Origin of the sequence: Nocardioides sp. SLBN-35 (genome assembly GCF_006715725.1) — a bacterium.
Lineage (GTDB): Bacteria > Actinomycetota > Actinomycetes > Propionibacteriales > Nocardioidaceae > Nocardioides.
Genome location: NZ_VFNU01000001.1, coordinates 3,598,711 through 3,653,689 on the forward strand (window position 1 = coordinate 3,598,711; position 54,979 = coordinate 3,653,689).

Below are 54,979 nucleotides of genomic sequence, written 5' to 3' on the forward strand. Positions count from 1 at the left end.
GGTGCTCCTGGGCGGCATCGTGCTCGCGTTCGCGACCGCCGACCCGGAGGTGGCGGTCTTCTCCCCGCAGGGCCCGTGGTTCCTCCTGGGCTCGGCGGTGGCGGCCGTGCTGCTGGTGCTGCACCTGCGCCGGGCCGCCGCCCCGATCGTGCCCCGCGGCGCACTGCGGCCGGTCCCCGCATGGGGTGCCCTCGTGGTCAGCTTCCTGGTGGGCTGGGCCCTGATCGCCGCCCTCGTCGACATCCCGCTGTTCGCCCGCACCACCACCGAGAAGGACTCCCAGCTCGGTGCGGCGCTGGTCCTGCTGCGCTTCCTGGCCGCACTCCCGGTCGGTGCCGTCCTCGGCGGCTGGCTGCTGCGGCGTACCAACGCCGGGTTGCTCACCGCGGTCGGCATGCTCGCCGCCAGCGGCTCCTTCCTGGTGATGGGCCAGTGGGACGCGCACAGCCTCGACGGGTTCGCCGCCAGCGTCCCGCTGGTCGTCGGCGGTCTCGGCTTCGGCCTGGCCCTCGCCCCCGTCAACGCCGCCATCCTGGCCAGCACCGACGACGACACCCACGGCCTCGCCAGCGCGCTGGTCGTCGTCGCCCGGATGGTCGGCATGCTGGTCGGCATCTCCGCCCTGACCACGATCGGCCTGCGCCGCCTGTACGCCGCCCGCGCCGACGACCCGAGCCTCGGCATCAGCGAGCTCGGCATCCTGCAGGAGCAGGCGGTCTTCCGGGGCGCCTCCGCGGCGGCGTTCGCCGCGGCCGTGCTCGCGCTCGCGGTGTTGTCGAGAGCACACACCCGCGACGTGGACACCGCCGAGGTGCTGCGCGCCGGCGGCTAACCTGCCGTCATGGGCGATTTCGATGATCTGCTGAAGGCCAATCAGGAGTACGCCGCCGACTTCAAGGACGGCGGCTTCGACGGTATCGCGCGCGCCGGCATCGGCCTGGTGACCTGCATGGACTCCCGGATCGATCCCCTGGGCCTGACCGGCCTGAAGCCGGGCGACGCGAAGATGATCCGCAACCCCGGCGGCCGGGTCGACGACCTGACCCTGGACGCGTTGGTCATCTCGGTCCACATGCTCAACGTCGACCGGATCATGATCATCCCCCACACCCGCTGCGCCGTGGCCAGCAACAGCGAGGCCGCGCTGCGCGAGCGACTCGACGCATCGACCGGCCAGGACACGTCCTGGCTGACGCTGCCGGTCACCGACGGCCAGGCGGCGGCGCTGGTCACCGACGTCCAGCGGGTCCGGGCCCACCCCCTCATCCCCGACTCGGTCAAGGTCGGCGGGTTCATCTACGACGTCGACACGGGGCTGCTGACCCAGGAGGTCTGAGCCGCCGGCTCAGAGCAGGTCGCGCAGCCGCTGGTCCACCAGCGCGCCGGGCAGGTCGCCCAGGCTGCCGCCGAGGGCGGGGAGGTCACCGAGCGCGGTGATCCTGTCGAGCAAGGCGGTCGTCGCGCCGACCGGGTCGCTGCCGAGCGGGACGTCCATCAACAGCGGGCAGTCGACGGCGCCGCCGTCGGGCTCGGGCGGTAGCGCGCCGGTCCAGCAGCCGACCTCGAGCCGCAGCGGCGCGGTGGGGCCGACGCCGTCGGCCAGCACGTCGACGTACCAGAACAGGTCGCCGACCGGGATCCGCAGGTGACCCCGCCGGGCCTTGGCGCCGCGAGCCTTGAGCAGCTTGACGACGGCGGTGCGGTCGGCGGCGCTCATGACCTCATGCTGGCACACCCGGCGGCACCCGGAACCCGCGGAAGGTCACCTCGCGCCGGACCTCGAAGCCGAGGGCGTCGTAGAGCCGGATCGCCGGGAGGTTGTCGGCCGCGACGTGGAGGAACGCCTCCTCGCCGCGCGCGCGGATCCGGCGCGCCAGCTCGGTCACCAGCAGTCCCGCCAGGCCGCGGCCGCGCGCCTGCGGCGCGGTCGTCACGGCACTGATCTCGCTCCACCCCGGCGGCCGCAGCCGCTCGCCCGCCATCGCGACCAGCCCGCCGCCGTCACGGACCCCGAGGTAGGTGCCCATCTCATGGGTGCGCGGCCAGAACGGCCCGGGCCGGGACCGGTCGACCAGCGCCAACATGTCCGGTACGTCGCCCGCCCCGAGCTCCACGACCTCGACCCCCGCGTCCGCAACACCCACGAGCGAGCCCGCCACCAGCTGCAGGCCCGGCAGCGTGAACACCGGCTCCCAGTCGGCAGGCGGCGTCGCCGGCGAGCTGAACAGGTCCGCGAACCCGCCCGGCCCGAGCAGCGCAGCCAGGTCCGCCCAGTCTGCCGGCGTCGGGTCGACCGGCACCGCAGCGAACGAGGCGACGCCGGCGTCGTACCGCAGCACCCGGCCGATCCCGACAGCGAACGCGGCGTGCGCACCCCGCAGGGACGCACCGACCGGGTCGTCGAGGTTCACGCGTCGAGGGTCTCCATGTCGACCTCGTAGGCGCCCTGGATGATGAACTCCTTGCGCGGCGCGACGTCGCTGCCCATGAGCAGCTCGAACACCTCGGAGGCCACCTCGAGCTCGTCGACCGTCAACCGGCGCAGGGTGCGGCGACGCGGGTCCATCGTGGTCTCGGCCAGCTGGTCGGCGTCCATCTCGCCGAGGCCCTTGTAGCGCTGGACCGGGTCCTTCCACTTCACGTTCTTCTTCTTGAGCTCAGCCAGCTTGCGCTGCAGCTCGTCGTCGGAGTACGTGTAGACGTACTTCTCCTGGCCCTTCTTGGGGTTGGAGATCTCGATGCGGTGCAGCGGCGGGACGGCGGAGAAGACGCGGCCGGCCTTGACCAGGTCGGGCATGTACTTGAAGAAGAGGGTCGCGAGCAGGGTGCGGATGTGGGCGCCGTCGGAGTCGGCGTCGGCCATGAAGATGATCCGGCCGTAGCGGCGGGCGTCGAGCTCGAAGGTGCGCCCGGAGCCGGCGCCGACGACCTGGATGATCGAGGCGCACTCGGCGTTCTTGAGCATGTCGCCCACGGACGCCTTCTGGACGTTGAGGATCTTGCCGCGGATCGGGAGCAGCGCCTGGAACTCTGCGTTGCGGGCGAGCTTCGCGGTGCCGAGCGCGGAGTCGCCCTCGACGATGAACAGCTCGGTGCGCTCGTTGTCGCCCGAGCGGCAGTCGGCGAGCTTGGCCGGCAGCGTCGAGGACTCCAGCGCGTTCTTGCGGCGCTGTGTCTCCTTGTGCTGGCGCGCCGCGATGCGGGTCTTGGACGCCGCGACGACCTTCTCCATGAGGAGCTTGGCCTGCGCCTTCTCGGCCCGCTTGGTCGACGTCAGGAACTCCTTGAGCTCCTTCGCCACGACCTTGCGTACGACGGTCCGCGCGGCCGGCGTACCGAGGATCTCCTTGGTCTGGCCCTCGAACTGCGGCTCGGCGAGCCGGACCGTGACGACGGCCGTCATCCCCTCGAGGATGTCGTCCTTGATCACGTCGTCGTCGTTGACCTTGAGCGCCTTCGCCGCGCGCATCGACTCGTTGAACGTCTTGGTGAGGGCGTTCTCGAAGCCGGAGACGTGGGTGCCGCCCTTGGGGGTGGCGATCACGTTGACGAAGGAGCGCAGCTCGGTGTCGTAGCCGCTCCCCCAGCGCACCGCGACGTCGACGGTGAGCTCGCGCTCGACGTCCTGCGGGGTCATGTGACCCTTGTCGTCGAGCAGCGGGACGGTCTCGGTGAACACGTCGCTGCCCTGCAGCCGGAGCACCTCGGTGACCGGGTCGCCGGTGGCGAGGTAGTCGCAGAACTCGCCGATGCCGCCGTCGTGGCGGAACCGCTCCTCGGTCCACTCGGCCTTGTCGGCGGCGCGCTGGTCCTTGATGACCAGCTCGAGACCGGGGACGATGAACGAGGTCTGCCGGGCGCGCCCGACCAGCCCGTCGAGCACGAAGTCGGCGTCCTTGGTGAAGATCTGGCGATCCGGCCAGAACCGGATCCGGGTGCCGGACCTCCCCTTCGCGACCCGGCCGCCCTTGCGGGACAGGCCGGACCGGGGAGTGAAGGCCGCGCCGGGCCCCTCGCCGTCGAAGACGCCGGGGACGCCGCGCTGGAAGCTGATGCCCTGGCTGGCCGGCGAGCGGTCGACGTCGATGTCCATCCGGCTCGACAGCGCGTTGACGACCGAGAGGCCGACGCCGTGCAGGCCACCGGTCGCGACGTACGAGCCGCCACCGAACTTGCCGCCGGCGTGCAGCTTGGTCGCGACGACCTCGACGCCGGTCAGGCCGGTCTTGGGCTCCTTGTCGGTCGGGATGCCGCGGCCGTCGTCGTAGACCTCGACCGAGCCGTCGGGGTGCAGCGTGACGTCCACGGTGCGGGCGAAGCCGCCCAGCGCCTCGTCGACGCCGTTGTCGATGATCTCCCACAGGCAGTGCATCAGCCCCCGGGTGTCGGTGGAGCCGATGTACATCCCGGGACGCTTCCGCACGGCTTCGAGGCCCTCGAGGACCAGGAGGTGGGCTGCGTTGTAGGTGTTGTCGGCGATGACCGGCTCCTCACGGTGGATCACGGGTACTTCCAAGGAGATGAATCTACCGGCGACACGCCGACGGGCTACGGAGCCATGGCCGATCGGATGGTCACAAGCTTGTTTCGGGCAGTGGAAAATCCCAGAAGCTTCCCCCATCAGGTGCTTGGATGAAAGGGAACGCGAAAGTGGAATGGTTCACACGGGGACGGGAATCTTTGTTCCAGTCGCTACGTTGATCCGGACGACACCCGATGAGGGTGGTGATCGCATGAGAGAGAGGCCCGAGATGACGACTGCTGTTGCTCCCAGCGCCCCGCTGACCGCGGAGGACCGCTGCGACCGTTGTGGAGCCCAGGCCTACCTCCGCGTAGAGCTCACGGCGGGCGGAGAGCTTCTCTTCTGCGCCCACCACGCCCGCGAGCACGGAGATGCACTCAAGGACATCGCCGTCGCCTTCCACGACGAGACCCACAGGCTGACCGACAAGCCGGCGCCCGTCGCCGACTGACCCGGATCCCGGCCGAGGCCCCGAGCACCAGCTCGGGGCCTCGTCCTTTTTTCGTGGCCTGCTCGAAAAGGCGATCGGCCCCGCCGGGTGATCCGGGCGGGGCCGATCTGCGTCGTACCTGATCAGTCGAGGTAGTCGCGCAGCACCTGCGAGCGCGACGGGTGCCGCAGCTTCGACATCGTCTTCGACTCGATCTGGCGGATCCGCTCGCGGGTCACGCCGTAGACCTTGCCGATCTCGTCGAGGGTCTTCGGCTGGCCGTCGGTGAGGCCGAAGCGCATCGAGACGACGCCCGCCTCGCGCTCGGAGAGCGTGTCGAGGACGGCGTGCAGCTGCTCCTGGAGCAGCGTGAACGACACGGCGTCGGCCGGGACGATCGCCTCGGAGTCCTCGATCAGGTCACCGAACTCGGAGTCGCCGTCCTCGCCGAGCGGGGTGTGCAGCGAGATCGGCTCACGGCCGTACTTCTGGACCTCGACGACCTTCTCCGGGGTCATGTCGAGCTCCTTGGCGAGCTCCTCCGGGGTGGGCTCGCGGCCCAGGTCCTGCAGCATCTGGCGCTGGACGCGGGCGAGCTTGTTGATGACCTCGACCATGTGCACCGGGATGCGGATGGTGCGGGCCTGGTCGGCCATGGCGCGGGTGATCGCCTGCCGGATCCACCAGGTGGCGTACGTCGAGAACTTGTAGCCCTTGGTGTAGTCGAACTTCTCGACCGCGCGGATCAGGCCGAGGTTGCCCTCCTGGATCAGGTCCAGGAACAGCATGCCGCGGCCGGTGTAGCGCTTGGCGAGGGAGACGACGAGTCGCAGGTTGGCCTCGAGCAGGTGGTTCTTGGCGCGGCGACCGTCCTCCGCGATCCACTCGAGCTCCTCGTGCACCTTCGGGGAGAGCTTGCCGCCCTTGCCGAGCTTCTCCTCCGAGAACAGGCCGGCCTCGATCCGCTTGGCGAGCTCGACCTCCATCTCGGCGTTGAGGAGCGGCACCTTGCCGATCTGCTTGAGGTAGTCCTTGACCGGGTCGGCGGTCGCGCCGGCGACCATGACCTGCTGGGCCGGCTCGTCGGTCTCGTCGGCGGAGGAGACGATGAAGGACGCGTTCTTCTCATCCTCCTTGATCGTCGGGTCCGCGGCGACGTCCTTCTCGAACTGGTCGTCGGGGATGTCCGGGAGAACCTTCTTGCCGTCGGGGCCGACGACCGGAGCGGCCTCGCCGGCGCCACCCGGGGCGCCGTCGCCCGACGTGGCGGGCGCCGCCTTCTTCGCCGGGGCCTTCGCGGCCGGGGCGGGCGCGGCCTTCTTGGCCGGCGCCGGGGCCGCCTTCTTGGCGGTGGTCGCGGTCGCCGACGCCGTCTTGCGCGCGGCCGCGGCGACGGCACGCTGCTCGACGGGCGCGCCGAGCTCGACGGAGATGCCGAGACCCGACAGGTGGGCCATCAGGCCCTTGAGCTGGGCCGGGGCGACCTCAGCGGCGGCGAATGCCTGGCGGAGGTCCTCCGCGGCGACCCGGCCGACCGGCTCGGCGCGCTCGATGAGCGCGGCGATCGACGGGTGGCTGAGCAGGGCGGGCGGGACCGAACGATGGTTCGAGGACACGAACACCTCTCGATGCTGACGGTTCTAGGGCGCGGCAAAGACCGGAGGTGTCAAGACCGCTTCAGCCATTCTGCCACGGCACTCCCAGCCCCTTGCGCATCGGGGCGTTCAGGGCCCGTTCAGCGCCGGCTCAGCAGGCATTCAGGAAGCTCAGGCCTTGGCGGCGGTCTTGGCGGGGGGCTTGGCGGCAGCCTTGGCCGCCTTCTTGTAGTCGCGCACCTTCTGCAGGGACACCGGGTCCACCACGTCGGCGACCGAGCGGAAGCCGTCGAGCGCGTAGTCGCCCGCCGCCTTCTCCCACCCCGTCGGGCGTACGTCGAGCTGCTTGGCCACCAGCGCGGTGAAGATCTTGGCCTTCTGCGCCCCGAACCCGGGCAGCGCCTGGATCCGCTTGAGCAGGTCCTTGCCGTCGGTGGCCTCGGTCCACAACCGCGACGCGTCGCCGTCGTACTGCTCCACGACGATGCGGGCCAGCTCCTGCAGCCGTGCCGCCATCGACCCCGGGAACCGGTGGATGGCCGGCGTGGTCGAGCACAGCGCCGCGAACTCCTCGGGGTCGGCAGCCGCGATCGCCGCCGGGTCGAAGCTGCCGAACCGGCCGACGACCTTCTGTGGCCCCAGGAAGGCGTGCTCCATCGGGTACTGCTGGTCGAGCATCATCCCCACGAGCAGCGCGAACGGGTTGGAGCTCAGGAGCTCGTCGGCGGCGGCGTCGTCGGTGATGTGGATGGCCATGGGGACATCCTGCCCCACGCCAGCGCGACCCCGGCAGCGCCTGCCGAGAGCCCGGCGGCGAGCGCGAACGGCAGTGCCGCTCCCCCACCGGCGAGCAGTCCGGCGCCCGCCGTGCCGAGCGCACCGCCGGCGTTGACTCCGACGTTGACCCAGGTCGACATCTCGGTACGACGCCCGGCCGGGACTCGCTCGTCGATCGCGGCGTAGGCGACCACGAACACCGGCGAGGTGGCGAGGCCGCCGATCGCGAGCACGACGGCAGCGACGAGCAGGCCGCCGGCGAGCGCGACGGCGAGCTGGGCGAGGGCGAGGCCGGTGACGAGCACGGCGAGCACGCGGCCGGCCGGGTGGCTGCGGCCGTGCCGGGCCCAGAGAAGCCCTCCGGCCACGGCGCCGACGGCGAGGGCCGCCTCGACGGGACCGGCGAGCCCGGGGCGGCCGACGCGGTCGGCCAGGGCGGCGATGCCGACGAACGTGGCCGCGCTGCCGGCGCCGAACAGGAGCAGCGCGAGGACCAGGCCGGCCAGGCCCGTCCTCCCGTGGTGGCGTCGGCGTGGCGCCGCCGTGGTCGCCTGGGCCGCGGGCCGATGGGGCGAGGCGACCAGTGCGAGCGTGCCGCACCAGACCAGCCCCGCCGCGACGAGCAGCCCGACCCACGCGGGACCGACCGCCAGGACGCCACCGGCGACGATCGGCCCGACCAGGTACAGCGACTCCTCGCCGACCGAGTCGAGGGCGTACGCGCGGCGCCGTTGCGGACCCTCCGAGGCGATCTCGCGCCACTGCGCACGCATCGACGGCCCGAGCAACGGTCCGCTGACGCCGATCAGGAGCGAGACCCCGAGCCAGACCGGGGCCCGGTGGTCGCCGTGGGCGAGGACGACGGCGACGACGAGCAGGACCGACCAGCACGAGGCAGCGAGGGGCAGCACCCGGTGCTGGCCGAGCCGGTCGAGCAGCCGGGCCTGGACGGGCATGACGAAGGTGGCGAGCCCGAGGCTCGCCGAGCAGGTGGCCGCGACGGCGAACGAGCCGGTCGCGTCGCGGACGGTGAACAGGAAGCAGAGCGGGAGCACGCCGTACGCCAGGCGACCGAGCAGCGCGCACGCGAAGGTGCGCGCGACCGAGGGGCCGGCGAGAAGCAGGCGGGTGCTCCCGGCGTCGGTGACGCCGGGCATGGAGAACCTCCGGAACAGAAGGGACGAGGGCACGCTGAGGACGCGGCCGGCGCGAGGCGTCCGGCCGCAGCTGTGCCCTAGTGCCGCACGGAGGTCATGCCGAGGACCCTAGCCGCTCCAGGCTCGCGAGGAGGTGGGCACGCAGGACCGGCCAGTCCGGGTAGGCGCCGACCGCGCCGGGGATGTTGGCGACCAGCACCGTGCCGCGCACCGTGGCCATGGCGATCTGGACGAGCTCGGCGAACCCCGCGCGCCCGGCGTACGACGGCAGCACGGCCGCCGCGATCCCCTGGATCTCGCTCATGCCGCTGCACACGATCTCGGCGACCCGTGCCGCCATCGCCGGCTCGGTGCGCGCGACGTTGAACAGCTCGAGGACCGCCGGGGTGACCGGGAGGTTGTGGATCTCCCAGATCAGGTCGAGCAGCGCGCCGGCCCGCTCCCGCTCGGTGCCGACGTCGAGGCCACGGGTGGCCGCGTCGGCGAGGAGCTGGTCGACGAGGCGGACCATCGCGGCGTCGACGAGGGCGGCCTTGGTCGGGAAGTAGTGCTGTTGGGCGCCCTGGCTGACGCCGGCCCGCTCGGCGACGCGGCGGGTGGTCGTGGCGACGTACCCGTCCTCGGCGAGGCACTCGATGGTCGCGTCGAGCAGGCGCTCGGTGGTCGCGGCGCGGCGCTCGGCCTGCCGTCGTCCCGCTGCCGTCGCCGCTGCCATGGCGCGATCGTGGCGCAGGTCTCCCGACATTTGCAAGTCGGATGACTTGTCAAGTCACCTGACTGGGAACTAGGTTCCCGTCCATGAAGGACTTCCACGACAAGGTCGCCGCGATCACCGGCGCGGGGTCCGGCATCGGCCGGGCGCTCGCCCTCCAGCTCGTCGCCGAGGGCGCCCGGGTCGCGATCAGCGACTGGGACGCCGACGGCCTCGCCGAGACGGCGCTGCTGCTGAAGGAGCAGGGTGCCGAGCCGCACAGCACGGTGCTCGACGTCCGCGACCGGGTCGCCGTGCACGCGTGGGCCGACGCGGTCGCCGCCCACTTCGGCGCGGTCAACCTGGTCGTCAACAACGCCGGCATCACCATCTTCGGCACCGTCGAGGAGAGCCCCTACGAGGACATCGAGCGGGTCGTCGACGTCGACTTCTGGGGCGTCGTGCACGGCACCAAGGCGTTCCTCCCCCACCTCGCCGCCTCCGGCGACGGGCACGTCGTCAACGTGTCGAGCATCTTCGGCCTGTTCGGCGTGCCGACGCAGAGCTCCTACAACGCGGCCAAGTTCGCGGTGCGCGGGTTCACCGAGGCGCTGCGCCAGGAGCTGCTCATCGCCCGGCAGCCGGTCGGCGTCACCTGCGTCCACCCCGGCGGGATCAAGACCAACATCGTCAACAACGCCACCGCGAGCAACGCCGCCGACACCGCCGGCATCGCGCGGGTCTTCAACGAGAGGCTGACGCGCACGACGCCCGAGGCCGCCGCGCGCACCATCCTGCGCGGCGTACGGCGCGGCCGGCCGAAGGTGCTGATCGGGGCCGACGCGGTCGCGGTCGACCTGCTGGTGCGGGCCCTCGGGGCGTCCTACCAGCGCCCGTTCGCGGCCGTCTCTCGCCGCCTCACCGCCTCCCTCGCTGCCCCCGCCTCCTCGAAGAAGGTCTCCGCATGACCCCGCACCTCGGCTCCCCCATCGCCCTGCCCAACGGCCACAAGCTCGCCAACCGGTTCATGAAGTCGGCGCTGAGCGAGTCGCTCGGCGAGCGCGACGGCGGTCCGTCGCAGAAGCTGGAGCGGCTCTACAGCCGCTGGGCCCGCGGCAGCTACGGCCTGGTGGTGACCGGCAACGTGATGGTCGACCGGCGCCACCTCGGTGAGCCCGGCAACGTCGTCATCGAGGATGACCGCCACCTCGACCGGCTGCGCGCCTGGGCCTCCGGCTTCCAGGACGGCGGCACGCCGCTGTGGATGCAGGTCAACCACCCGGGCCGCCAGGCCAACGCCCTCGTCGGCCGCCACCGCCCGGTCGCACCGAGCGCGATCCAGGCCAAGGTGCCGGGCGCCTCGAAGCCGCGTGCACTCGAGGACGCGGAGATCCGCGAGATCGTCGACCGGTACGCCACCGCGGCCGCCGTCGCCGAGCAGGCCGGCTTCGCGGGCGTGCAGATCCACGGCGCGCACGGCTACCTCGTCACCCAGTTCCTCTCCCCGCGCACCAACCAGCGCGACGACGCGTGGGGCGGCGACCCCGAGCGGCGCCGGCGGTTCGTGCTCGAGGTCCTGAAGGCGATCCGGGCGACGACGTCCCGGGGCTTCGGCGTGGGCATCAAGCTCAACTCCGCGGACTTCCAGCGCGGTGGGTTCACCGAGGAGGAGTCCCGCGAGGTGGTCCGCGCGCTCGTCGCCGACGGGATCGACCTGATCGAGATCAGCGGCGGCTCCTACGAGGCGCCCGCGATGATGGGCACGATGGCCGCCTCCACGGCCGCCCGGGAGGCCTACTTCCTGGAGTACGCCGCCTCGGTGCGGGACCTCGCGGGCGACGTACCCATCGCCGTGACGGGCGGCTTCCGCTCCGCCGCCGCCATGGAGGCCGCCGTCGAGTCCGGCGACTGCGACATCGTCGGCCTCGGCCGCCCGACCTGCCTGCTGCCGGAGGCGCCGCGCGCGATCCTCGAGGACGGACTCGCCACCCTGCCGAGCTCGAACGTGAAGGCCGGGCTGCGTCCCGTGCTCGGCAAGGTCGCGAACCTCAAGCAGCTCGACGGCGCCCTCGACCTGTCCTGGCACACCGACCAGCTGCACCGGCTCGGCGCCGGCAAGGAGCCCGACCCGGGCCGCTCGTGGGCCGAGGCCGCTCTGTGGCTGGGCCTGCGCAACGGGCCGGGGGCGTTCCGCGCCAAGCGGGGCTGAACCTGGCCGCCCTCAGGCCGTCCAGTCCAGGAAGATCCCCCCGGCGGTGACGGCGACCCACCACCACACGAACGAGAACACCCCGAGCCACACCGTCCAGCGCGGGTGCGGCGTCCACCACACGAAGCACAGCACGAACATCACCAGCCAGGTCAGCAGGAGCACGACGACCGCCCACGCCGGCGCGAGCAGCCCCGAGGCGGCGTACAGGAAGAACGACGAGACCAGCAGAACCAGGCCGACGAACGGCCACGGCGAGATCCGCCGTCCGGTGGCAGGGTCGATCGCCACCGGACGGATCCGGCGGCGGCGGGCGAAGACCAAGGGGCTACTGGTCCTCGGCCTCGTCGGCGTCGTCGTTCCAGGCCGGATCGTGGTCCCAGGCCTCGGTGCGCTCGGCAGCCTTCTCCAACGCCCGGGAGGCCTCGGCCTGCGTGGGATAGGGACCGAGTCGGTCCTTGTTGGGACAGCCCTCGACGCCCTCGACCTGGTGGTGGGTCAGGCAGAACCAGTATTCGTTGTCCGCGGACATGGTCCGAACCTACTGCAGACGACCCGCCAGACGCTCGACCCGCAGCACGTCGTACTCGTGCTCGGGGTCGCCGGTCATCGCCGCGGCCAGCCGCAGGTGCGGCAGCGCGTCGTCGTACTTCGACTGGCGCTCCAGGGCCCGCCCCAGCGCGTGGCGACTCCACGCGTCGGCCGGGTCGTCGGCCACCAGGCCGGTCAGCTCGTCGGTCGCCTTCTGCAGCTGGGCGCGCATCAGGTAGGCCCAGGCCCGCAGCGAGCGCAGACCCCGGTTCTCGGGCTCCAGCTCGAGGGCGGGCTCCAGCACCTGCAGCGCCTCGCGCGGCGCGCGCCGGGAGAGGAAGTCATGGGCGGTCCGGTACGCCGCCTCGTGACGTGCCGTCGTACCCGGGAACACGATCGGCGGCAGCACCTTGATCATCTCGGGCATCTCGTTCATGTGCCCCTCAACTGTCCGCCGGGTCCGGTTGTTCCCTAGAGTGTGCGGCGGACGGGCTGGCCGGGCGACCGCGTGATCCATCGCCGTGAGGCGTCGGATCCCGAGGAAAGTCCGGGCTCCACAGAGCAGGGTGGTGGGTAACACCCACCCGGGGTGACCCGCGGGAAAGTGCCACAGAGAACAGACCGCCTCGCTCCTCGTGGGCGCGGCAAGGGTGAAACGGTGGGGCAAGAGCCCACCAGTGCGCCGGGTGACCGACGCAGCTAGGCAAACCCCACCCGGAGCAAGACCAGACAGCACACGTTCGAGGGCGGCTCGTCCGAGTGTGCGGGTAGGTCGCTCGAGGCTGTCGGCAACGGCAGCCCTAGATGGATGGTCGCCGATCACAGAACCCGGCTTACAGGCCGGCCCGTCCCCCTCCCTCGATCAGCAGGAACGCAGCTGCGCGCTCAACCTCGCCGCCAGCTCGACCGACGCCTCGATCTCCTCCCGCCGGATCGAGACACTCTCGACATTGAGCCCGAACGGTACGTCGAGACGGCGGCAGAAGTCGGCGAGCTCGGTAGCGGTGGCGGCGGCCTGCTCGAACGACGCGGTCAGCGGGTTCGTCGAGTGCCGCAGGTCGTTCTCGATCCACCTCGGTACGTCGACGCCGAGCCAGCGGAGGAACTCGAGGGTCTTCATCGACCCGCAGACCGAGAAGGTGAACACGATGGGGACAGGGGCCAGCCCTCGTTCCTCACACGCGTAGCGGTAGTCCGAGACCAGGTTCTTGGTGGCGTTGAGGTCGTAGACCACCTGCGTGACGAAGAACCGGCAGCCCGCCTCCTGCTTGGCGATCAGCCGCAGGTGCTCGTCCTCGCGACGGCTGTGCCGCTCGGGGATCGCCACCCCGCCGAGGAGCAGCCGGGGGTTCGCCTCGGCCCGCAGGGCCTGCGCATCCGTGAGGGTGACGGGCGCCGTCGTACCGCTGGACGAGGCACCGACCATCACCGTCAGGGTCCGGCGGTGGTCCTGCTCGGCGAGCCAGCCGCGCAGGTCCTCGCGCTGGTACTTGCCGACCGCGCGGTAGACGATGACGGGTGTCCGCCACGAGGAGAGGTACGCCGAGCGGTACTCGGCCGGGTCGACCGTGGGGCTGAAGGGGAACGGGCGCTCAGCAGGGTTGCGGGAGCTCTCGTCGTCGATGTCGTACAGGACCAGCCCGTCGAGGTCGAGGTGCTCCAGGCGCTCCACGGTGGCGCGCGCGATCTCCGGGAGCCGCTCGGCCGGCGTCGACTGCCGCGGCGGCGTGATCGCGAAGAGGACGAAGCCTCCGCGACCTTCTTCGATGCGCGTTGCGACATCCACGCCGTGAGGGTAGCGGGACCGATGAGTTCGGGACGACGGCCGGGTCACACCAGCATCGGTCGACGAGGCGAAAGAGAGCACGATGGGTGACATCAAGGTGTTGGTGACCGGAGCGAGCATCGCGGGACCCGCGCTCGCCCACTGGCTGTGCCGCCGCGGCGCCGAGGTGACGGTGGTGGAGCAGGCGCCGGCTCTGCGTCCCGGCGGTCAGGCCGTGGACGCGCGTGGCGTGGCCAAGGAGGTCATCCGCCGGATGGGGCTCGACGCGGCGGTACGGGCCGCGTGCACGAACACCGCCGGCGCGTACTCGGTGGACGCCGAGGGCAGCGTGCTGGAGACCCACCGCGCCGAGGACAACGACGGCGACGGCTACGTCTCCGAGATCGAGATCCTGCGCGGTGACCTCGCCCAGGTCCTGTACGACGACACGAGCCAGCAGGTCGAGTACGTCTTCGGGGACCGGATCGCCGAGCTCGCCCAGGACGCGGACGGCGTCGACGTCACCTTCGCCAGCGGAGAGGAGCGGCGCTTCGACCTCGTGATCGGCGCCGACGGACTGCACTCGGCACTGCGCGGCATGGTGTTCGGGCCGCGGGAGAGGTACCTGCGCCACCTCGGCCTGGTGCTGGCGTTCTTCACCGTGCCCAACGAGTTCGGGCTCGACGGCTGGATGTACGACTACCAGGACGCCGGCCGCTGGGCCGGGCTGCGACCGGTCCCCGACGCCACCAAGGCGATCGCCATGCTGTCCTTCCCCGCCGCCGACTTCGAGATCGACCACCGCGACGTCGAGGCCCAGAAGCGGCTGCTGCGCGAGCAGATGGCCGGCTTCGGCTGGGAGACGGCACGCATCCTCGCGCACCTGGACGACAGCCCGGACTTCTACCTCGACCAGGTCGCCCAGGTCGTGATGGAGGACTGGCACGACGGGCGGGTGGGCCTCCTCGGCGACGCCGCGTTCAGCGCCTCGCCGATGTCGGGCGCGGGCACCGGGCTCGCGCTGGTCGGGGCGTACCTGCTCGCGGGCGAGCTCGCGGCCGCGGGCTGGGACCCGGAGGCCGGGTTCGCCGGCTACCGGGAGCGGATGCGCGACTACGTGGAGGCCAACCAGGAGATCGGCCGGATGCACGTGCAGATGCTCACCGCGACGCCGGACCCCGAGCCGGGTCCCGAGCCGAGTCCCGAGCCGGACATGGAGCACTTCACCGCGCTGATCGAGCGCGCGGTCGGCGGCCCCGAGCTGCCCGAGTACGACGGCGTGCCGGACGCCGGGAGGAGCGGCCCGTCCCGGTAGCGTCCGGGAGTGGCCAGTTCCCGCCGACCCCGCGCGCGGCGTCGTACCGCATCGACGCGACCGCTGCCGTTCGCCGGGCCGGGTGAGCGGCTGTGGGTGCTCGACGTGCCGTACGGGACGTCGGTCGACGGCGCGACCTGGCACCCGGCGGTCAAGACGCACCTGTACGTCGGACGGGCGCTCCCCGCGGACCTGCGGCCCTACGCGCCCGGCCCCCACACCCTCGGCCGGTTCATCGAGAACACCCTCAACCCCGACGATCCGACGCCCGGCCCGGAGCCGAGCGACGCGCTCGAGCCGCGCAGGATCCAGTTCGAGGCAGCGGACGCGATCGCGGCCAGGGCGGACGCGGGCGGGCGGCTGTTCCTGCTGGCCGACGAGCCCGGCGTGGGCAAGACGATCTCGGCGGTCCTCGGGGCGGTGGCGGTCGGCGACCTGCGCGGTGCGCGACGGGTGCTCGTCGTGGCGGACCGGCCCGCCGCGATCACGATCGGGCACTGGTGCCGCACGATCACGGCGCTCGGCGACGGCGGTCTCGAGTGGGTCGTCATCACCTGGGACCGGCTGGAGAAGGTCAAGGACCACACGTGGGACGTGATCATCGCGGACGAGGCCCACGCGCTGCGCCGAACGACCACCAAGCGCTGGAAGCACTGGACCCGCATCTCCGGGCACGCCAAGCCCCACGACAAGGCGCCGTTCGTCATCGCGACGACCGCGACGCCCGGGCACACGCCGCTCGAGCTGCCGTACCTCGCGCCCGGCTACGCGCAGGTCCTCGGCGAGTCGATGAAGGACTGGACGAGCGCCACCCAGCCCGGCGCCACCTTCGCCGGGGCGCTGGAGCGGCACGGCGTCGCGGTCGAACCCGGTCGGTACGGCGCGGCGTGGACCACCGATCCCGCGCGGCGCGCCGCGGACCTCAAGCTGGTGCGCGGCTGGCTCGCCGACGAGCGACCGCCCGCGATGCTGCACCGCGCGGCGCCGTGGGGACCGGTGCCGATCTCGGGCATGCCGGTGGCGCTCACGCCGGCCGAGCGGTCGGCGTACGAAGCGGAATGGGGCGAGTTCTGTCGCGAGATGGACATCGCCCGCCGCGGCCGCAATGTCGCGAAGGGGCGGGCGGCCCTGCTGCGGTTCCGGCAGAAGGCCGGGCTGATCCGGGTCGAGTCGACGGTCGACTGGATCGCCCAGCAGGTGCGGGCCGAGCGACAGGTCGCGTGCTCGGTCGAGTTCGTCGCCACCGCCGCCGACCCGATCGTCGACCGGCTGCGTGACTCCGGGATCGAGGTCGCCACGATCTACGGCCGCGACCGGTTCGACGCCGAGGCGGAGCGGCTCCGCTTCCAGACCGGCGAGGCGAAGGTCTGCGTGTTCACCACCGTCGCCTCGATCAGCCTGCACGCCGGCGAGACGCTCGCCGACGGCCGCCAGGCGAGCACCGAGCCACGGGTCGGCGTCTTCCACCAGGCCCGCTTCTCGGGGATCGCCGGACGGCAGGTCACCGGCCGCACCCACCGCGACCACCAGGTCTCGCCCTGGCACATCGCGTACGCCGAGGGCACGGTCGAGGAACAGGTCGGCAAGGTGATGGTCGAGCGGATCGCCGCCGCCTCCGACACCGTCGGCAGCGACACCACCGGCCTCGCCGGCCTCGCCGAGCTGCTCGGCGCCGACTGGCTGCCGACCGCCGCGCTGACCGAGGATAGTGCCTGACACCAGCGGCCCAGACCGGAGTCGAACCGGTCACCGCGCTGCGGCTGTTTCGTCGGCAACCCTGCGGGCCCTGGCCGGTGACGTGCTGTCGCCGGCACTCGGTCGGTACCCATCGTGGGGCGCGGGATCCCGTCGGGCCGCGGAAACTACGATCGCTCCATGAGCGCGACCCTCGTTGCCAAGAACCTCGCCGGGGGCCACGCTCACCGCACCCTGTTCGAGTCCCTCGACCTGACCGTCGCGCCGGGCGACGTGGTGGGTGTCGTCGGCGCCAACGGCGCGGGCAAGACGACGCTGCTACGCCTGCTCGCCGGCGACCTGCCACCGCTCGACGGCACCGTGTCGACGGCCCCGTCCGACGCGTTCGTGGGGTGGCTGCCCCAGGAGCACGAGCGGATCGAGGGAGAGACCGTCGGTGGGTACGTCGCCCGCCGTACCGGTGCTGCTGCCGCGACCGAGGCGATGGAGGGGGCCGCCGCGGCTCTGGGCAGCGGTGACGAGTCGGCGGCGACGGCGGATGCCTACGCCCACAGCCTCGACCACTGGCTGGCCAGCGGCGCACCGGACCTCGACGAGCGGCTGCCGCCGATGCTGGCCGAGCTCGGCCTCGACGTGGGGCCCGATGCGCTGATGACGTCGCTGTCGGGCGGGCAGGCGGCGCGGGCGGCGCTGGCGGTGCTGATGCTCAGCCGGTTCGACCTCGTGCTGCTCGACGAACCCACCAACGACCTCGACCTCGCCGGTCTGGAGCGACTGGAGACCTTCGTGCGCGGGCTGCGGGCGGGCGTCGTGCTCGTCTCGCACGACCGGGAGTTCCTGTCACGGGTCGTGACGCGGGTCGTCGAGCTCGACATCGCGCAGCACCAGGTGGCGGTGTACGACGGCGGGTACGACGCCTTCCTCGAGGAGCGGGCCGTCGCGCGGCGCCACGCGCGGGAGGCCTACGAGGAGTTCGCCGAGAAGAAGGCCGACCTGGTCAGCCGTGCCCGAGTCCAGCGGGAGTGGAGCTCGCAGGGCGTGCGCAACGCGATGCGGAAGTCTCCCGACAACGACAAGATCCGGCGCCGGGCGCAGTCGGAGTCGTCGGAGAAGCAGGCCCAGAAGGTCCGTCAGATGGAGTCGCGGATCGCACGCCTGGAGGAGGTCGAGGAGCCCCGCAAGGAGTGGGAGCTGCGCTTCTCGATCGCCGCCGCACCGCGGTCCAGCTCGGTGGTCGCCACCCTCTCCGATGCGGTGGCGCGGATGGGTGGGTTCACCTTCGGCCCCGCCTCGCTCCAGGTCAGTGCCGGCGACCGGATCGGCATCACCGGGCCCAACGGCGCCGGCAAGACCACCCTGCTCCGCCTCCTCCTCGGCCGGCTCGCCCCTGACGCCGGCCGCGCCGGCCTCGGCGCGTCGGTCGCCGTCGGTGAGATCGACCAGGCCCGCACCGGCCTCGACGACGACCTCCCCCTCGGCGTGGCGTTCGAGGCGGCCATGCCTGACATGGCACCGGCCGACGTACGCACCCTGCTGGCGAAGTTCGGCCTCAAGGCCGACCAGGTCACCAGCCTCGTCGGCCGCCTCTCCCCCGGCGAGCGCACCCGCGCCGCCATGGCGCTGCTCCAGGCCCGCGGCGTCAACCTCCTCGTCCTCGACGAGCCCACCAACCACCTCGACCTGCCGGCGATCGAGCAGCTCGAGCAGGCCCTCGACTCGTACGACGGCGCGCTGCTCCTGGTCTCGCACGACCGCCGGCTGCTCGACAACGTCCGGCTCGACCAGCGCTGGCAGGTCGAGGACGGTCGGGTCGTGTCTCAGCCGAGCCCCGGATAGAGCGGGTACGCCGCGGCGAGCGCCGCGACCCGGTCCCGCAGCTTGTCGGCGACCGACTCGTCGTACGACGGCTTGAGCGCCTCGGCGATGACGTCGGCGACCTCGGCGAAGGCCTCCGCGCCGAACCCGCGCGTCGCCAGCGCCGGCGTGCCGATGCGCAGGCCGGAGGTGACCATCGGCGGGCGGGGGTCGAAGGGGACGGCGTTGCGGTTGACGGTGAGGCCGATGGAGTGGAGGCGGTCCTCGGCCTGCTGTCCGTCCAGTGCGGACGAGCGCAGGTCGACCAGGACCAGGTGCACCTCGGTGCCGCCGGTCAGGACCGACACGCCGGCGTCCACCACGTCGGGCTCGGTGAGGCGCGCAGCGAGCAGGCGGGCGCCCTCCAGCGTCCGCTCCTGGCGCTCCCGGAAGGCCGGGGAGGCCGCCATCTTGAACGCCACCGCCTTGGCGGCGACGACGTGCTCGAGCGGGCCGCCCTGCTGGCCGGGGAAGACGGCCGAGTTGATCTTCTTGGCCAGCGACTCCTTCGACAGGATCACGCCACCGCGCGGGCCGCCGAGGGTCTTGTGGGTGGTCGTGGTGACGACGTCGGCGTACGGCACCGGGCTCGGGTGCAGTCCGGTGGCGACCAGGCCGGCGAAGTGGGCCATGTCGACCATCAGGTACGCACCGACGAGGTCGGCGATGCGGCGGAACTCGGCGAAGTCCAGCTGCCGCGGATACGCCGACCACCCGGCCACGATCAGCTTCGGCTCGTGCTCCAGCGCGAGCCGCTCGACCTCGGCCATGTCGACGCGGAAGTCCTCGGCGTCGACGTGGTAGGCGACCACGTCGTAGAGCTTGCCGGAGAAGTTGATCCGCATCCCGTGGGTCAGGTGGCCGCCGTGGGCGAGGTCGAGCCCGAGGATCGTGTCGCCCGGGTCGAGCAGGGCGAACATCGCGGCGGCGTTGGCCTGGGCGCCGGAGTGGGGCTGCACGTTGGCGGCCTCGGCGCCGAACAGCTCCTTCACCCGGTCGATCGCGAGCTGCTCGATCACGTCGACGTGCTCGCACCCACCGTAGTAGCGGCGGCCCGGGTAGCCCTCGGCGTACTTGTTGGTGAGGACCGACCCCTGTGCCTCCATCACGGCGACCGGGGCGAAGTTCTCCGAGGCGATCAGCTCGAGCGTGCCCTGCTGGCGGGCGAGCTCGGCGCTGATCGCCGCGTGGACGTCGGGGTCGTAGTCGGCGAGGTGCTGGCCGAAGGCGTCGTTCGTGGTCATGCGGAGGCTCCCGTCGTGGTGGTGGGCCTCCCCGCTCTGTCATCGGTGCCTGAGAGCTTCACCGCCGCAGCGGCTTGCACCTTGGGCGCAGGACACACGGGTCCTGTCTTTCCAGAGTCGCCTCGCACGAGCAGTGACGGTGCCTGAGAGTTTCTCGGGGAGAGTTGCTCCTACGGCGCCCCGCTCACGGCGAGGTCTCTCCTGCTTCGGCTACGAACGGCGGGTCTTCAGTTGTGACGGCGTCAGGATGGCACGCCTCAGGACACGACGGAAGAGGGCGTCTTGCTCATGAGCGTGACCAGGTCGAAGGCGACGGTCGCGGCAGCGACGCAGGTGATCTCCGCGTGGTCGTAGTCGGGAGCCGTCTCGACGACGTCGGCGCCGATGATGTTCAGCCCGTCCAGCTTGCGCAGCACGTGCAGCAGCTCGCGGCTGTTGAGGCCGCCCATCTCCGGGGTGCCAGTGCCGGGCGCGAACGCCGGGTCGAGCACGTCGATGTCGATCGACACGTAGACGGGAGCGTCGCCCACCCGCTGGCGGATCGCGTCGGCGGCACCGTCGATGCCGAGGAAGTCGAGGTCGCCGGCGCGGATGATCCGGAACCCGAAGGAGGCGTCGTCGACGAGGTCCATCCGGTCGTAGATCGGGCCGCGGATGCCGACGTGGATCGACTTGTCCTCGGCGAGCAGGCCCTCCTCGAACGCGCGGCGGAACACCGTGCCGTGGGTGATCGGCGCGTTGAAGTAGGTGTCCCAGGTGTCGAGGTGCGCGTCGAAGTGCACCAGCGCGATCGGCCCGTGCTGGCGGTGCGCGGCACGCAGCATCGGCAGGGCCACGGTGTGGTCGCCGCCGAGGGTGACGATCCGGCGACCGGCCCGGCCGTGGACGTCGCGGGCCATGTCCTCGATCTGCTGCATGGCCTCCTCGATGTCGTACGGCGTGCACGGCACGTCGCCCGCATCGACGACCTGGATCTCCTCCAGGGGCGCGGTGTCCAGCTCGACGTGGAAGCGGGGCCGCAGGTGGCGCGAGGCCTGCCGGATGCCCATCGGGCCGAACCGCGCGCCCGGCCGGTACGACGTGCCGCCGTCGAACGGGACGCCGAGGATCGCGATGTCGTAGTCGGGCACCGACTCGATCAACGGGATCCGCGCGAAGGTGCCCAGACCGGCGTACCGCGGGACCTTCGTCGCCTCCAGGGCACCGACCGGCTGGTGTGTGCTGACGCGGTGGCTCATGCGGACATCTCCGTTTCCGGGGCGAGGGCGGGTGACGGCTGCCGGCGCCACGCGCGGAGCAGACCGAGGTAGATGAGGAAGGTCGCGATGCTCCCGACGATCCAGGAGGTGTCGACGGCGCCGGTCTGCTTCGCGATCGCGCCGACGTAGAGGGTCGTCGACATGAACGGGATCTGCACCAGGCAGCCGAGGACGTAGCTGACGAGCGCGGGCACGTTGAAGGATCCGTAGCCGCTGCGCGGGTCGCTGAACGACTCCGGGTCGTAGTGACCCTTGTGGACCAGGTAGTAGTCGACCAGGTTGATGATGCTCCACGGCACCAGCAGGTAGGCGAGGACCAGGATGAAGTTGGTGTAGTCGGCCATGAAGTCGTCGGAGACGGTCGTCGAGGCGACGAACACGGCGAGCGCGAGCACGGCGGCGACGATGTGGCGGGCCGAGGCGCGCGGCGCCCAGTTCAGCTTGAAGGTCTGGATGCAGGTCAGCACGCACAGCGAGGAGCCGTACATGTTGATCACGCCGGCGTCGATCGCTCCGAGGAAGAACGCCAGCATCACGAAGACGAACACAGGCTTCGGCATGATGTTGTCGAGGTCGGCCAGCACGCCGTCCGCGCCGAGCCCGGCGACCAGGAAGGCACCGACGGTCATCGCCCCGATGACGCCGAGCACGGTGCCGGCGTAGGTGTACCAGAAAGCCGCACGGGTGCTGGTGCTCGAGGGCAGGTAGCGCGAGTAGTCGGAGACGTACGGCGCGTAGGACAGCTGCCACACGCCGACCACCGAGGCCATCCCGAGGAAGCCGGCCCAGGTGAACGAGCCGCCGGCGCCGGTGATGCTGGCGCCGCCGTCCGCCGCCTCCATGCCGGTGTAGACGAGGGTGAGCACGAGGGCCAGGCCCGAGAGCCACACCATCACCCGGTTGAAGCGGAGGATGAGCTGGTAGCCGACCACGACGGCTGTCAGGGTCAGTGCGGTGCTGAGCAGCAGGCCGGCGGTGTGGCCCAGCCCGGTGAGCACCGCGCCCAGCGTCTGCTGCGCGAGCACCATCAGCGACACGATCCAGCCGACGTAGATCAGCACCACGATCACGGTGATCGGCACCGATCCGTACATGCCGAACTGTGCCCGGGCCTGGATCATCTGCGGTACGCCGAGCTTGGACCCCTGCGCTGAGTGCAGGGCCATGAACACGGCGCCGACGAGGCTGCCGCTGACGATCGCGAGGATCGTCGAGCCGACGTCGAGGCCGAAGATGGTCGGCCCCAGGAGGCCGGTGACGACGGCCAGCGGGATGATCTGGACGGTGAACCAGAAGGAGAACAGGTGCTGGACCTTGCCGGTGCGCTGAGACTCCGGCACCGGTTGGATCGTCAAGCCTTCGACGAGCGTGCTTTCCTGCGACATGGCGGTGTTCCTTCGCTGCTGAGGGTCACGCGTGGTGCTTGACCATGACGTGCTTGGTGCGTGAGTAGTCGTCGAGCGCGTACGCCGACAGGTCGCGGCCGTAGCCGGATGACTTGAAGCCGCCCCACGGCATCTCCGTGGCGAAGGCGAGGTGGTCGTTGACCCAGACCGTCCCGAAGTCGAGGCGACCGGGCAGGGACGCCGCGTGCCGGGCACTCTCGGTCCACACCGAGGCCGAGAGCCCGTACGGCGTCGCGTTGGCGGCCTCGATCGCGGCGTCCACCTCGGTGAAGGCCTCGACGGTGACGACCGGGCCGAAGATCTCCTCGGTCGTGCAGGCGGCACCGGAGGGGATGTCGACCAGGACGGTGGGCTCGACGAAGAAGCCGGGCCGGTCGGGGACCTTGCCCCCGACCGCGGCGCGGGCGCCGTCGGCGTAGGCCCGCTCGAGGGCGGCGACGACGCGGGCGTGGTGCTCGCGGGAGACGAGCGGTCCCATCTCGACGTCCTCGCCCTCGGTCGGGGCGCCGACGACCATCGCCTCGACCCGCTTCACGAGGCGGGCGACGAGGTCGTCGTGGACGGCGGCGTCGACGATCACCCGGCAGGCCGCGCCGCAGTCCTGGCCGGTGTTGCCGAAGCCGGCGAACACGATGCCCTCGGCCACCGCGTCGAGGTCGGCGTCGGCGAGCACGAGGACCGGTGCCTTGCCGCCGAGCTCGAGGTGGACCCGCTTGAGGGTGGCAGCCGCGGCAGCGGCGACGGCTCGACCGCTGGAGACGCTGCCGGTGACCGAGACCAGGTCGATGCCGGGGTGGGTGGCGATCGCGGCGCCGACGACCGCGCCGTCGCCGGTGACGACGTTGAGGACACCGGACGGCAGGACGTCGGCGACGAGCTCGGCCAGGCGCAGGGTGCTGAGCGGGGTCTGCTCGGAAGGCTTGAGCACGCAGGTGTTGCCGGCGGCGAGGATCGGCCCGAGCTTCCACGCGGCCATCAGCAGCGGGTAGTTCCACGGCGTGATCGCGCCGACCACGCCGACCGGTTCGCGCACGATCGTCGAGGTGCTGCCTTCGACGTACTCCCCCGCAGCGAGCGCGACCTGCGCGCGGACCGCGCCGGCCATGAACCGGAAGGTGTCGGCGGTGCCGGCGACGTCATCGGATGCCAGGCCCGGCGGCTTGCCCGTGTTGCGGGACTCCAGCTCGGCCAGCTCGGCGGCGTGCTCGTCGACCACCGCGGCGATCGCGAGGAGCGTGTCGGCGCGGTCCTTCGGCGTTCGCCGCCCCCAGCCGGCACTCGCACGGCGGGCCGCGCCGACGGCCCGGTCGACGTCGGCGGCGGTGCCGCGACGGGCGTGGGCGAGGACCTGCTCGGTGGACGGGTCCACGACCTCCTGGGTCGCGGGCCCGTCGCCCTCCCAGGCGGCTCCGTCGATGACGTGGGACAGCGTCGTGGTCACGACAGGTCCGCCCCGTGGATGTCGAAGCCGCGGTCGACGACGACCTCGAGCAGGTCGACGTAGGTGTCGATGTCGTCGTTGGCCTGGCGCGGCGCCGGGCGGTGGTTGAGCGCCTGCTGCACCTGCGGGCTCTGCAGGTAGGCACCGGAGACCAGCGTGGAGAGCGCCTCGAACTCGGCGATGTGCGTGCTGGAGATCAGGTCCAAAGCGGCCTCGGCGTCCAGACCGTCGGCGAGGTCGAGCGCACGGGTGAAGGCGGGCACCAGGTCGGGGCGGAACCCGAGGGCGCGGTCGATCAGGTCGTTGGGTACGCCGGCCCCCGACGCGGACGGGAAGTCACCCGAGCCGGGGATGAGCACGTCGGCCAGGGTGGCCAGGCGGTCGCGGGCAGTGGGGTCGAGCATCGCGGAGTCCTTTGCAGTCCGTCGTGGCCGTCAGGAGGCGGAGACCTGGTCGTGCCGGTGGTCGGCGAGGTGGCGGGCGGCGCGCAGGGCGATCGCCATGATCGTGGCGGTCGGGTTCACGCCGGTGGACGTCACGAAGTTGCTGCCGTCGAGGACGAAGAGGTTGGGGATGTCGTGCGAGCGGCCCCACTGGTCGACGACGGAGTCGGCTCGGTCCTCGCCCATCCGGGCGCTGCCGAGCAGGTGCCAGCCGCTGTCGCGGACCACCGGCACCACCTCGGTGCTGATCGCACCGGCCGCCTCGTGTGCCTCGACCGCGCGGGCGATGTGGAAGTCGAGCAGCCGCTGGTTGTTCTCGCCGATCCGGTAGTTGATCCGGGCGGCCGGGATCCCGTCGGAGTCGGTGGCGTCGGTGTCGAGCACGACCTCGTTGCTCTCGTCGGGCAGGTCCTCGGTGGTGATCCCCCACTCGAGGGTGCGGCCGAAGGTGCCGCTGAGCCTGTCGTGGAAGCGGCTGCCGAAGCCGTCGCGCCAGTCGGTGCCGGGCTCCCAGAGCACCCGGTTGAGCGGGCCGGGCGTCGGCATCAGGTTCCACTTGCCTCCGCGCACGAAGCCGCGGGACTCGTCGGTCTCGTAGAACTCCAGCGACTGCAGGGCCTGCCCGGCGGGTCCGAGGTGGCTCTCCAGGTCCTCGTCGTAGACGCCGTAGACCGACGCGTAGGGGTGGATCATCAACCGCTTGCCGACCAGGCCGGAGGAGTTGGCGAGGCCGTCGGGGTGGGCGGACGTGGCGGAGTTGAGCAGGATCCTCGGCGTACCGAGGCCGTTGGCGGCCAGGATCGTGATGCCCGCGCGTTGGTGGTGCCAGTGGCCGTCGCGGTCGACGTACTCGGCGCCGGCGACCAGGCCCTTCTCGTCGGTGGTCAGCGAGCGCACCCGGGCGCCGGTGAGGAGAACGGCGCCGGCGGCGATCGCGTCGGGCCAGTAGGTCAGGTCCGCGCTGGCCTTGGCGCCGGCGGGGCAGCCGGACTCGCAGGCGCCGTACCGCTGGCAGGCGGGGCGGTTGCGGAAGGCGCGCGAGGCGATCGCGTTGGGCGCCGGCCACCAGTGCCAGCCGAGCTTGTCCATGCCGCGCGCAGCGCGCAGCCCGGCCTTGCCGATCGGCAGCGGCGGCAGCGGGAAGGTGTGGGCGTCGGGGTACGACGGGTCCCCCTCGAGTCCCGAGGCGCCGATGTGATGGGTGACCTCGTCGTAGAACGGGCGGAGGTCCTCGTAGGTGAACGGCCAGTCCTCCGCGACACCGTCGAGAGTCTTGACGCGGAAGTCCGACGGGAGGGCGCGGACCCAGTGACCGGAGTAGAGGATGCTGCTGCCGCCGACGCCGTTGAACATGAGCGGCTCGAGCGGGCTGTTCTCGGCGTTGACGGGGTAGTCGGCGTCGTTGCCCCGCGTGTTGGGACTGGGGTGCCACTGCTTGAGGCGGGCCAGGTCCCACTGCGGCTTGTCGCCGGTGAAGTCGTCGGGGAGGTTCCAGTCGCCCTGCTCGAGGCAGACGACCTTGAACCCGCGCCGGGCCAGCTCGTACGCCGCGACCGCGCCTGACGGTCCGGCACCGACGATCAGGACGTCGGCGTCCTCGACTGCTCCCTGCACGTTCACACTTCCTCTGCGGGTCGGTGGTCGCTTTCCGGTGGGTTCAGACTGCCTGCGACCCAGGTCACAGGTCTGCCCGCGATCCGCCACACTCGGCACGAGAGGTTTCGTGCGATCGCACAACCCCGGGGAGGAGTCGGGAGGTTCAGGAGTGGTGCGCCGGCCCCTTGGCGGGCGCGATCAGCGACTGCGCACGCAGCGCGAGCCAGAGCTCGGCGATGTCGGCGGTCTCGCTGGTGGTGCGGCCGGTGATCTCCTCGACCTTGCGGATCCGGTAGAGCACGGTCTGCCGGTGCACCTGGAGCGCGTCGGCGGTGCGCTGCCAGGAGCGCTGGTGGCCGAGGAAGGCGTCGAGGGTGGCGAGCAGCGGGGTGTCGTGCACCCGCTCGTACTCCAGCAGCGGCCCGAGCACGCGGGAGACCAGCGCCGCGGCGTCGTCGAGTCCCCCGACGCCGATGATCGGGCTGGCGTCGCCGTAGTGGAAGGTGCGTCCCACCGAACCCTCCGCAGCGCGCAGCGCCCAGGCCGCCTCGCGCAGCGCCTCCGGCGCTCGGTCGGGGCTGCCCAGCGGCGCGCTCACGCCGATCAGCGCCTGCGGGCCGAGGTCGGCGCGGAGCACGTCCTGCACCTCGGTCGCCGAGGACGCCAGTACGTAGAGGACCCCGGCGCGGTAGGTGACGACGTGGCCGATCCCGTTGCGCCACAGGGCGATGTGGACGTCGCGAAGCCGGCCGGCGTCGTCGCCGCTGACGGCGTACAGGCGCGCCTTCGCGGGACCGACGCCGATCCCCTTGAGCTGGCGGCCGGCGGCGCGCGCCTCGACCCGGCCCTCGAGCAGCTGGGCCAACAGCTCGGCGCCGATCCGCCGCCGGTGCTCGTTGGCGACCACGCTCTGGGAGAGCTCCAGGGCGAGCACCGTCACCGCGTGCTGCATGAGGATCGCGTCGACCGGGCTGCGGCCCTGCGAGACCAGCACCATCAGCGCGCCCTGCTGGGTCGGGATGTCGATCAGCCGCAGGTCGCGCCCGTCGGCGAGGGGCACGACGAGCGCGCCCGCCCGCAGGTCCGCCGTACCGCGCGTGATCTCGTGGAGCGCCTCTGCCAGCACCGGGTCGAACCGCGGGTCCTCGGGGTACCACGGCTCCCCCGACTCGCGGTGGCACACGTGCACCTCGCAGCCGAGGACCTGGGCCAGCGGAACGCGCAGCACCGAGGCGCCGTCGTGGGTGGCGACCATGCGCTGCACGGTCCGGTAGATCTTCTCGGTGCGCACCAGCCGGTCGGACTGCTCGAGCAGGTTGGCCGCGGCGACGGCCTGGGAGATCGCGACGAACGGCATCGGGTACTCCACCGACAGCACGCTCAGCCCGAGGCGCTCGCTGGTGGCGAGCAGCTCGTCGGTGAGCGGTGGGCAGTACATCTTCTCGCCGATCGCGAGCGCGCTGGCGCCGGCCTCGTCGAGCCTCTCGATCAGCTCCTGCTGCTCGGCGCCGCCCGCGGGGAAGGACATCCCGTTGGTGAGCAGCAGCTCGCCGCCGGTCAGCCAGCGCCACGGCTCGGGCAGGTCCGAGCCGTGCGTCCACGAGACCGAGCGACCCACGCCGCCCTTGCCCGAGACCAGGTGCAGCCGCAGGTGCTGCATCTCGAGCAGGTCCGCGACGGTGATCGCCATGGGGCGAGGATAGGGGCTCGGGCCGCCGTCAGCGGTCCTCGATCTCCGGCTGCGGGAAGACCCGCGGGACCAGGTCCAGGCCGCGCACGTGCCGGGCGATCTCGCCGCACGTGGTGGCCCACAGGTCCGGCATCGCGGCCATCGTCTCGAGCAGCGACTCCAACGCCCGGATCCGTCCGAGCCGGCCGCTGAGGAACGGGTGGATGGTCAGCGTGAAGCAGGACTCGTAGCGGTGGGCCTCGGTCAGCTCGCCGGTCCACATCGACAGTGCCTTGGCCGGGTCCTCGATCACCCCGGGCCCGAACACCTCGGGCACGAACGCGAACTGCTCCCAGTCGTCGAGCGCCCACGAGACCGGGATCTCCACGATCGAGCGGGCGCCCTCCCCCGGCCGCTCGGCCAGCTCGTAGGGCAGGTCGGAGTCCATGAGGCTGGAGTCGTAGAGGAAGCCGCGGTCGAGGAGGATCTCCGCGGTGGCGTACGACGTCTCCCACAGCGGGGCGCGATAGCCGACGGGACGCACGCCGAGCACCTTGTCCAGCGACTCGAGCCCCCGGTCGATGACGGCGGCCTCCTCGTCGTACGACAACCCGGCCATGGCCTCGTGCATGAACCCGTGGTGGGCGATCTCGTGGCCGGCGTCGCGGATCCGGCGCAGCAGGTCCGGATAGCGCTCGACGGTGTAGCCGGGCGCGAAGAAGGTGGCCCTCAGGTCGAACCGACCGAGCAGGTCCAGCACGCGCGGGACGCCGGTCAGGGCGCCGTACGCCTGGTGGCTCATCACCGAGAACCGGTTCCTGGTGCCGGCGTCGATGGTGAGCGCGACGTCCTCGGAGTCGAGGTCGAAGCCGAGGTTGGCGGCGGCGCGGAAGCCGGCTGGCCAGGCGATCGGGCCGGCCGGGAGGGTGGCGTCGCCTGTCACGCCCGCGCCCTGGTGCTGCCGCCGTTGGCCGAGAGGGTCTGGCCGACGAAGGCCGTCAGGTCGGGGCGGGCGAGCAGCGCGACAGTGGCGGCGATCTCCTCGGGACGACCGATCCGCCCTGCGGGGATCGCCCTGCCGTACTCGGCGTGCATCTGCTCCAGGGTCAGGCCCGCGTCGGCGGCGTCGACCTGCAGCTGCGGGGTGTCGACGATGCCGGGCGCGACCGCGTTGACGGTGATGCCCTCCGGTGCGAGCTCGCGGCCGAGCGACTTGGTCAGGGCGATCAGGCCGGCCTTGGAGGTGGCGTACGCCGTCGCGTTCGGCCAGCCGACGACGCCCCACTCGGAGGTGATGACCACGATGTTGCCGCGGCCCTTGCTCCGCATGCCCGGCAGCACCGACTGGATGCAGCGGTAGGTGCCGGACAGGTTGGTGTCGATGTTGCGCCACCAGTCGTCGAGCGGCTGGTCGAGGAGCGGGCTCATCGACATGTACGCCGCGTTGCAGACCAGGACGTCGACCGGGCCATGCTCCCGCTCGACCTGGGCGAGCGCCGTACGCACGGAGGTCGGCTCGGCCATGTCGGCCACCACCGGGAAGCCACCGGTGAGCGCGACGACCTCGCGCATCTGCTCGGACTCGGCGCGGCCGTTGACGCCGACCGTGGCGCCCTCGGCGGCCAGACGCAGCGCGATGGCGCGCCCGATGCCCTGGGTGGCGCCGGTGACGACCGCGACGCGTCCGTCCTGGCGGCGCGGGGGCTGGACGTCGCTCATCAGATCACCGCTCCCATGTTGGGCGAGACGACCTCGCCGAAGCAGAACCCGCCCTCGTCGACGAGGAACTGCACCGCCTGCGCGATGTCCTCGGGCAGACCGAGTGCGCGGGCGGGCAGTGAGGCGAGGTACTCGGGCGTGCGCTGCGGCGCGGGCAGCAGCGGGGTGTCGGTCGGGCCGGGGGCCACCGCGTTCACGCGGACGCCGTGCCCGGCGACCTCGGCGCCGAGGCTGCGGACGAAGCCGAGGATCGCGCCCTTCGCCGCGGAGTAGTGCGCCTCGCTCTCGGTGCCGCCGATGCCGAGCTCGGAGGAGATCGCGACGATCGCGCCCTCGCCTCGCTCGATCATGCCGGGCAGCACCTCGCGCACCGGGTTGAGCAGGCCGCCGACATGGACGCGCATCATCCGCGCCCAGCGGTCCTCGGTGATCTCGGCGAACGGCACCAGCTCGTAGTGGCCGGCGGCCGTGACGAGGGCGCCGATCGCGCCGACCTCGGCCTGCAGCCGGGCGAGCGCGGCCCGGACGGCGTGCGGGTCCGCGACGTCGCAGACGACCGTGTGCTCGAGGTGGTCGGCCCGCCGCATGTCCATGCCGCACACGGTCCAGCCCGTCTCCTCCAGCGCGCGGCACACGGCCGCACCGATGCCGGAGGCGGCGCCGGTGACGACGGCGACCCGAGGTGTCCCTGGTTCCACGCCGCCATCATGGCGAGGTGAACGCGCCCCCGGCAGCCCGCGGCGGGCAACAGATCAGCCGGGCGGGTTCATACATCCGCACAAACACCCCGGCATCGTTCACGCCGGCGCCGCAGCGTCCGACTCGGCCAGGTTGATCTCGACCATCAGCTCGTCGGCGATCGACTCGAGCGTGGCGCGCAGGTCCTCGACCCGGGTGCCCTGTGGCGCCTCGAGCACCGCGCGTGCCTCGAAGAGGTGACCACCGGCCATCGGTGCGTCGCGGACGTCGGTGACCAGGTCGCGGATGCTCACCCGCTCGCGGGCCAGCGCCGCGGAGATCTCGGCGACGATGCCGGGACGGTCGGCGCCGAGCAGGTCGAGGTCGACCAGCAGCGCGGGCGCGTCCGTCGCGCCGTCCGTGCGGGCCAAGGTGACCTGCAGCCCGACGCCCTCCAGCCCGGCCAGGTCGGCGACGAGCTCGTCGGCACGGGCGTCGGGGACCTCCAGCAGCAGGATCCCGGCGAACTTGCCGGCCAGCCGCGCCATCTGGCTGCGGTTCCAGCTCGCACCGTGGGCGTGCAGCTGCGCCGAGAGGTCGGAGACGAGCCCGGGGCGGTCGTCGCCGATGCAGGTGAGTGTGAAGGTGGCCATGGGTCAGGCTAGGCCGTGGAGGTGCCGGGCGGCACCCCCGCGAAACGTAGGCTCTCAGAGGAAGCGTCAGCAGCAACGTGAGCAGCGAGGAGTCGTCGTGCCAAGTGGTCGTTCCCGCACGGTCCTGCCGAAGCCGGGCCTGGCCGCCCTGAGCGCCACCGTCGCCACCGGCGTGCTCGGCGCCCTGGCCACCGCACCCGAGCGGATGAACCGCGCGCTGCGCCGGCGCTACCCGACCGTCGCCGTGACGGGCATGACCGGCGTGGGCAAGTCCCAGCTGGCCGACCGGCTCGCCCGCCGCAGCCCGGCCGCCGGTGCGGCGGAGGTGGGCTCCGCGGTGATGGAGCGTCGTACCCGACGCTCGCGTCGCCTCCACGGCTTCCGCTTCCTCGTCGTGCCCGGCGACAACGCCGCGACCCGCCTCGGTGCGCTCGACGAGGTGTTCCACGACGAGCCGGTCGACGGTGTGATCCACGTGGTCGCCAACGGCTACGCGACGCCCCGCCGCGCCGCAGGTACGACGGGCAGCGCCACCGCGACGCGCGAGGAGCAGCTGGCCGCCGAGCTCGAGGACTGGACCATCACCGCGCACCGGATCGCGTCGATGGCCGTGCGCCGGGACCGGCCGGTCTGGCTGGTCATCGCGGTGACCAAGGCCGACCTGTTCGCCGACGACCTCGACGAGGTCGTCCGGCGCTACTCCCCCGGCAGTGGCTCGCCGTTCGGCGACAAGGTCGACGAGCTGCGGGCGCTGGCCGGCGGCGCGCGCCTCTCGGTCGACGTACTGCCGGTGTCGAGCCTCGGGGACGGCGACGGCCTGTCGGCCAAGCAGGCGAACGCGATGGTCGACCGGCTCGCCACCCGGCTGGCACAGCTCAGCGGCCACGTCTGAGCCGGGCGCCTCGACGACCTAGTGGCAGGGCGCGCCCTCGCAGCACGGACGGATGTAGCCGCAACCGTCGCATCGCTCGTGGGAGGTCTCCCAGCGCATCAGGGTGCCGCAGCTGGGACAGGGTTCGGTCAGGTCGGCCACGTCCCCGAGGGTAGGACAGCGGCGGCCTAGGCTGCGGGACGTGGCCGAGGTGGCGGAGGTGGCGGAGGGCGAGGCGTACGACGTGTACGCCTTCGACGTGTTCACAAGCCGCCACGACGATGTGCAGGCCGGCCGGGTCGCGCAGGTACGCAGCCGGGTGCTGGTGTCGCGTGCGGAGTTCCCGCGGTTCGCCGACGCCTACGAGGTCGCGGCCAACCTGGCGACCGCGGTGCACGGCGGGATGCCGACGGCGGTGCTGCCGCGCTGGTAGCGCCGGAGATGGACAAGGCCCCCGGCACCGAAGTGCCGGGGGCCTTGCGAAGCGTCAGACGACGTGTGTCAGATCGCGCGGACGTTCTCCGCCTGCGGGCCCTTCGGGCCCTGGGTGACGTCGAACTCGACCTGCTGGTTCTCGTCGAGCGACTTGTAGCCCGAGCCCTGGATGGCCGAGAAGTGGACGAAGACGTCCGGGGTGCCGTCGGCCGGGGCGATGAAGCCGAAGCCCTTCTCGCTGTTGAACCACTTGACGGTGCCCTGAGCCATGATTTCTCCTTGGTTTTCGAGTTCCGGACCGGCGACGTGCCGGGGCCGTTGGTGCTGAAGACATCCCTTGCCTGATGCCCAGCTGAACCGAAGACCAAGAGCGACAAGATGTTCTGCCCCCACCGAGAGAGCAGGAGCGCTCCTTGCGGAGCACTCTTCAACGGCCACCAGCGTAGCAGTGCGGAGGCGGTGGATGTCGATCGGCGCGCATACAATCGGCATACAGCCGGTGACCGGCTGCCGGACGAGGGAGCCGTACCCGGAGCGCGACAAGACGGCCACGAAGGATGTGGCGGTCATGGCGTGGTTGGTACTGGTGCTCTCCGGGGTCCTCGAGGCGGCCTGGGCGACGGCCCTGTCGCGGTCCGAGGGGTTCAGCAGGCTGGTTCCGTCGGTGGTCTTCTTCGTGACCCTGACGGCCAGCATGGCCGGCCTGGCGTACGCGATGCGCAGCCTGCCGGTCGGGACGGCGTACGCCGTCTGGGTCGGTATCGGCGCGGCACTGACGGTGGTGATCGCGATGGCCGCTGGCGAGGAGCCGGTGAGCCTGCTGCGGATCCTGTTGCTGCTCGGGCTGGTCGGGTGCGTGATCGGGCTCAAGCTGGCGCACTGACCTCGCCGGCTGCCGGGTACCGGTCGGTCATGGCCGTCTACCTCGCGTGGTCCCCGTCAGCCGTGCCGCACGACGTGCTCGGCCCGTGGTCCGAGGTGCGCGCGATCGGCGACGGCCTGGCCCTCGTCGAGAGCGACGCCGGCCTGTCGCGGGTCTACCACGAGCTGAAGTGGGCGCTGCCCGAGGGAACCGCGCTGTTCGTCGCTCCCCTGCCGGAGCGCCCGAAGCTCAAGGGCCTACCGGCCGGGACGACCACCTGGTTGCGGGACCGGATCGCCGGCCCCGACCAGTGACCAGCTCGCCAGCACCCGGCAGTCGCGCTCGGCGTACCGGTGCAGCTCGAGGCGTTCCGCCCGGGCACGGACAGGGAGGGTCGTGGCGAGGTCGGCGGTCACCGACGCGACCGACACGCCGGGTCCGAGGCGGTCCAGCGTGAGGTGCGGTACGACGTCCGCGAACTCCCCCGCGTACGGCGGGCAGTCCGGGAACGCCTCCCACAGCCGTGCCGTCAGCGCGGCGAACGGCGCCACGGGCGACGGCACGGCGTGGACGATCCCGTCGGGGAAGGCCGTGACCTCGTCGAGGACGAGGTCGAAGGCCGGCGTGGTGCGGGCGATTCGGGCCACCCGGGCGAGGTCGGCGTCGGTCGGCGCGGGCCGGAACGGCGCCAGTGCGGTGATGTGGGCGTGGGTGAACGCCGGGTCACGGGACACCCAGGCGGCGTCGTAGTGCTCCCACCGGCCGCGGATGTAGTCCTCCAGCGCGGGTACCGGGACGACGAGCACGGTGTGGGCCACGGCCGGACACTAGCCCCGGCTCCACCGTGCTGTTCTCGCCACTGGCTCGTTGGAGCCGTGGCGACACACTCGGAACGCGTCACTGGGGGGAACCATGACCGCGAACACGCCTGACCTGCAGGACACCGACGAGCACGAATGGTCGGGCATCGTGCTCGTCCTCGCGCTCCTCGCGCTGGCCGGAGTGCTGGTGATGCTCTTCACCTGAGCAGCGGCTCCGCCGAGCGGAGCCCGGCGGTAGCGTTCGGCACCATGAGCGCTCTCGCCGCACCCGACCCAGACGTCCGCTCGGCCGCAGCCGAGCGCCTCGCCGGCCTGGCCACCCCGGCCGGTGCGCTGGGCCGGTTGGGCGACCTCGGGGTGTGGCTCGCGGCGGTCCAGGGCGTCGTACCCCCTCGTCCGCTGGACGACGTGCGGCTGGTGATCTTCGCCGGCGACCACGGCGTCGCGCAGCACGGAGTCTCGGCCTACCCGCCGGCGATCACGCCGGCCATGGTGCGCACCTTCGTGATGGGCAAGGCCGGTGTCTCGGCGCTCGCGGCCGCGCACGGCGTCCACGTCCGGGTCCTCGACCTGGGCGTCGACGACGACCTCGAGGGCGTGCCGGCCGAGGTCCGGGCGCACAAGGTACGGCGCAGCAGCGGCGCGATCCACGTCGAGGACGCCCTCTCCGCCGACGAGGCCGCCCGAGCCTTCGCGGCCGGCCGCACCGTCGCCGGCGAGGAGATCGCCGCGGGGGCGCAGCTCCTGCTGTCCGGCGACATGGGCATCGGCAACACCACCCCGGCCGCCGCCATGGTCGCGGCCGCGCTGGGCCTGCCCGCCGTCGAGGTCACCGGCCGCGGCACCGGCGTCGACGACGCCGCGCTCACCCACAAGCAGGTCGTCGTCCAGCAGGCGCTCGACCGCGCCGGGCACCGGGCCGACAGCGAGACGGGCGACCCGCTGGACGCGCTCGCCGCCCTGAGCAGCGCCGACCTGGTCGCGACGGTCGGCTACCTCGTGGAGGCGGCCGAGCGCGGCGTACCCGTCCTGCTCGACGGCCTGATGTCCGTCGCCTGCGCGCTGTACGCCGACCGGATCGCGCCCGGCGCGGCCGCCTGGTTCGCCGCCGGACACCGCTCGACCGAACCCGCCCAGGCCCTCGCGCTGGAGAAGCTCGGCCTGGAGCCGGTGCTCGACCTCGGGCTGCGCCTGGGCGAGGGCTCGGGCGCGGTGGCCGCCGTCCCTGTGCTCCGCTCGGCGGTCGCACTGCTGCGCGACGTCGCGCTGCTCGCCGACCTGATGCCGCCCGCCCCCGAGGGCCGGTGAGCGTCGCCGTCGTCGGCCGCAGCCTGCGGCTGTCGATCGGGATGCTGACCGCGCTGCGGGTGCCCGCGGTGCTGAAGGTCTCCCCCGGCGTCGCGACCGGGGCGCTGCTGCTCGCCCCGCTGGCCGTGCTGCCCCTCGGAGCGGTCGTGGGCCTCGTCGTGTGGGCCGGCGGCCGCCTCGACCTTCCCGCGCTGGCGGTCGCCTTCGCCGCGCTGGCCGCGCTCGCCGTCGGCAGCCGGGCGCTCCACCTCGACGGGCTCTCCGATGTCGCCGACGGGCTCACCTCGTCGTACGACCGGGAGCGGTCGCTGGCCGTCATGAAGAGCGGTACGGCGGGCCCGGCCGGTGTCGCCGCGCTGGTGCTGGTGCTCGGGGCACAGGCCGCGGCCCTGACCACCTTCGTGTCCTTCGGCGGCGAGCCTCGCTCGGCCCTCGTGGCCGGCGCCGCCGTGTGCGCCTCGCGGGCCGCGCTCTGGATCACCGCCTGCACGCTGGCGCCCCCGGCCCGCCCGGACGGGCTGGGCGTGACCTTCACACGGCGAGTGCCGGTCCTCCTCTCCTTCGCGGGATGGGCCGGCCTGGCCCTCCTGTCGCTGCTCGTCGACCCGGTCCGCGGCCCGGTGACCGTGGCGGTCGCCTTCGTGGTGGTGGCCTTGCTGACGGCCCACGCCGTGCGCCGGTTCGGTGGAGTGACCGGCGACGTGTTCGGCGCCGGGATCGAGGTGGCTCTGGCCGTGCTCCTGATAGGACTGGCGGGTGCCTGACGACCTGCCGACCCGCCCGCCGCGTGACACCGAGCGGCTCGCCGTCGTGCGTGCCCTGACCGAGGCCCGCACCCACGGCGAGATCACGCGCGACGACCAGGTCGAGCGCACCGACATGGCGCTGCGGGCCGTGTCTCTGGCCGAGCTGGCCGCTCTGGTCGAGGACCTCGACAACCCGCCGACGCTGCCCGAGCCCGCCGCCAGCCGCCGCGGCCTGCTCCTCGGCGCCGTCGGGCTGGTCGCTGCCGGAGCAGTGGGTTTCGCCGCCCTCTCCGGCGCCGACGAGCCGGACGCCGCCGCGCGTCCCTCCCCCGCCAGCAGCACGGCGACGGCGTCTCCGGCCCCGGCCCCGACCCACGCACCGACCCCGGTGCCCACGCCGGAGCCGCCCGCACCCGACATCGACCTGTACACCGTCGCGGGGCTGAAGGTCCTGATCGCGGAGTACCACGAGAAGCTCGGCACCTGGCAGGCCTACGACCTGTCGGTCCTCGACCACGACCAGGCGAGCGCCGACGCGGCGATCCTGCCGATCCGCAAGCGACGCCTCCAGTGGTGGAGCTGGAGTCCCGACGAGCGGTGGAGCACGAACTTCGACCCGATGCAGGTCACCAGCAGCAACGAGCAGGTCGTGGACCTCCGCAAGGTCGACCTGGCGGCCGTGGTCGCCAACATCCCGCGCGCCCGGCGGACCTCGAACGTCGAGGAGCCCGACGCTCTGGGCATCTTCTTCACCCACGACCCCGAGCACGGCGCCGTCGTGCGGTTCCATGTCGGCAACCAGTACAGCGAGGTCGGCACGATGACCACCGACCTGTCCGGCAAGGTGCTGGAGCGGCGCCCGTTCGAGCGGTCCTAGTGTCCCGAACCTGAAGTCCGGTGCGTAAGTCCGCGCTCCAGGTGCGTGCAGCGCAAGGCGGGGTCGCGTGGGCAGACTGGGCGTCTTTCGAGCGATCCCAACGCAGCGATGTGCGTGCCTGGGGCGCGGAATTATGTGGCGGATTTCAGGTTCGGGGCACTAGCGGGCAGCGCCCGGGTCAGAGGCGGAGCACGCGCCCCGCGACGACCAGGTGCACCTCGTCGCACGCCTCGGCCACCCGCTGGTTGATCGTGCCGAGCAGGTCGCGGAACACTCGTGCCGACCGGTGCTCGGGTACGACGCCGAGGCCGACCTCGTTCGTCACGAGCACGACCGGCTGCGGGGTGGCCGTCAGAGCGGCGAGCGTGGCGCCGAGGAGCCGGAGCACGTGTGCCTCGACCTCCTCGACGGGCTCCTCCCACAGCCCGGCGTCGTCGACGACGCCGGTGAGCCAGGTGCCGAGGCAGTCGACGAGGACGGGCTCGCGGGCGGCCCGGAGCACGCCGGCGACGTCGCGGGTCTCCTCGGTGGACCAGGTCGCCGGCCGGCGGGCCCGGTGGGCGGCGATGCGCGCGGCCCAGTCGGCGTCGTCGTACACGGGTCCGGCGGCCACGTAGGTGACGCTCGCCGCGTCGGCGAGCAGCGACTCGGCGTGGCGGGACTTGCCGGACCTCACGCCGCCGGTGACCAGGACCTTCACGGCAGGGTGAACGCGACCTTGCGCGCCGCGAGGTCGGCGGTGGCGAGCGTGACGGACACGTCCTCGCCGAGCGGCAGCGGCTGTGCGGAGGTCACGGGGGCCTCGACCCCGACCTCGGCGAGCACGACGACGCCGGAGGTCGCCTCGTCGTCGCGGACGCTGGTGACGACGCCGTCGAACTGCTGGCCGACCCGGTCGGCGAGCACGGCGGCCTCGATCAGGTCGAGGACGGCCCGCTCGTAGGCGCCGGCCCGGCGGGCGGAGTCCTGCAGGATCTTGGGCAGACCCGGCAGCGCGCTCGCCGCCCAGTCGGGGACGGGAGTTCCGGCGCAGATCGCGAGGCAGACCTCGCCGACGTAGCGGTCGCCGAGGCGACGCAGCGGCGCGGTGACGTGGGCGTACTCGGCCGCGATGGCGGAGTGAAGCCTCTGCTCGGGCAGATCACCGTCGAAGGCGGCGTAGCCGCTGCCGCGCAGCAGCCGGGTGCACGCGACGATCATCGCCTGGTGCTGGGAGACCGTGGGGTCGAGCGAGCGCACGAAGGCGGGGTACTCCATGTCCTGGGGCCACGAGATCCGCAGGCCCTTGGCGACCCGGCGCAGCCGGGCCACGTCGCGCGGGTCGGCGGGCGGCAGGGTGCGCAGCATGCCGACCTTCGCGCCGACCATGAGCGAGGCGGCGGCCATGCCCGTCAGCAGCGAGATCTGCGCGTTCCACTGCTCGACGGGCAGCTGCTCGCGGAACACCAGCTGGAACCCGCCGTCGGCCTCGTCGACCTCCTGCTCGGGCAGCGGCAGCGAGATGCCGCCGCGGTCGACCTCCTGCTGCTCGCGCAGCCTGCCGACCTCGCGGAGCAGCTCGAGCACCTCGCCGGCGGTGCCGTCGTCGAGCGCCTTCTGGGCGTCGACGTAGGACCACCGGGCACGCGAGCGCACCCGCGCGCGCTCGACGCGTACGTCGACCTGCACTCCGGTCGCGTCGAGCCGGATCGTCCACAGCAGCGCCGGGCGGACCTGGTCGGGCAGCAGCGACGCCGCGTCCTCGGACAGAGCGGGCGGGTGCAGCGGGATCCGGGTGCCGGCTCCGTACAGCGTCTCGCCGCGCTTGTTGGCCTCGACGTCCACCGCGTCGCCCGGCTCGACGAAGGCGGCGACGTCGGCGATGGCGTAGTGGACGACGTACCCGTCGTCATGACGCTCGATGTGCAGCGCCTGGTCGAGGTCCATCGAGCCGGCCGGGTCGATGGTGAGGAACGGCAGGTCGGTGCGGTCCTGCTCGGGCAGCACCACGTCGGCCGCGGCCCGCTCCGCGGTGGCCGTCACGTCCGCGGGGAAGTCACCCGGGAGCTCGAGCTCCTTCGCGATCGCGGCGAGACCCGCCTGGATCTCGGGGGAGCTCGCCTTGACCCGGACCACGAGATTGTTCGGCATGTCGGTGACTTTATCGTTGGCCCCGTGCTGATCCTGCTGCCGCCGAGCGAGGGCAAGGCCGTCCCCCGGCGGGGACGGCCGCTCGACCTCGCCTCGTTGTCCTCCCCTGCACTGACCGACGCGCGCCGCGAGGTGCTCGACGCACTGGTCACGCTGTGCCGTGAGGACCCGGTCAAGGCGGCCGAGGTGCTCGGCCTGTCGGCCGGCCAGGCCGACCTCGTCGAGCGCAACGCCGGCCTGCCGGACGCGCCGACGGCCCGGGCGGACCGGATCTACACCGGTGTCCTGTACGACGCCCTCGACGTCGCGACCCTCTCCGCCGGCGCGAAGCGGCGGGCGACCTCGCGGCTCGCCGTCGCGTCCAGCCTGTTCGGCGTGGTGCGCCTCGGCGACCGGATCCCGTCGTACCGCCTCTCCGGTGACGCCTCCCTGCCCGGCCTCGGCCCGGTGGCCGCGGTGTGGCGCGAGGCCCTGCCGGCCGTGATGACCGAGGCGCTGGGGCGCGGGCTGCTGGTCGACCTGCGCTCGGGGATGTACGCCGGCTTCTGGCGGCCCGGCCCCGACCTCGCCAGGCGCGTGGCGACCGTGCGGGTGCTCCACGAGCACAACGGCGCCCGCAAGGTGGTCAGCCACTTCAACAAGGCCACCAAGGGCCGGATCGTGCGCGCGCTGCTCGAGGACGGCGCCGACCCGCGCACCCCGGCCGGGTTCGCCGACGCGCTGCGGGACCTGGGCTGGACGGTCGAGGTGGGCGCCCCCGGCAAGTCCGGCACCCAGCTCGACGTGGTCGTCAGCGAGCTCTGAGGCTCACCAGCGACCGGTGTCGCGCAACGTGCGGCGACCCGGCGCGAGCGCGTTGAAGAACCGCATCGAGCCCTTCTGCTCGCCCGTGCGCGGGTCGGGGTAGAACGCCAGCACCGACACCGCGGCGGGTGCCAGCTCCATCCGGAACAGCGTCTCCAGCGGCGCGTCGAGGGCGTGCGCGACGAGGGTCTTGATCGGTGTGACGTGGCTGACCAGGACGACGGTCCGCCCGGCGTGGGTCTCGAGCAGGCGGGCCAGCCCGGCCAGCACCCGCTCCTGCACGGTGACGAACGACTCGCCGCCCGGCGGCGCGGCCGCCATGTCGGCGAACCACGCGTCCAGCCGCTCGCGGTCGCGTTCGGCGACCTCGGTGAAGCTCAGTCCGTCCCACTCGCCGAACTCCATCTCGGCGAAGGCCGGCTCCTCCTCCACCGCCAACCCCAGCGCAGAGGCGACGATGTCGGCCGTCTCGCGGGTACGCCGTACCGGCGAGGCGACCACGACGTCGACGCTGTCCTTCAGCTCGGTCAGCCACGCGGCGACCTCGGCGGCCTGGGCGCGGCCCTCCTCGGAGAGCGGCGGGTTGTCGCCGCCCAGACCGCCGGAGAAGCGGCGACCGGTGGTGTGCGGGGTGACGCCGTGGCGCACCAGCACGATCGTGGTCGGCTGGCCGGGACCGAAGGACGGTGACTCGGCCTCCTCGATCGCCGACTCGGGCTCGTCCTCGACCTGGTCGCCGGGGACGCTGACGCCCGACCGCTTCCCGTCGAGGGCCTCGTTGGCGAGCCGGTCGGCGTGGGCGTTGCGGGCGCGCGGGACCCAGGTGTACGTCGTACCGGCGGGCGCGAGCTCCCGTGCCTCGGCCGCCAGCACGGCCATGTCGGGGTGCTTGATCTTCCAGCGCCCCGACATCTGCTCGACGACGAGCTTGGAGTCCATCCGCACCTCGACGACCGCCCCCGGCGCGTGCTCCACGGCGAGCGCCAGGCCGGCGACCAGGCCGGAGTACTCCGCGACGTTGTTGGTCGCCACCCCGATCGTGCGGGCGTCCTCCGCCAGGACGGCACCGGTCGCGGCGTCGCGCAGCACCGCACCGTACGCCGCCGGCCCGGGGTTGCCGCGGGACCCGCCGTCGGCCTCGACGACGACCCGCTCGACGGGCCGAGCGGTCACAGGCCGCTCTCGGACGTGCGGACCAGGATCCGCTGGCACTCCTCGTGGCGCAGCACGGTCTCGGCGGGCGTCGCGCGGATCTCGGCGATCTCGCCGGCGTCGAGGGTCAGCTGGCAGCCGCCGCACTGGCGGGCGCGCAGCGCCCCGACGCCGACGCCGCCCTTGTTGGCGCGGAGCTTCTCGTAGAGGGCGAGCAGGTCCTCGGGGATCTCGGCGACGATCGCGTCGCGCCCGCCCGACACCGACGCGATCTCGGCGTCGAGGGCCGCGACCTTCTCGTCGCGTGCGGTGGTCAGGGTGCCCAGCCTGCCGTCGAGGTCCTCGATGGCGGAGGTGAGCTCGGCGAGCGCGGACTGCGCCTCCTCGAGCTGTTCCATCACCTCGAGCTCCTCGTCCTCGAGCGTCGAGATCCGGCGCTCCAGCGACTCGAGCTCGTGCTGCATCCGCTCCAGCGCCTTGGCGTCGGCGATGGCGCCGGAGTCCATCCGCTCACGGTCGCGGGTGCGCCGGGCCTTGACCTGCTCGACGTCGGCATCGGCCTTGGCCTGGGCGACGGCGAGGTCGTCGACGACGATGCGCTGGTCGCGCAGCCGGCCGTCGACGTCGACCCGCTTGCCGAGCAGGTCCTTGATCTCCGCGGCCTCGGCCGGGTTGTTGCGCTGGTGGCGCAGCTGGTCGACCTGGGAGTCGAGAGCCTGCAGGTCGAGCAGGCGGAGCTGGGCGGCGGGATCGGCGTTCACAGGTGCATTGTCCAAGGATCGGTGCAGATCGCACTCACCCGGGTCTCGACCGCGTCGCCCAGCGCTTCGTGGAGCAGCTGGTCGACGACCGGGAGCCAGGTCCACTCGGCCGCCCAGTGGGCCACGTCGACCAGCGCCGGACCGCCCTTCTCGAGGAACTCCGCGGCCGGGTGGTGGCGCAGGTCGCTGGTCACGTAGACGTCGGCGTCGGACGTCGCGAGCCGGTCGAGCAGGAAGTCGCCGGCGCCCCCGCACACGGCGACCCGCCGTACCGGGCGCTCGGGGTCACCGGCCACCCGGACGCCGTGCTCGGTGGGCGGCAGTGCGGCCGCGACCGCCTCGGCGAAGCCGGCCAGGGTGGTCGGCTCGACGCTGCCGATCCGGCCTGTCCCGACGTCGACCAGCTGCGGGTCGGCGACCTCGACGACGTCGTACGCCGGCTCCTCGTAGGGGTGTGCGCCCAGCATCGCGCGGACGACGTCGGCGCGCCGGTCCCGTGGCAGGACCACCTCGATCCGGACCTCCTCGACGGTCTCCAGCTCGCCGACGGTGCCGATCATGGGGTTCGCACCGTCGAGCGGGCGGAACCGGCCCTCGCCGGGCGCGCTGGTGAAGGAGGCGAAGTCGTAGTCGCCGATCCGGCCGGCCCCGGCCTCGGCGACCGCGGCCCGGACGGGGGCGGCGGCGTCGGCGGGGACGAAGACGGTGAGCTTGTCGAGCGGCTCGCTCGGCGCCGGGACGATCGGGCTGAGGTCCTTGAGGCCGAGCGCGACGGCGAGCGCCTCGGACACGCCGCCGACGGCCTGGTCGGCATTGGTGTGGGCGGTGAGCAGCGCGCAGTCGGCCTTCGCCAGCGTGTGCAGGGTCCGGCCCTTGGGCGTGGTCGCCGCGACGCCGTGGACGCCCTTGAGGAAGAGCGGGTGGTGCACGAGCAGCAGGTCCGCCTTCCACTCCGCGGCCTCCGCCGCGACCTCCGGGGTGGGGTCGACGGCCAGCAGGACCTTCTTCACGGGCTGCTCGGGGTCGCCGTAGACGAGCCCGACGGCGTCCCAGCTGTCGGCGGTCGCGGGCGGGTACCAGCCGTGGACCAGGTCGACGACGTCCTTGAGGGAGGGCATGGCGGTCAGGCTAGTGGCCATCGCCTGAGCTTGTTCGGGGGTGGCCCGGGCTTCGGGTGCGTGCATGGCAAGGCGGCGGAGCGAAGTCGTACTTGGTCGTCCAGCGAGCGACGCCAACGCCGCCAGGTGCGTGCCCGGGGCGCGGGACACACGAACAAGCTCGGGCGATGGCCACTCGCGATCGGCAACCAGGCCGGAGGTTGCTATGGTGCCGGTGCCAGCGAAGGGAACCCGGTGCGAGTCCGGGACTGACGCGCAGCGGTATGGGTGACGGCCGGAGCATTGATGTCACTGGACCCTCCGGGGTCTGGGAAGACGCTCCGAACCGGGCGATCCCGAGTCCGAAGACCTGCTGGCCCTTGCGGCCACCCGTCGCGAGGTCGATGAGGGGCGATCGCGAGGAGCCCCGGCCTCGAAGGACCACCCATGGCGCAGCCTCGAGCTGGGATCGCGCGGAGCCGACCCGACCGGTGTCCGGGCGTCGTGCACCCCTGGCCTGCCGACGACGGCGGCCTGGTGCGGATCCGGGTCCCCGGCGGGCGGGTGCCGCTCGCCGCGCTGCGGGCGCTGGCCGAGGTCGCCGAGCAGTACGGCGACGGGCGGGTCCGCGTCACCGGCCGGGCCAACCTGCAGGTCCGCGCCATGCCCCTGACCCCCGCCGGGGTGCTGGCGGACGAGGCCCTGGCCGCGCTGGAGGCCACCGGACTGCTGCCCTCGCGCACGCACGACCGGGTCCGCAACGTGCTGGTCTCGCCGCAGACCGGCCTGGCCGGCGGGCGGGCCGACCTGCGGCCGGTGCTCGCCGCGCTCGACGCGCTGCTGCTCGCCGACGCCGACCTGGCCCGGCTGCCCGGCCGGTTCCTGTTCACCCTCGACGACGGCCGGGGAGACCTCGCCGACAAGCACCTCGACCTGGGCCTGGTGGCGCTCGACGACCGCACGGCGCAGCTCCGGGTGGGCGAGCAGTGGGGCGAGGTGGTCGCGCTGACCGACGCCCCCGCCGCGCTCGCCGCGCTCGCGAGGGCGTTCCTGGCCGCCCGCGGCACCGGGCCCGACGCACCCTGGCACGTCCCCGAGCTCGACCTTCCCCTCGCCCCCGCGGCTTCGCCCGCGCCGGGCGCCGCCGTCGCGACCGGGCCGCTCCCCCTCGGCCCGGTCGCCGGCGGCCGGCACCTCGCCGTACCCGACGACGGGCTGGTCCCGACCACCATCGCGGCCTGGACCGCACCGACCGTGATCGTGACGCCGTGGCACGGCGTGCTCATCCCCGAGGAGAACCGATGACCGAGCTCACCGCTCCCCCGCGCCGGTACGACTACATCGCCGACGGACCGGCGATCTACGTCGACTCCTTCGCGACCATCCGCCGCGAGTCGGACCTGTCCCGGGTCCCGGCCGAGGCCGAGAAGGTCGCCGTGCGGATGATCCACGGCAGCGGGCAGACCGACCTCGTCCAGGACCTGGTCATCCACCCGCGCCTCGTCCAGGCCGCCCGCGCGGCGCTGGACGCGGGCGCGCCGATCCTGTGCGACGCCCGGATGGTCGCCATGGGCATCACCGCCGGACGGCTCCCGGCCGACAACCCGGTGCACTGCTTCCTCACCGACGAGCGGGTCCCGGACCTCGCGAAGGCGTGGTCGACGACGCGTACGGCGGCCGCGGTCTCCCTGTGGGAGCCGCTCCTCGACGGCGCGGTCGTCGCGATCGGCAACGCCCCCACCGCGCTCTTCCACCTGCTCGAGATGGTCCTCGCCGGCTGCCCGCGGCCCGCAGCGGTCGTCGGCTGCCCGGTCGGCTTCATCGGCGCCGCCGAGTCCAAGGACGCGCTCGCGTCGTTCGCCGACGAGCACGGCATCGACATCCCGTTCGTCACCGTCCGCGGCCGCCGCGGCGGCTCCGCGATGGCGTCGTCGGCGGTCAACGCACTGGCCCAGGAGGCGGAGTGACCACCGTGACGCCCCAGGCGAGCGGACGCTTCTCCGTCGTCGGCATCGGCCCCGGCGACCCCGAGCTGATCACCCGCAAGGCCGAGCGGCTGATCGGCGCAGCCCCCGTCGTCGCCTTCCACGCCGGGGTCCGCAAGGAGTCGCACGCCCGCCGGATCGCGGCCGACGTGATCCCGGCGGGGGCGATCGAGGAGGAGCTGCGCTACCCGGTCACCACCGGGACCACCGACCACCCGGGCGGGTACGTCGGCGCACTGGCGGCCTTCTACGACGAGTGCGAGGCCCGGCTCGCCGCGCACCTCGACGCCGGCCGCGATGTCGTCCTCCTCGCCGAGGGCGACCCGCTGTTCTACGGCTCGTCGATGTATCTCGTCGACCGGTTCCGTGACCGCTTCCCGGTCGAGGTCGTCCCCGGCATCCCCGCCTTCGCCGCCGCGACCGCGACCGTCCCGGCCCCGCTGGTGCGGCAGACCGACGTGCTCACCGTGCTGCCCGGCACGCTCCCCGAGCCCGAGCTCGCCCGCCGCCTCGCCGACACCGACGGCGCGGTGATCATGAAGCTCGGCCGGACCTTCCCCGCCGTCCGCTCCGCACTGGCCCAGGCCGGGCGGCTGGAGGGTGCGCTGTACGTCGAGCGCGCCTCCCAGCCCGAGGAGCGCTGGCTCCCGGTCGCCGACGTCGACGCCGACTCGGTGCCGTACTTCTCCCTCATCGTGGTCCCCGGTGACTCGGCGCGGCCCTCGACCTCCGCTCGCCTCCGCACGGCTCCGGACGTCGAGGAGGTCGCGCAGCGACCGTCGCGAGACGCCCGGACACCATCGGAACTCCTCGTGATCGGCCTGGGTCCCGGCCCGGACGGCTGGCTCACCCCGGAGGCGAGCGCCGCGCTGGGCGAGGTGGAGCACGTGGTCGGCTACGCGCCGTACGTCGACCGGGTGCCGCAGCGCACCGGCCTCCAGCGGCATGCCTCGGGCAACACGGTCGAGGTCGACCGGGCCCGGTTCGCGCTCGACCTGGCCCTGCGCGGCGAGCGGGTCGCGGTCGTCTCGGGCGGCGACGCGGGCGTGTTCGGCATGGCCGCGGCCGTCTTCGAGGCCGCCGCCGATCCGGCCCACCCCGAGCACGCCGCGGTGCCCGTCCGGGTGCTGCCGGGCGTCAGTGCGGTCCAGGCGGTCGCTGCCCGCGCGGGTGCGCCGATCGGTGCCGACTTCGCGGTCCTCAGCCTCTCGGACCGGCTCAAGCCGTGGGCGGTCGTCGAACGACGGCTGCGCGCGATCGCGGAGGCCGACCTGGTCCTCGGCGTCTACAACCCGGCCTCGCGCTCACGTCGCGACCAGGTCGTGGAGATGCAGAAGATCCTGCTGGAGCACCGCTCGCCCGACACCGTCGTGGTCGTGGGCCGCGACATCGGCCGGGCCGAGGAGTCGCTCACCGTCACCACGCTCGGCCTGCTCGACACCGACAGCATCGACATGAAGTGCCTGCTGATCATCGGCGCCTCCGCCACCCGCGTGGAGCCCAACGGCATGGTCTGGACGCCCCGATGGGTCGACTGATCACCGTGGTCGGCATCGGCGCCGACGGCCATCTCCCGCCGACCTCCCGGGCGCTGGTCGGCAACGCCGAGGTGCTGCTCGGCGGCGAGCGCCACCTCGGCCTGGTGCCCGCCGTCCCCGGTCAGGTACGCCGCCCGTGGCCGCGCCCGCTGTCCGCCCTGCCCGGCGTGCTGAAGGAGCACGACGGCCGCAGCATCGTGGCACTGGCGTCGGGCGACCCGCTGGTCTCCGGCATCGGCACGACGCTCATCCGCCTGCTCGGCGCCGACGCGGTCGACGTCGTACCGGCGGTGTCGTCGGTGTCGCTCGCGCGCGCACGGATGGGCTGGTCGGCCGAGGAGTCCGCGGTCGTGACGCTGGTCGGTCGCGACGTCGACGCGCTGCGCCGCGAGCTCGCGCCCGGCCGCCGCCTGCTCGTGCTCTCCTCCGACGAGACCACGCCGGCCGCGATCGCCGCGCTGCTGGCGGACGCCGGCTTCGGCGCCACCACGATCCACGTCCTCGGCGACCTGGGCGGGCCGGACGAGAGCCGCGCGACGTACCCCGGCGGACCGGTCCCCCGGCTGCACGTCCTCGCCCTCGAGGTCACCGGCGCCGGTCTGGCCACCTGGGCCACCGGGCTGCCCGACGACGCCTTCGAGCACGACGGCCAGCTCACCAAGCGCGACGTCCGCGCCGCCGCCCTCGCCCGGCTCGCCCCGCGCCCCGGCGACCACCTCTGGGACGTCGGCGCCGGCGCCGGCTCGGTCGCCGTCGAGTGGCTGCGCGCGCACCCGCTCACCACCGCGACCGCGGTCGAGGGCGACGAGGATCGCGCGGCCCGGATCGGCCGCAACGCCGGCCGGCTCGGCGTACCCCGCCTCGAGGTCGTCAACGGCCGCGCCCCCGACGCCCTCGCCGGACTGCCCACGCCCGACGCGGTCTTCGTCGGCGGCGGCGCGACCGCCCCGGGCCTGTTCGGCCTGTGTCGCGACGCCCTCGCACCCGGCGGCCGGCTGGTCGCGCACGGTGTGACCCTGGAGACCGAGCGGCTGCTCGTCGACGCCTTCCACGCGTACGGCGGCGAGCTGACCCGGCTCGGCGTCGAGCACGTCACCCCCCTGGGCGGGCGGTTCACCGGCTGGACGCCGGCCCGCGCCGTCGTGCAGTGGGCCTGGACCAAGGAGCTCTCGTGACGGTGCACTTCGTCGGCGCCGGACCCGGCGCGGCCGACCTGATCACCCTGCGCGCCGCGGCCCTGCTGAGCGCGGCCGACGTGGTCCTCTACCCCGGCACCTACCTGGATGCCGAGGTGCTCTCGTACTGCCGCGACGGCGCGCGGCGGGTCGACACCCAGGACCTCGACCTCGACCGGATCACCGCCGTCATGGTGGAGGCGCACGTCGCCGGTCGCGATGTCGTCCGGCTGACCTCGGGCGACCCGTCGCTCTACTCCGCCCTGCACGAGCAGACCCGGCGCCTCGACGCGGCCGGGGTGCCGTGGGACGTGACTCCCGGCGTCCCGGCGTACGCCGCCGCGGCCGCGATCGTCGGGCGCGAGCTGACCGTGCCGCTGGTCGCGCAGTCGGTGGTGCTGACCCGCACCCAGGCGCGCTCGACGGCGATGCCGGAGGGCGAGTCGCTGGCGGCGTACGCAGCGACCGGGGCGACCCTGGTGCTGCACCTCGCGATCACCCGCACGGCGGCGCTGATGGCCGAGCTGACACCGCACTACGGGGCCGACTGCCCGGTCGCGGTGGTCTCCCGTGCCTCGCAGCCCGAGGAGCTGGTGCTGCGCGGCACCGTCGCCACCATCGCCGGCCTGGTCGAGGACGCCGGCCTGCGCCAGGCCGCCGTGATCCTGGTCGGCCCGGCGCTGGCCTCGGTCACCGACCCCCGAGCCGCCGAGTCCTACCTCTACTCACCCGAACGCCTCGCCCGGAAGGAGCGCCTCCGATGAGCTCCCCCCACGTCCACCACTTCCCGTTCAGCGCCGTGGTCGGCGCCGACGGCCCCGAAGGGCCGGACCCGATGGCGCTGGCCCTGATCCTCACCACGATCGCCCCCGAGGTCGGGGGCGTGCTGGTGCGCGGCGAGAAGGGCACCGCCAAGTCGACGATCGTTCGCGCCCTGGCAGCCGTGCTCCCACCGGTCGACGAGCGGCCGGTGCCCCTCGTGGAGCTGCCGATCGGCGCCACGGAGGACCGGGTCACCGGCTCGATCAACCTCGAGAGCGCGCTGGCGGAGGGCAAGGCGGAGTACGAGCCCGGGCTACTGGCCAAGGCCCACCGCGGGATCCTGTACGTCGACGAGGTCAACCTGCTGCACGACCACCTCGTCGACCTGCTGCTCGACGCAGCCGCGATGGGCCGCGCGACCGTCGAGCGCGACGGGGTCTCGATGACCCACGAGGCGCGGTTCGTGCTGGTCGGCACCATGAACCCCGAGGAGGGCGAGCTGCGCCCGCAGCTGCTCGACCGGTTCGGCCTGACCGTGGAGGTCGCCGCACCGCGCGACCCGGCGCTGCGGGCCGAGGTGGTCCGCCGGCGGATGGCCTACGACGCCGACCCGGCCGGGTTCGCCGCCAGGTACGCCGAGGCGGAGTCCGCGCTGCAGGCGCGGATCGCCGCTGCCCGCGCGCTCGTCGGCGAGGTCCGGCTGACCGACGCCGGGCTGCTCAAGATCGCCGAGGTGTGCGCGGCCTTCGACGTCGACGGCCTGCGCGCCGACATCGTCACGGCCCGCACGGCCGTCGCCCACGCCGCCTGGTCCGGCCGGTCGCAGGTGAGCCTCGACGACATCCGGGTGGCCGCCCGACTGGCGCTGCCGCACCGTCGGCGCCGCAAGCCGTTCGACGCGCCCGGGCTGGACGAGGACCTGCTCGACCAGGTGCTCGGCGACGACGACCTGCCGCCGGAGCCGGACGGCCCCGACGACGGCCCCGAGCCGCAGGGCCCCGCACCGGAGGGTGACGGCGCTGCCGACGACGCCGACGACACCAACGGCGACCCGGTCGACACCCCCGCTCCCGACAGCGCCCCACCGACCGGCGGCGACGGCACGGGCAGCGCGCCCAGCAACGTGGCACCGACCGGCGCGGCGTACCGCACCCGGCTGCTGAGCGTCCGCGGCGTCGGCACCGGGACCGCCGGGCGCCGCAGCCGGGCCCGCACCAGCAACGGCCGCCGGATCGGCGCGACCACCCCCGGCCGACAGGGCGGCAGCGGCGGCACGATCCACCTGACCGAGACCGTCCGGGCCGCGGTCCGCCACCAGGTCGCGCGCGGGCGGACCGAGGGCCGGCTGCTGCTGGAGCCGGCCGACCTGCGGGTCGCCGTACGCGAGGGACGGGAGTCGAACCTCGTGCTCTTCTGTGTCGACGCCTCCGGCTCGATGGCCGCACGGCGCCGGATGGAGCAGGTCAAGACGGCGGTGCTGAGCCTGCTGCAGGACGCCTACCAGCGCCGCGACAAGGTCGGCCTGGTCACCTTCCGCGGCACCGACGCCGAGGTGGCGCTGCCGCCGACCCATTCCGTCGACGCCGCCGCGCAACGGCTCGAGGACCTGCCCTCCGGCGGCCGGACGCCCCTCGCCGAGGGACTCCTGGAGGCCGCGCACCTGCTCGCCGTCGAGCGCACCCGCGACCCGCAGCGCCGCGCCCTGCTCGTCGTGGTCACCGACGGCCGAGCGACCGCGGGTGCCGACGCCGTGCTCCGCTCCCGGATGGCCGCGGGCCTGCTCGCGGAGGCCGGGGTCGCCAGCGTGGTGGTCGACTGCGAGTCCGGCCCGATGCGGATGGGCCTGGCGGCCACGCTCGCCGAGCACCTCGGCGCCGAGCACGTCCCGATCGGCGAGGTCAGCGCCGAGGCGCTGGTCGACGTGACCCGGCGAGCCGCATGAGCACGAGCCTGTACGACGTCATCGAGCGCCGCCGCGACGTCCGGGCCGAGTTCACCGGCTCCCCCGTGCCCGACGCCGTGCTGCACCGTGTCCTCGAGGCGGCGCACCGCGCGCCGAGCGTCGGCATGACCCAGCCGTGGGACTTCGTGCTGGTGCGCGATCCCGGGCTGCGGCGCAGGTTCCGCGACCACGTCGCCACCGAGCGCGACACCTTCGCGGCCTCGCTGCCGCCCGAGCGGCGCACCGCCTTCGACAGGATCAAGGTCGAGGGGATCTGCGAGTCGTCGCTGGGCGTCGTGGTCACCCACAGCCAGGCCCGCGGCGGCACGCACGTGCTCGGCCGGCACGCGATCGCCGACGCCGGCCTCTACTCCACCGTGCTGGCGATCCAGAACCTCTGGCTCGCCGCGACCGCCGAAGGTCTCGGGCTGGGCTGGGTCTCGTTCTATCGCGAGGACTTCCTCCGGTCCCTGCTGGGGATCCCGGCCGACGTACGCCCGGTCGCCTGGCTCTGCCTCGGCACCGTCAGCCACCTGGAGACCGTGCCCGACCTCGAGCGGCACGGGTGGCGCTCGCGCCGCCCGCTCGCCGACGCCATCCACGAAGACACCTGGCAAGCAAGGGAGACCGACCATGCCTGAGGGCCAGCCGCTCGTCGTACCCGATGACGGGCTGACCACCCGCCAACGCCGCAACCGGCCGCTCGTGATGGTGCACACCGGTGACGGCAAGGGGAAGTCGACCGCCGCCTTCGGGCTGGCGCTGCGCGGCTGGAACCAGGGCTGGGACATCGGGGTGTTCCAGTTCGTGAAGTCCGCGAAGTGGCGCCTCGGCGAGCAGACCGCCTTCGAGCGGCTCCCCCCTGGGAACGGCACCGTCGAGTGGCACAAGATGGGCTCCGGCTGGTCCTGGTCGCGCAAGGCCGGGTCCGAGGAGGACCACGCCGCCGACGCGGCCGAGGGCTGGGCGGAGATCAAGCGGCGGATCGCGGCCGAGCAGCACGACCTGTACCTGCTCGACGAGTTCACGTACCCGATCAACTGGGGCTGGGTCGACATCGACGACGTCGTGGAGACCCTCGCCAACCGGCCCGGCCACCAGCACGTCGTGATCACCGGCCGCCGCGCCGACCCCAAGCTGGTCGAGCTCGCCGACCTGGTCACCGAGATGACCAAGGTCAAGCACCCGATGGACGCCGGCCAGAAGGGCCAGAAGGGCATCGAGTGGTAGCCCTGGCCCGCATCGTCGTCGCCGCCCCGGCCACCGGGCAGGGCAAGACGACCGTCGCCACCGGCCTGATGGCCGCACTGGCGGCCGCGGGCCACGAGGTCAGCGGGCACAAGGTCGGCCCCGACTACATCGACCCCGGCTACCACGCGCTCGCCTGCGGGCGTCCCGGCCGCAACCTGGACCCCCACCTGGTCGGCGAGGAGCTCGTCGCTCCCCTGCTGCTGCACGGTGCGGCCGGCGCCGACGTCGCGGTCGTCGAGGGCGTGATGGGCCTGTACGACGGCCGGATCGGCGGCAACGGCTTCTCCTCCACCGCGCATGTCGCGGCGCTGACCCGGACCCCCGTGGTGCTCGTCGTCGACATCTCCCGATCCTCGCGCTCGATCGGCGCTGTCGTGCACGGGATGGCGACCTGGGACCCGACCGTCACGGTCGCAGGGGTGATCCTCAACCAGGCCGGCTCGGCGCGGCACGCGCACGAGGTCCGCTCCTCGATCTCCCTGCCCGTGCTGGGCGTGCTCCCCCGCGACGCCACGATCGCCACCCCCTCGCGGCACCTGGGCCTGGTCACCGCCGCCGAGCGCGGGGGGTCCGAGGATGTCGTGGCCCGGCTGGCCGAGGTGGTCGCCGAGCACGTCGACCTGGACGCCGTCCTCACCCTCGCCCGCACGGCCCCGCCCCTCGAAGCGACCCCCTGGACCGCCGACCCGGCGCGAAGTGGCTCAGCAATCCCGCCGACCCGGCAGAAAGTGGCCGTCGCGGCGGGCCGAGCCTTCACCTTCCGGTACGCCGAGACCGCCGAGCTCCTCGCCGCCCACGGCTGCGACGTCGTCCCCTTCGACCCCGCCCACGACGAGACGCTCCCCGACGGCACCGCGGGCCTCTATCTCGGCGGCGGCTTCCCCGAGGTGCACGCCGCCGACCTGACGGCCAACAGCACCCTCCGGGCCCGGATCAGGGAGGCAGTGCTCGACGGACTGCCGACCGTCGCCGAGTGCGCCGGCCTGCTCTACCTGTGCCGCACCCTCGACGGTGCCCCCATGGCGGGGGTCCTCGACGCCGATGCCGCGATGACCGACCGACTCACCCTGCGCTACCCCGTCGCCACCGCACCGGCCGACACCCTGCTCACCCGCGTGGGCGAGCAGGTGACCGGTCACGAGTTCCACCGCACCACGGTCACCCCGACGGTCGCCGGGACCCCGGCCTGGACCGTCGACGGCGCGGCCGTCGGCTTCGCTTCGCCGACCCTGCACGCGTCGTACCTCCACACGCACTGGGCCGGCCATCCCCACCTGGCACAGCGCTTCGCCGAGGCGGTGCACGCCCATGGTTGACCTGCGCCACCACGGCGACGTCGAGGCGCGCGGGATGCTCGACCTCGCCGTCAACGTGTACGACGGCCCGCGGCCCGGGTGGCTCACCGCAGCCCTGCGCGCCTCACTGGACGAGGTCGGCGCCTACCCGGACCCGGCCCTCGCGCGGCGTGCCGTGGCCGCCCACCACGGGCGGGCGGAGGACGACGTGCTCGTCACCGCCGGCGCCGCGGAGGCGTTCACGCTCGTCGCCCGGCTGCATGCCTGGCGGCGCCCGGTCGTGGTGCACCCGCAGTTCACCGAGCCGCACGCCGCCCTCGAGCAGGCCGGCCACGCGGTCACGGAGGTCGTGCTGCGCGAGCCGTTCGTCCTCGACCCGGCACTCGTCCCCGAGGACGCCGACCTCGTGGTCCTCGGCAACCCGACCAACCCGACCGGCGTGCTGCACCCGGCAGCCACGCTTTCGGCACTCCGCGCACCCGGCCGGCTGGTCGTGGTCGACGAGGCGTTCATGGACTGCGTGCCGGGCGAGCCCGACTCGCTGTCGGGCGTACCTCTCGACGGGCTGGTCGTGCTCCGCTCGCTGACCAAGCACTGGGGCATCCCCGGCATCCGCGCGGGCTACGTCGTGGGCGACCCGCGGGCGATCGCCGGCCTGGCGCGCGCACAGACGCCCTGGTCGGTCGGCACCACCGCCGCGGCCGCCGTGATCGCCTGCCTGACCCCCCAGGCGTCGCAGGAGGCCCGCAGCAGGGCCGAGCAGCTCCAGGACTGGCGCGAGCACCTCGAGAAGGGGCTCGCCGACCTCGGGATCCACCACCTCGCCTCGGCCGCTTCCTTCGTGCTCGCCCGGGCCGGCACCGGTGTGCACGCGGCGCTGCGGAAGCAGGGCATCGCCGTACGACGGGCCGACACCTTCCCCGGCCTGGACGACAGCTGGGTCCGGATCGCTGTCCGACCACCGGACACGACCGACATCCTGCTGGCAGCGCTCAGGAGCTAGCGGCACCGCCCGCGGACGCCGCCACGACCGCCGAGGTCACCGCCGAGGTCACCGCCGCGCTGACCGCGGCGCTGGCTGTCGTGACAGCAGCACTCGCCGCCGCTCCCGGCCACTCACCGCGCGCGATGTCCTTTGCCCGCGCGCGGTCATGCGCCGGCGTACCGATCGGGACCGTCGAGACCACGCGGAGCCGCGCCCGCTTCGGCGCCCCCTCCACCTCGCAGCGCGCCGCCCGGTACCGGATCGGTCTCGGTCGACCCGAGCAGGCTCTGTCCCGAGGTCGGGTCGGTCGTGATCAGGACCAGGTCACCGGCCATGGACATGGCTCGAGCGTAGAGGGCCGTACCTCGTCCAGAGGTCGTCGATTGGGCAGAGACCGCACGTGAAGGGCCCGAAATGTTGCGGTTTGGGACCAAACCGCAGCATCACGACCCGCGGCGCCAGCGGACAGCTCCCCGCCAAGACCCGCGATGCCCTAGAGTCCTTCCTGCAGGCACGAGGAAGCCGGTGAGAGTCCGGCACAGTCGCGCTACTGTGACACCGCCTCCGCCCCAGCAACCACAGCAGGGTCGGGTTCGGTGAAGTCAGGAACGAGTGCCTGCGCACACCTCACATCCACTGACCAGGGACGCTGAATCCCTGAGGAGGCAACAAAATGTCGCAGTCCTCTGCCACCCCTCTCGCCGCACCGGCCGTCCAGGTCCCGGTCGTCCCGCTCCTGCAGCTCGGCACCTGGGTCGTCTTCTTCGGCCTGCTCGCCATGCTGGCGATCTTCTTCGTGAGCGCCGACCAGGGTGCGATCTCGCTCCCCGCCGGCAACGCCGTGCACGAGTGGGTCCACGACGCCCGCCACCTGCTCGGCTACCCCTGCCACTGACCTGCCGTGGGCAGCGTTCCCGGGGACAGGTCTGTCCTCAGCCCGGCCGCCTTCCTCCTCCGCGGACTCGCGGTGGGCCTGGTCGCCGGCCTGATCGCCTTCGTCGTCGCGTTCGCCTTCGGTGAGCCGTACGTCGACGACGCCATCGCGCTCGAGGAGTCGGCTGCCGCGCAGGCACCCGCTGACGACGCGGACACCGCCGGCCACGCCGAGCACGCCGAGGAGCCGGCCGACGAGGCCGGGATGGTCGAGATCTCGCGCGAGAACCAGAAGAGCTGGGGCCTGCTGACCGGCACCCTCGCCATCGGGGCCGCCCTCGGCGGCCTGAGCTCCCTCGCCGCGGCCGCCGTGCTCGGCCGGCTCGGGCTCTCCGCGCGCGGATCCACCGCGCTGGTGGCGCTGCTCGGGTTCGTGGCGGTCACGCTCGTGCCGTTCACGAAGTACCCCGCCACGCCGCCCGCGGTCGGCAGCGGCGACACGATCGGCGGCCGCACGGCGTCGTACTTCGGGCTGCTGCTGGTCTCGGTCCTCGCCGCCATCGCCGTGGTCGTGTTCGCCAACCGCCTGCGCAAGAGGTACGACGGCTGGACGGCCGCCTTCATCGGCGCCGGCGCCTACGTGGCGGTGGTCTCCGTCGC

General features: G+C 73.0%; 58 protein-coding genes, 1 other RNA gene and 4 riboswitches (2 of these 63 running past the window's edge). Of the genes, 29 read left to right on the forward strand and 30 right to left on the reverse strand.

The annotated features are described in order from the left end of the window. Positions 1-832 carry the end of an MFS transporter gene (locus FBY23_RS17365; RefSeq protein ID WP_141799290.1) on the forward strand. It extends 896 nt beyond the left edge of the window, so the window shows 832 of its 1,728 coding nt (coding positions 897-1,728); its start codon lies beyond the left edge, outside the window; it ends in the stop codon at positions 830-832. 9 nt (positions 833-841) lie between these two features. Continuing rightward, positions 842-1,336 (forward strand): carbonic anhydrase, encoded by a 495-nt coding sequence (locus FBY23_RS17370; RefSeq protein WP_141799291.1) that lies wholly within the window; start codon positions 842-844, stop codon positions 1,334-1,336. Positions 1,337-1,345: 9 nt separating this feature from the next. On the opposite strand, the gene FBY23_RS17375 is transcribed toward FBY23_RS17370, so the two are convergent. From FBY23_RS17375 to FBY23_RS17385, 3 genes are read right to left on the reverse strand one after another with little or no spacing between them, the layout of a single operon-like run. After that, the gene (locus FBY23_RS17375) at positions 1,346-1,717 is read right to left on the reverse strand and encodes a hypothetical protein (RefSeq protein ID WP_141799292.1); all 372 of its coding nucleotides are present in this window, start codon (positions 1,715-1,717) and stop codon (positions 1,346-1,348) included. Positions 1,718-1,721: 4 nt separating this feature from the next. Next, positions 1,722-2,411 (reverse strand): GNAT family N-acetyltransferase, encoded by a 690-nt coding sequence (locus FBY23_RS17380; protein ID WP_141799293.1) that lies wholly within the window; start codon positions 2,409-2,411, stop codon positions 1,722-1,724. After that, positions 2,408-4,405 carry a type IIA DNA topoisomerase subunit B gene (locus FBY23_RS17385; protein WP_260806589.1) on the reverse strand — a complete coding sequence of 666 codons (1,998 nt, stop codon included), beginning with the start codon at positions 4,403-4,405 and terminating at the stop codon, positions 2,408-2,410. The genes FBY23_RS17380 and FBY23_RS17385 overlap by 4 nt, the downstream gene beginning before the upstream one ends. A 346-nt stretch (positions 4,406-4,751) precedes the next feature. Here FBY23_RS17385 and FBY23_RS17390 point away from each other — a divergent pair, with 346 nt between their 5' ends. Next, positions 4,752-4,973, forward strand: coding sequence for a hypothetical protein (locus FBY23_RS17390; RefSeq protein WP_141799295.1), 222 nt, complete (start codon positions 4,752-4,754; stop codon positions 4,971-4,973). Between the two features lie 122 nt (positions 4,974-5,095). On the opposite strand, the gene FBY23_RS17395 is transcribed toward FBY23_RS17390, so the two are convergent. The 4 genes from FBY23_RS17395 to FBY23_RS17410 form a co-directional block, all read right to left on the reverse strand. Continuing rightward, positions 5,096-6,574: an RNA polymerase sigma factor gene (locus FBY23_RS17395; protein WP_141799296.1), complete on the reverse strand. Its 1,479-nt coding sequence runs from the start codon at positions 6,572-6,574 to the stop codon at positions 5,096-5,098. A gap of 144 nt (positions 6,575-6,718) precedes the next feature. Continuing rightward, a complete protein-coding gene (locus FBY23_RS17400; protein ID WP_141799297.1) occupies positions 6,719-7,303 on the reverse strand; it encodes an HhH-GPD-type base excision DNA repair protein in 585 nt (194 codons plus the stop codon). Then, complete coding sequence (locus FBY23_RS17405; RefSeq protein ID WP_141799298.1) at positions 7,258-8,481, reverse strand: MFS transporter; 1,224 nt, start codon at positions 8,479-8,481, stop codon at positions 7,258-7,260. Before FBY23_RS17405 ends, FBY23_RS17400 begins: the two co-directional genes overlap by 46 nt. Positions 8,482-8,575: 94 nt before the next feature. Further along, on the reverse strand, positions 8,576-9,196 hold the full coding sequence (locus tag FBY23_RS17410; RefSeq protein ID WP_160158278.1) for a TetR/AcrR family transcriptional regulator: 621 nt from the start codon (positions 9,194-9,196) through the stop codon (positions 8,576-8,578). Between the two features lie 83 nt (positions 9,197-9,279). Between FBY23_RS17410 and FBY23_RS17415 the strand changes: the two genes are divergently transcribed. Continuing rightward, on the forward strand, positions 9,280-10,140 hold the full coding sequence (locus tag FBY23_RS17415; RefSeq protein WP_141799300.1) for an SDR family oxidoreductase: 861 nt from the start codon (positions 9,280-9,282) through the stop codon (positions 10,138-10,140). Beyond that, positions 10,137-11,381 (forward strand): NADH:flavin oxidoreductase/NADH oxidase family protein, encoded by a 1,245-nt coding sequence (locus FBY23_RS17420; protein ID WP_141799301.1) that lies wholly within the window; start codon positions 10,137-10,139, stop codon positions 11,379-11,381. Before FBY23_RS17415 ends, FBY23_RS17420 begins: the two co-directional genes overlap by 4 nt. 12 nt (positions 11,382-11,393) lie before the next feature. On the opposite strand, the gene FBY23_RS17425 is transcribed toward FBY23_RS17420, so the two are convergent. The 3 genes from FBY23_RS17425 to FBY23_RS17435 are packed head-to-tail and all read right to left on the reverse strand — an operon-like array spanning position 11,394 to position 12,348. Further along, the gene (locus FBY23_RS17425) at positions 11,394-11,672 is read right to left on the reverse strand and encodes a hypothetical protein (RefSeq protein ID WP_141799302.1); all 279 of its coding nucleotides are present in this window, start codon (positions 11,670-11,672) and stop codon (positions 11,394-11,396) included. 37 nt (positions 11,673-11,709) lie between these two features. Next, complete coding sequence (locus FBY23_RS17430) at positions 11,710-11,913, reverse strand: hypothetical protein (protein ID WP_141799303.1); 204 nt, start codon at positions 11,911-11,913, stop codon at positions 11,710-11,712. Positions 11,914-11,922: 9 nt separating this feature from the next. Continuing rightward, positions 11,923-12,348, reverse strand: a complete 426-nt coding sequence (locus FBY23_RS17435; protein WP_141799304.1) for a M48 family metallopeptidase — start codon at positions 12,346-12,348, stop codon at positions 11,923-11,925. Positions 12,349-12,400: 52 nt separating this feature from the next. Between FBY23_RS17435 and rnpB the strand changes: the two genes are divergently transcribed. Continuing rightward, an RNA gene (gene rnpB / locus FBY23_RS17440) (RNase P RNA component class A) lies at positions 12,401-12,764 on the forward strand. 10 nt (positions 12,765-12,774) lie between these two features. Here the strand turns inward: rnpB and FBY23_RS17445 are convergent. Continuing rightward, positions 12,775-13,698: a methylenetetrahydrofolate reductase gene (locus tag FBY23_RS17445; protein WP_141799305.1), complete on the reverse strand. Its 924-nt coding sequence runs from the start codon at positions 13,696-13,698 to the stop codon at positions 12,775-12,777. Positions 13,699-13,780: 82 nt separating this feature from the next. On the opposite strand from FBY23_RS17445, the gene FBY23_RS17450 reads away from it, so the two are divergent. The 3 genes from FBY23_RS17450 to FBY23_RS17460 all read left to right on the forward strand — a co-directional run bounded on the left by FBY23_RS17450 (position 13,781) and on the right by FBY23_RS17460 (position 18,523). Continuing rightward, a complete protein-coding gene (locus tag FBY23_RS17450) occupies positions 13,781-14,992 on the forward strand; it encodes an FAD-dependent monooxygenase (RefSeq protein ID WP_174245226.1) in 1,212 nt (403 codons plus the stop codon). Between the two features lie 9 nt (positions 14,993-15,001). After that, entirely contained in the window at positions 15,002-16,708 is a 1,707-nt protein-coding gene (locus FBY23_RS17455) for a helicase (RefSeq protein WP_260806067.1), read from the forward strand. 159 nt (positions 16,709-16,867) lie between these two features. Continuing rightward, on the forward strand, positions 16,868-18,523 hold the full coding sequence (locus FBY23_RS17460; RefSeq protein ID WP_141799306.1) for an ABC-F family ATP-binding cassette domain-containing protein: 1,656 nt from the start codon (positions 16,868-16,870) through the stop codon (positions 18,521-18,523). On the opposite strand, the gene glyA is transcribed toward FBY23_RS17460, so the two are convergent. The 11 genes from glyA to FBY23_RS17515 form a co-directional block, all read right to left on the reverse strand. Further along, the gene (glyA, locus tag FBY23_RS17465; RefSeq protein WP_141799307.1) at positions 18,505-19,785 is read right to left on the reverse strand and encodes a serine hydroxymethyltransferase; all 1,281 of its coding nucleotides are present in this window, start codon (positions 19,783-19,785) and stop codon (positions 18,505-18,507) included. The genes FBY23_RS17460 and glyA overlap by 19 nt on opposite strands. Before the next feature lie 121 nt (positions 19,786-19,906). Continuing rightward, positions 19,907-19,999: riboswitch (glycine riboswitch) on the reverse strand. A gap of 43 nt (positions 20,000-20,042) precedes the next feature. Continuing rightward, positions 20,043-21,023, reverse strand: a complete 981-nt coding sequence (gene speB, locus FBY23_RS17470) for an agmatinase (protein WP_141799308.1) — start codon at positions 21,021-21,023, stop codon at positions 20,043-20,045. Further along, a complete protein-coding gene (locus FBY23_RS17475; RefSeq protein ID WP_222117860.1) occupies positions 21,020-22,384 on the reverse strand; it encodes a cytosine permease in 1,365 nt (454 codons plus the stop codon). Before FBY23_RS17475 ends, speB begins: the two co-directional genes overlap by 4 nt. A 70-nt stretch (positions 22,385-22,454) precedes the next feature. Further along, positions 22,455-23,891, reverse strand: coding sequence for an aldehyde dehydrogenase family protein (locus FBY23_RS17480; RefSeq protein ID WP_174245227.1), 1,437 nt, complete (start codon positions 23,889-23,891; stop codon positions 22,455-22,457). Beyond that, a complete protein-coding gene (locus FBY23_RS17485) occupies positions 23,888-24,295 on the reverse strand; it encodes a gluconate 2-dehydrogenase subunit 3 family protein (RefSeq protein WP_141799310.1) in 408 nt (135 codons plus the stop codon). Before FBY23_RS17485 ends, FBY23_RS17480 begins: the two co-directional genes overlap by 4 nt. Positions 24,296-24,325: 30 nt before the next feature. Then, positions 24,326-25,948: a GMC family oxidoreductase gene (locus FBY23_RS17490; RefSeq protein ID WP_141799311.1), complete on the reverse strand. Its 1,623-nt coding sequence runs from the start codon at positions 25,946-25,948 to the stop codon at positions 24,326-24,328. Between the two features lie 145 nt (positions 25,949-26,093). Next, complete coding sequence (locus tag FBY23_RS17495) at positions 26,094-27,620, reverse strand: PucR family transcriptional regulator (protein WP_141799312.1); 1,527 nt, start codon at positions 27,618-27,620, stop codon at positions 26,094-26,096. A 28-nt stretch (positions 27,621-27,648) separates the two neighbouring features. After that, positions 27,649-28,542 (reverse strand): polysaccharide deacetylase, encoded by an 894-nt coding sequence (locus FBY23_RS17500; RefSeq protein ID WP_141799313.1) that lies wholly within the window; start codon positions 28,540-28,542, stop codon positions 27,649-27,651. Next, entirely contained in the window at positions 28,539-29,318 is a 780-nt protein-coding gene (locus tag FBY23_RS17505; protein WP_141799314.1) for an SDR family NAD(P)-dependent oxidoreductase, read from the reverse strand. The genes FBY23_RS17500 and FBY23_RS17505 overlap by 4 nt, the downstream gene beginning before the upstream one ends. Continuing rightward, positions 29,318-30,016: an SDR family NAD(P)-dependent oxidoreductase gene (locus tag FBY23_RS17510; RefSeq protein WP_141799315.1), complete on the reverse strand. Its 699-nt coding sequence runs from the start codon at positions 30,014-30,016 to the stop codon at positions 29,318-29,320. The genes FBY23_RS17505 and FBY23_RS17510 overlap by 1 nt, the downstream gene beginning before the upstream one ends. A 99-nt stretch (positions 30,017-30,115) precedes the next feature. Further along, a complete protein-coding gene (locus FBY23_RS17515) occupies positions 30,116-30,649 on the reverse strand; it encodes a glycine cleavage system protein R (RefSeq protein WP_141799316.1) in 534 nt (177 codons plus the stop codon). A 97-nt stretch (positions 30,650-30,746) separates the two neighbouring features. On the opposite strand from FBY23_RS17515, the gene FBY23_RS17520 reads away from it, so the two are divergent. Together FBY23_RS17520 and FBY23_RS17525 are read left to right on the forward strand one after the other, a co-directional pair. Next, positions 30,747-31,541: a hypothetical protein gene (locus FBY23_RS17520; RefSeq protein ID WP_222117861.1), complete on the forward strand. Its 795-nt coding sequence runs from the start codon at positions 30,747-30,749 to the stop codon at positions 31,539-31,541. Between the two features lie 181 nt (positions 31,542-31,722). Next, the gene (locus FBY23_RS17525; protein WP_141799317.1) at positions 31,723-31,953 is read left to right on the forward strand and encodes a hypothetical protein; all 231 of its coding nucleotides are present in this window, start codon (positions 31,723-31,725) and stop codon (positions 31,951-31,953) included. A 68-nt stretch (positions 31,954-32,021) separates the two neighbouring features. Here the strand turns inward: FBY23_RS17525 and FBY23_RS17530 are convergent, their stop codons facing one another. Further along, positions 32,022-32,225, reverse strand: a complete 204-nt coding sequence (locus FBY23_RS17530; RefSeq protein ID WP_141799318.1) for a cold-shock protein — start codon at positions 32,223-32,225, stop codon at positions 32,022-32,024. A gap of 220 nt (positions 32,226-32,445) precedes the next feature. Then, positions 32,446-32,510, forward strand: a riboswitch (guanidine-III (ykkC-III) riboswitch). Positions 32,511-32,523: 13 nt separating this feature from the next. Here FBY23_RS17530 and FBY23_RS17535 point away from each other — a divergent pair. Together FBY23_RS17535 and FBY23_RS17540 are read left to right on the forward strand one after the other, a co-directional pair. Then, entirely contained in the window at positions 32,524-32,838 is a 315-nt protein-coding gene (locus FBY23_RS17535; RefSeq protein WP_141799319.1) for a multidrug efflux SMR transporter, read from the forward strand. A 29-nt stretch (positions 32,839-32,867) separates the two neighbouring features. Beyond that, positions 32,868-33,131 (forward strand): hypothetical protein, encoded by a 264-nt coding sequence (locus FBY23_RS17540; protein ID WP_141799320.1) that lies wholly within the window; start codon positions 32,868-32,870, stop codon positions 33,129-33,131. Here FBY23_RS17540 and FBY23_RS17545 read toward each other — a convergent pair. Further along, positions 33,075-33,635 (reverse strand): 2'-5' RNA ligase family protein, encoded by a 561-nt coding sequence (locus FBY23_RS17545; protein WP_141799321.1) that lies wholly within the window; start codon positions 33,633-33,635, stop codon positions 33,075-33,077. The two genes, FBY23_RS17540 and FBY23_RS17545, sit on opposite strands and share 57 nt — an antisense overlap. 252 nt (positions 33,636-33,887) lie before the next feature. On the opposite strand from FBY23_RS17545, the gene cobT reads away from it, so the two are divergent. From cobT to FBY23_RS17560, 3 genes are read left to right on the forward strand one after another with little or no spacing between them, the layout of a single operon-like run. Then, positions 33,888-34,946 (forward strand): nicotinate-nucleotide--dimethylbenzimidazole phosphoribosyltransferase, encoded by a 1,059-nt coding sequence (gene cobT / locus FBY23_RS17550; RefSeq protein WP_141799322.1) that lies wholly within the window; start codon positions 33,888-33,890, stop codon positions 34,944-34,946. Then, positions 34,943-35,710, forward strand: a complete 768-nt coding sequence (locus FBY23_RS17555) for an adenosylcobinamide-GDP ribazoletransferase (RefSeq protein WP_260806068.1) — start codon at positions 34,943-34,945, stop codon at positions 35,708-35,710. Before cobT ends, FBY23_RS17555 begins: the two co-directional genes overlap by 4 nt. Next, positions 35,703-36,569: a DUF1707 domain-containing protein gene (locus FBY23_RS17560; RefSeq protein ID WP_141799323.1), complete on the forward strand. Its 867-nt coding sequence runs from the start codon at positions 35,703-35,705 to the stop codon at positions 36,567-36,569. Before FBY23_RS17555 ends, FBY23_RS17560 begins: the two co-directional genes overlap by 8 nt. Before the next feature lie 178 nt (positions 36,570-36,747). Here the strand turns inward: FBY23_RS17560 and cobU are convergent, their stop codons facing one another. Further along, positions 36,748-37,269 carry a bifunctional adenosylcobinamide kinase/adenosylcobinamide-phosphate guanylyltransferase gene (cobU, locus tag FBY23_RS17565; RefSeq protein ID WP_141799324.1) on the reverse strand — a complete coding sequence of 174 codons (522 nt, stop codon included), beginning with the start codon at positions 37,267-37,269 and terminating at the stop codon, positions 36,748-36,750. Further along, on the reverse strand, positions 37,266-38,699 hold the full coding sequence (locus FBY23_RS17570; protein ID WP_141799325.1) for an RNB domain-containing ribonuclease: 1,434 nt from the start codon (positions 38,697-38,699) through the stop codon (positions 37,266-37,268). The genes cobU and FBY23_RS17570 overlap by 4 nt, the downstream gene beginning before the upstream one ends. 24 nt (positions 38,700-38,723) lie before the next feature. Between FBY23_RS17570 and yaaA the strand changes: the two genes are divergently transcribed. Continuing rightward, entirely contained in the window at positions 38,724-39,503 is a 780-nt protein-coding gene (yaaA, locus tag FBY23_RS17575) for a peroxide stress protein YaaA (RefSeq protein ID WP_141799326.1), read from the forward strand. A gap of 3 nt (positions 39,504-39,506) precedes the next feature. Here the strand turns inward: yaaA and FBY23_RS17580 are convergent, their stop codons facing one another. Genes FBY23_RS17580 through FBY23_RS17590 form a run of 3 tightly spaced genes read right to left on the reverse strand, consistent with a single transcriptional unit; the run spans position 39,507 to position 42,534 of the window. Then, positions 39,507-40,676: a bifunctional RNase H/acid phosphatase gene (locus FBY23_RS17580; RefSeq protein ID WP_141799327.1), complete on the reverse strand. Its 1,170-nt coding sequence runs from the start codon at positions 40,674-40,676 to the stop codon at positions 39,507-39,509. Continuing rightward, the gene (locus FBY23_RS17585; protein WP_260806069.1) at positions 40,673-41,416 is read right to left on the reverse strand and encodes a zinc ribbon domain-containing protein; all 744 of its coding nucleotides are present in this window, start codon (positions 41,414-41,416) and stop codon (positions 40,673-40,675) included. The genes FBY23_RS17580 and FBY23_RS17585 overlap by 4 nt, the downstream gene beginning before the upstream one ends. Beyond that, the gene (locus FBY23_RS17590) at positions 41,413-42,534 is read right to left on the reverse strand and encodes a Nif3-like dinuclear metal center hexameric protein (protein WP_141799328.1); all 1,122 of its coding nucleotides are present in this window, start codon (positions 42,532-42,534) and stop codon (positions 41,413-41,415) included. Before FBY23_RS17590 ends, FBY23_RS17585 begins: the two co-directional genes overlap by 4 nt. A 195-nt stretch (positions 42,535-42,729) precedes the next feature. Further along, a riboswitch (cobalamin riboswitch) is annotated at positions 42,730-42,906 on the forward strand. A gap of 54 nt (positions 42,907-42,960) precedes the next feature. On the opposite strand from FBY23_RS17590, the gene FBY23_RS17595 reads away from it, so the two are divergent. The 10 genes from FBY23_RS17595 to cobC are packed head-to-tail and all read left to right on the forward strand — an operon-like array spanning position 42,961 to position 53,464. Continuing rightward, a complete protein-coding gene (locus tag FBY23_RS17595; RefSeq protein WP_141799329.1) occupies positions 42,961-43,818 on the forward strand; it encodes a nitrite reductase in 858 nt (285 codons plus the stop codon). Further along, entirely contained in the window at positions 43,815-44,480 is a 666-nt protein-coding gene (locus tag FBY23_RS17600) for a precorrin-8X methylmutase (RefSeq protein ID WP_141799330.1), read from the forward strand. Before FBY23_RS17595 ends, FBY23_RS17600 begins: the two co-directional genes overlap by 4 nt. Next, on the forward strand, positions 44,477-46,036 hold the full coding sequence (cobJ, locus tag FBY23_RS17605) for a precorrin-3B C(17)-methyltransferase (protein ID WP_396954498.1): 1,560 nt from the start codon (positions 44,477-44,479) through the stop codon (positions 46,034-46,036). The genes FBY23_RS17600 and cobJ overlap by 4 nt, the downstream gene beginning before the upstream one ends. Beyond that, a complete protein-coding gene (gene cbiE, locus FBY23_RS17610; protein ID WP_141799331.1) occupies positions 46,024-47,211 on the forward strand; it encodes a precorrin-6y C5,15-methyltransferase (decarboxylating) subunit CbiE in 1,188 nt (395 codons plus the stop codon). The genes cobJ and cbiE overlap by 13 nt, the downstream gene beginning before the upstream one ends. Further along, a complete protein-coding gene (locus FBY23_RS17615) occupies positions 47,208-47,975 on the forward strand; it encodes a cobalt-precorrin-4/precorrin-4 C(11)-methyltransferase (RefSeq protein WP_141799332.1) in 768 nt (255 codons plus the stop codon). The genes cbiE and FBY23_RS17615 overlap by 4 nt, the downstream gene beginning before the upstream one ends. Continuing rightward, positions 47,972-49,915 carry a VWA domain-containing protein gene (locus FBY23_RS17620; protein WP_141799333.1) on the forward strand — a complete coding sequence of 648 codons (1,944 nt, stop codon included), beginning with the start codon at positions 47,972-47,974 and terminating at the stop codon, positions 49,913-49,915. The genes FBY23_RS17615 and FBY23_RS17620 overlap by 4 nt, the downstream gene beginning before the upstream one ends. Next, positions 49,912-50,556, forward strand: a complete 645-nt coding sequence (bluB, locus tag FBY23_RS17625; RefSeq protein WP_141799334.1) for a 5,6-dimethylbenzimidazole synthase — start codon at positions 49,912-49,914, stop codon at positions 50,554-50,556. The genes FBY23_RS17620 and bluB overlap by 4 nt, the downstream gene beginning before the upstream one ends. Beyond that, on the forward strand, positions 50,549-51,145 hold the full coding sequence (cobO, locus tag FBY23_RS17630; RefSeq protein WP_141799335.1) for a cob(I)yrinic acid a,c-diamide adenosyltransferase: 597 nt from the start codon (positions 50,549-50,551) through the stop codon (positions 51,143-51,145). The genes bluB and cobO overlap by 8 nt, the downstream gene beginning before the upstream one ends. Beyond that, complete coding sequence (locus tag FBY23_RS26720; protein WP_260806070.1) at positions 51,139-52,482, forward strand: cobyrinate a,c-diamide synthase; 1,344 nt, start codon at positions 51,139-51,141, stop codon at positions 52,480-52,482. The genes cobO and FBY23_RS26720 overlap by 7 nt, the downstream gene beginning before the upstream one ends. After that, a complete protein-coding gene (gene cobC / locus FBY23_RS26725; RefSeq protein ID WP_260806071.1) occupies positions 52,475-53,464 on the forward strand; it encodes an Rv2231c family pyridoxal phosphate-dependent protein CobC in 990 nt (329 codons plus the stop codon). Before FBY23_RS26720 ends, cobC begins: the two co-directional genes overlap by 8 nt. 146 nt (positions 53,465-53,610) lie before the next feature. Here cobC and FBY23_RS26025 read toward each other — a convergent pair whose 3' ends face one another. Then, complete coding sequence (locus tag FBY23_RS26025; RefSeq protein WP_160158279.1) at positions 53,611-53,787, reverse strand: hypothetical protein; 177 nt, start codon at positions 53,785-53,787, stop codon at positions 53,611-53,613. Positions 53,788-53,963: 176 nt separating this feature from the next. Further along, positions 53,964-54,056, forward strand: a riboswitch (cobalamin riboswitch). Positions 54,057-54,119: 63 nt separating this feature from the next. Between FBY23_RS26025 and FBY23_RS17640 the strand changes: the two genes are divergently transcribed. Both FBY23_RS17640 and FBY23_RS17645 read left to right on the forward strand, forming a co-directional pair. Continuing rightward, positions 54,120-54,341, forward strand: a complete 222-nt coding sequence (locus FBY23_RS17640) for a CbtB-domain containing protein (protein WP_141799336.1) — start codon at positions 54,120-54,122, stop codon at positions 54,339-54,341. A gap of 6 nt (positions 54,342-54,347) precedes the next feature. Further along, positions 54,348-54,979, forward strand: partial view of a CbtA family protein gene (locus FBY23_RS17645; protein WP_141799337.1) — the 5' portion only. 196 nt of this gene lie beyond the right edge of the window; only the first 632 of its 828 coding nucleotides appear in the window; it begins with the start codon at positions 54,348-54,350; its stop codon lies beyond the right edge, outside the window.

Coding starts and splice junctions, on each gene's coding strand:
- FBY23_RS17620 (WP_141799333.1), top strand. CDS start 47,972: ATGAGCTCCCCCCACGTCCACCACTTCCCGTTCAGCGCCGTGGTCGGC.
- FBY23_RS17385 (WP_260806589.1), bottom strand. CDS start 4,405: ATGTACATCGGCTCCACCGACACCCGGGGGCTGATGCACTGCCTGTGG.
- bluB (WP_141799334.1), top strand. CDS start 49,912: ATGAGCACGAGCCTGTACGACGTCATCGAGCGCCGCCGCGACGTCCGG.
- cbiE (WP_141799331.1), top strand. CDS start 46,024: ATGGGTCGACTGATCACCGTGGTCGGCATCGGCGCCGACGGCCATCTC.
- FBY23_RS17590 (WP_141799328.1), bottom strand. CDS start 42,534: ATGCCCTCCCTCAAGGACGTCGTCGACCTGGTCCACGGCTGGTACCCG.
- FBY23_RS26025 (WP_160158279.1), bottom strand. CDS start 53,787: ATGTCCATGGCCGGTGACCTGGTCCTGATCACGACCGACCCGACCTCG.
- FBY23_RS17540 (WP_141799320.1), top strand. CDS start 32,868: ATGGCCGTCTACCTCGCGTGGTCCCCGTCAGCCGTGCCGCACGACGTG.
- FBY23_RS17530 (WP_141799318.1), bottom strand. CDS start 32,225: ATGGCTCAGGGCACCGTCAAGTGGTTCAACAGCGAGAAGGGCTTCGGC.
- FBY23_RS17515 (WP_141799316.1), bottom strand. CDS start 30,649: ATGGCCACCTTCACACTCACCTGCATCGGCGACGACCGCCCCGGGCTC.
- cobC (WP_260806071.1), top strand. CDS start 52,475: ATGGTTGACCTGCGCCACCACGGCGACGTCGAGGCGCGCGGGATGCTC.
- FBY23_RS17495 (WP_141799312.1), bottom strand. CDS start 27,620: ATGGCGATCACCGTCGCGGACCTGCTCGAGATGCAGCACCTGCGGCTG.
- FBY23_RS17460 (WP_141799306.1), top strand. CDS start 16,868: ATGAGCGCGACCCTCGTTGCCAAGAACCTCGCCGGGGGCCACGCTCAC.
- FBY23_RS17600 (WP_141799330.1), top strand. CDS start 43,815: ATGACCGAGCTCACCGCTCCCCCGCGCCGGTACGACTACATCGCCGAC.
- FBY23_RS17640 (WP_141799336.1), top strand. CDS start 54,120: ATGTCGCAGTCCTCTGCCACCCCTCTCGCCGCACCGGCCGTCCAGGTC.
- FBY23_RS17505 (WP_141799314.1), bottom strand. CDS start 29,318: ATGAGCGACGTCCAGCCCCCGCGCCGCCAGGACGGACGCGTCGCGGTC.
- FBY23_RS17415 (WP_141799300.1), top strand. CDS start 9,280: ATGAAGGACTTCCACGACAAGGTCGCCGCGATCACCGGCGCGGGGTCC.
- cobO (WP_141799335.1), top strand. CDS start 50,549: ATGCCTGAGGGCCAGCCGCTCGTCGTACCCGATGACGGGCTGACCACC.
- FBY23_RS17435 (WP_141799304.1), bottom strand. CDS start 12,348: ATGAACGAGATGCCCGAGATGATCAAGGTGCTGCCGCCGATCGTGTTC.
- FBY23_RS17375 (WP_141799292.1), bottom strand. CDS start 1,717: ATGAGCGCCGCCGACCGCACCGCCGTCGTCAAGCTGCTCAAGGCTCGC.
- FBY23_RS17420 (WP_141799301.1), top strand. CDS start 10,137: ATGACCCCGCACCTCGGCTCCCCCATCGCCCTGCCCAACGGCCACAAG.
- cobT (WP_141799322.1), top strand. CDS start 33,888: ATGAGCGCTCTCGCCGCACCCGACCCAGACGTCCGCTCGGCCGCAGCC.
- speB (WP_141799308.1), bottom strand. CDS start 21,023: ATGAGCCACCGCGTCAGCACACACCAGCCGGTCGGTGCCCTGGAGGCG.
- FBY23_RS17370 (WP_141799291.1), top strand. CDS start 842: ATGGGCGATTTCGATGATCTGCTGAAGGCCAATCAGGAGTACGCCGCC.
- FBY23_RS17410 (WP_160158278.1), bottom strand. CDS start 9,196: ATGGCAGCGGCGACGGCAGCGGGACGACGGCAGGCCGAGCGCCGCGCC.
- FBY23_RS17405 (WP_141799298.1), bottom strand. CDS start 8,481: ATGCCCGGCGTCACCGACGCCGGGAGCACCCGCCTGCTTCTCGCCGGC.
- FBY23_RS17390 (WP_141799295.1), top strand. CDS start 4,752: ATGACGACTGCTGTTGCTCCCAGCGCCCCGCTGACCGCGGAGGACCGC.
- FBY23_RS17535 (WP_141799319.1), top strand. CDS start 32,524: ATGGCGTGGTTGGTACTGGTGCTCTCCGGGGTCCTCGAGGCGGCCTGG.
- FBY23_RS17570 (WP_141799325.1), bottom strand. CDS start 38,699: ATGCCGAACAATCTCGTGGTCCGGGTCAAGGCGAGCTCCCCCGAGATC.
- FBY23_RS17485 (WP_141799310.1), bottom strand. CDS start 24,295: ATGCTCGACCCCACTGCCCGCGACCGCCTGGCCACCCTGGCCGACGTG.
- FBY23_RS17430 (WP_141799303.1), bottom strand. CDS start 11,913: ATGTCCGCGGACAACGAATACTGGTTCTGCCTGACCCACCACCAGGTC.
- FBY23_RS17400 (WP_141799297.1), bottom strand. CDS start 7,303: ATGGCCATCCACATCACCGACGACGCCGCCGCCGACGAGCTCCTGAGC.
- glyA (WP_141799307.1), bottom strand. CDS start 19,785: ATGACCACGAACGACGCCTTCGGCCAGCACCTCGCCGACTACGACCCC.
- FBY23_RS17450 (WP_174245226.1), top strand. CDS start 13,781: ATGGGTGACATCAAGGTGTTGGTGACCGGAGCGAGCATCGCGGGACCC.
- FBY23_RS17595 (WP_141799329.1), top strand. CDS start 42,961: ATGGCGCAGCCTCGAGCTGGGATCGCGCGGAGCCGACCCGACCGGTGT.